Here is a 57,671-nt window from a genome sequence, read left to right as displayed (position 1 = left end):
GTGTATCTGGCGGCTTGCGTCTCGCGTGTGATGGGGCCGGCAGCGGGCGACAAGGAGCAGATGTCGCTGTACGACAAAACCCGTGGCCTGCTGGAAAAGGCCGGTTATCAGGTGGTGTTTCCGGACAATCTGGACAACCTCTGCTGCGGTCAGCCCTTTGCGTCCAAGGGCTATGCCGAACAGGCCGAACACAAGCGTCAGGAGCTGATCGGCGCGCTGCTCCAGGCCAGTCGCGGCGGGCTCGATCCGATCTATTGCGACACCAGCCCCTGCACGCTGCGGCTGGTGCAGGATGTGGGAAATGTTCGCCTGGATCTGTATGACCCTGTGCGCTTCATCCGTACGCACCTGATGGATCGGCTCGACTTCACCCCGCAGGAAGCACCGATTGCGGTTCACGTGACCTGCAGCACTCAGCACCTTGGGGAAAGCCAGGCGCTGATCGACCTGGCCCGCAAATGCAGCAAGAACGTGGTGATCCCGGAAGGCATTCACTGCTGCGGTTTCGCTGGCGACAAGGGTTTCACCACGCCAGAGCTCAACAGCCACTCACTGCGTACGCTCAAGGATGCGGTGCAACAATGCAGCGAAGGGATTTCCACCAGCCGCACCTGTGAGATCGGTCTGACGCAACACGGTGGAATCGACTACCACGGTCTGGTGTATCTGGTGGACCGGGTAACCCGAGCCAAAGCCCCCGCAACCGCCCTCTGAAGAAAAATAGAACCCTTGCGAACGACCGCAGTCCACAGAACAGGCCCCGAACAATCGGGGCTTGTCCTCCATTCGGTTGCCCGTCCTGACGGCCAGCGAAGTCTGGATCCCTCAGTTCAAGGAGATACACATGAAGCGTTCTGTACTGTTAGGTCTGTTCGTTACTGCCTCGATGATGGCTTCCACTTCGTTCGCTGCCGACAAGCCCGCTGACCTGTGTGATGCCAATCTGCAAACCATCAACAACGCCAAGGCGCAGGCAATGGCCTCACCCGACCTGAATCAACGGGTAGAAGCCAGCGTGCAAAAAGCCCAGGCACTCAAGGCCCAGGGCAAGATCGACGAATGCGTGGCTGAAACCCAGCAAACCATTCTGGAAATCCGCAAAACCAGCGGAACCAACAACTGATCGAAGCTCAGGCCAACCTTCGGGTTGGCCTTGTCAGCCGTTTGGCGTACACTGCGCAGGCTTGTTGCTCATAAGCCACACAGAGCGCCAGGCTCGGGGCCGTTTAGGATTCGACGCCGGTTGCGAAACTCTAGGTGCATGCCGACTTGGTAACAGAAGTCGTAAATCCACTGTTGCAACTACTTATAGTTGCCAATGACGACCAATACGGTGCTGCTCTCGCTGCTTAATTGCAGCTGACATGCACTCCTGGTACCTTCGGGTCCAGCAATCATCAGGGGATGTCTGTAAACCCAAAATGATTGTCATATAGAACAGAATCGCCGTGCAGTACGTTGTGGACGAAGCGGCTAAAACTTACACAACTCGCCCAAAGCACCCTGCCCGTCGGGTCGCTGAGGGTTAACTTAATAGACACGGCTACGCATGTAGTACCGACAGCGGAGTACTGGCGGACGGGGGTTCAAATCCCCCCGGCTCCACCAACTCTCAACGACAAGGCCCGCCCAGTGCGGGCCTTGTCGCATCTGGAGATTTATCCCGGGAGACCTCATGCACCAGGCACTGCTGATCATCGACGTCCAACCCAGCTTCTCCCCGCCGCAATGGCTGATCGACGGCATTCAATCCCTGATCGGCAAACTGCCCAGCGTCGCCACGGTCGAGCGTCATGATGAAACCCGCACACCGTTCCAGCGTCAGCTCGGCTGGCACCCGGCGGCGGACGATGACAGCCTGATCGCCGCAGACCGCATCTTCATCAAATACGGCTACGCGCCCTCCCCGGACACAATCGGATACCTGAAAAGCCTGAATTTGGATCGCGTACTGGTCTGCGGCCTGCAAACCGAAACCTGCTGCCTAGCTGCCGGCTTTTCGCTGTTCGATGGTGGGTTGCAGCCGACGTTGCTCACGGATCTGACGGTGGGCTCGTCGCTGGATCGCTCGGGCGGGCTGGGTGTGCGGTTATGGGAACATCACTTCAAGCACACGCTGACGTCGAGTGAACTTCGCTCCTGTCTGTAGGCGTCCTAGGAAATTTCCCGCAGCACGCGTCTATTTTCACGTACTGGTTCAAGATGCTTCCGGGCGCGGTGGCTTTTAACCTTGACTTGAGACCGACTAATGGGTGTCCACTTTTCCATCGTCCCCTTTTCCATTTTTTCAATCAGAAGACCGTGTCAGGCTAGCGACGAATGCTCTGATCTAGGTATGGTTCCATCCCGTCAAAATCTGCAGGGAAGCATCGATGTTCTGGAAGAAAGACAAATCAATCCGTGTCGAATTGATCACACCCATCACGCTCGTCAACGCTCCTCCCCTAGCCACACAGAGCTCAGCAGTATCCGAGCAAGTACCTAGCGTTAAAAAGCTCGAAACCAACGTCGATTTGGCGTTCAAGCTAATCAACTATGCGGCGCTGGGCCTCCAAGCAGCACTTGTGGTGTATGGCTACTCTTTGTTGGTTGGCTACTACAACAGCTTTGGAATCGATACCAACGAGATTGGATTGAGTACGCCCAGTCTGCTTCTATTCGGCTACATCAGCTTGTTTTCCGGCGCCTTGGAAGCCGCGAATTACGTCCCCATCATCGGCCCAGGCATTCTCGCGTTTTGCTTCATTTTGGTAGCGGGCGCCTTCATCGGAGCCGTGGTGAAGAACGCGAAACGAGACACAAAAATTGTTCTAGCCTGCTGGGTTGGGTTTCTTTTGTTCATAGCCTTTTTTACGCCGGCTATAGGTGTTCAACAGGGCATAAAGATGGGTAAGGCTGATACTAAGGGGTTTACTCAACAGGAACTTATCAAGGGGTTCGACAAGCAGCACACCTTGACAACCAACAAGGACGCCAAGCTTACAGGCACCCTCATTTTGGCTGACAGCAAGAATACGTTTCTACTGGTAGACAAAACCGTATACAAGGTGGAAAACAGGAGCGGCCGCGTGCTGAGAGAAACGCTGCTGACTTCGAAGCCGGGGTTACCTCAATAATGCCCAGTGACCTCTCAATGAGCCCATACAAAAACTCAGATGGGAGTCAGCGATAAGGGGCTGATCGAGCATTAATGAGGCAGGGTGTATCCCCTCTTGTATCCTGGACATCACGAGTAGTCACTAAGACCAATATTTAAACGGTTCTACGATACGAGTTCAATTGACCCCGGCTCAATAAGGCCCACCCAGTGCGGGCCTTGTCGCTTCTGCAGTTCTGCATCCGGATGAGACTTGCAACCACCGTCCTAGGAAAATTCCCGCAACCCGCGTCGACTTTCATGAACTGGTTCAAGATGCTTCCAAACGCTAGTCTTCGCGCTCCGCTGCAACCCGGCAGATGGTTTACCAAAGGGATTCGCCGGGAGCCTGAAACCATGGAGCCTCGTCATGAAAAAAGACACCCCAAGCCTGCCTGATCAAACACCGCCTCACGAAACCGAATCGAAAGAACCGGCTGTGCTTGCCCAGCCTCAGGAGTACGTGAGAAAGCCGCGTCGCACCCTGCCTTTCAACGAGATTTTCTCCGTGCGCACCGACGTGGATACGGCCACTCTGCTGACCCATGCCTGCGAAACCCTGGCGGCGCTCAACATGATGACGGCGAACATCGCCGATGATTTCACAAGTTCTCAGCGCAGCCGGTTGCTGGCGATCCGGCAGCTGTCGATCATGACTGAAATGCTGGTCAATCGGGCCGTGGAGAACCTTGATCCGGTGAATCTGGTGCCCCGTACGACGGCGCCTGTCGTGCACTGAAAAACGACCGCTCGTCGATGACGCAAGTCGTTCATCGACATGAACTTTTCTTCACCCCGGCGGCGGTGATGGCCGTGTACATTGGCCTCGCTCATTCAAGAAACTACGGTTCGCCCGCGCTCCTGCGGGCTTTTTTTCGCCTGCGTTTTGCCTGGCAGGCGATAGACGCAGGTGTCTTGCTCGCCGTGCCGTTCCGATTGCCGGGCCCCTGGGTGGATCCTGATCAACACAAACCCGACAGCCTCGGCCAGACGCCGGCTTCGCGCATTGGCAGAGGACGCCGTCAGGTAAAAGGTGAATTCAGGAAGGTTGTTGAGCAGGTGCGTGAGGGCGGCGCGCATGTAGCCCTTGCCCGATTGCTCGGTGTTGGCCCAATAACCCACGACGTAGCGGTTGCGCGAGCGGGGCTTGAGTCCGATGCAACCGATCAGCGCTTGCCCGTCCTCGGTCACGATCAGCCATCGTCGCTCGCCGGTTTCACTGTTGAACTCTTTTTGGGCCTTCAGCAGAAACTCGAGCGCCTGCTCCGCGTTGGTGTACTTACGCGGCCAAGGCAGAAATTCCGAATGATCGAGGTAACTGGCGTTCAGCGCCTGCTGAAACAACGAGTAAAACGCCGGATCCGCCGGTATCAGTCGCAGCGACTGCTCCCCCGCCTTGAATGCCCATTCCATCATGTCCTCCTTGAACGACGCATCTCATAACCGGATGTGAAGTGAATCAGGGAAATTTATAGTGCTCTGCGTTCGGCGATCCAGTTGTGTTTTCCGTCCGGCCGGACAATTCTGTCAATCATTCCCTGCTTCCGGAGCACCCGATGCCGCTGCTGACCCTGCCCTGTCAACGCCTGACGCTCGCGGTACTCGACCCGGATCAAGCGGCGCTGGAAAGCGCGTTCTACCAGCGCAATCAACGTCACCTCGCGCCGTGGTCGCCGATCCGTACCACCGATTATTTCTCCACGGAACAGATCCGCCGGCGCCTTGAAATACAGGCCAGTGCCTTCGAAGCCGGGCTGGCGGTGCATATGGCGTTGCTGACCCCGGATGGTGAGCAGATGATCGGCGCCTGCAATTTCAGCGGGATCATTCGCGGTGCGTTTCAGGCGTGCTATCTGGGTTATCACATCGACGAGGCGCATCAGGGCAAGGGGTTGATGCAGGAAGCGCTGGAAGCAGCCATCGCCTACATGTTCGACACCCAGAACCTGCACCGGATCATGGCCAACTACATTCCCGGCAATGAACGCAGCGCCCGGTTGCTTGAGCGTCTCGGGTTCGAGCGTGAGGGCTACGCCAAGGCCTATCTGAATATCGCCGGGCGCTGGCAGGATCATGTGCTGACGGCGCGGGTCAATCCGCGTTTTGAAGCGCCGGAGCAACGCTGGTCGCGGCCGCTGTCGTGACGTTCACAATTTATTAAGGATTGGCCGCGTAAGCTCGGGTTTCCGCTCACTTCCGGTTGCCTGAACCCATGTCGCGTGCCGCCTCTTCCCTGCTTCTGCTTGCCGCTCTGCTGTTCTTTTTCGCCCTCGGCAGCCATCAACTGCAAGGTTCCACCGAGGCCCGGGTTGCGGGCATTGCGATGGAAATGCACCTGGACAACGACTGGGTGACACCGCGTCTGTTCGGTGAGCCCTTCCTGGAAAAACCGCCCCTGAGCCTGTGGCTGGACGCCGGCGCCCTGCGCGTTTTCGGCGTCTCGCCCTGGGCGGTGCGACTGGCGTCGGCGGTGGCCGGGTTGCTCAGCGTGATGCTGCTGTATGCAATGCTGCGTCGCTTCGATCGCCCGAAGGCCATCGCCTGGACGGCGGGAATTCTGCTGGCGACCATGGCCAGTTACTGGAGCAACGTACGCGGCGTCGGCGAGGATGCGTTGCTCGCCCTCGGCGTGACCACGGCACTGTTGGCGTTCTTTCAGGCGCAGCGAGCATCGAACCCGGGCAGTTCGTTGCTGTTTGTGGTCGGGATTGCGATTGCCACGCTGAGCAAAGGCGTGCTCGGGTTGGCGATGCCGGGCGTGGTGATTTTCGCTTTTCTGCTGGCCGACAACCTGATGGACAAGCGCTTCAAGCTGACGGACTGGCTGCGTCCGGGTTTGCTGACCCTGGTCGGCCTGATCCCGCTGATGATCTGGCTCGCCGTGCTCTATCAGCGTGGCGGCGTCCAGGCGGTCAGCGAAGTGTTGCTGACCAACAGCGTTGGACGTTTCAGCGGATCGTTCGTCGAAGCCGGGCACTACGAGCCGTTCTACTATTACCTTGCCAAGCTGCCGCAGGCGTTCCTACCTTGGAACATTCTGGTGTACCTGGGCCTGTGGCATTTTCGCAAGGAGCTGAAGGCCAACCGTTACCTGCTGTTTTTCAGCCTGTGGATCATCGCGCAGTTCATCCTGCTGACCCTGGCCTCGAGCAAACGCACGGTGTACCTGATGTCGATGACACCCGCAGCGGCAGTGATCGCAGCGGAATATGCGGGCGTGTTGTTCGACAGGTTGAAGGATCACAAGAATGGTTTTGTCGGACGAATCGCCCGTCATCGTCAGACACTGGCGGCGGGGATACTGACGGTTGTCATCGCCAGCTATTTAGGCGCCGCGCAATGGGCACTGCCGAACGCCGATAAACACCTGTCGTTCCTGCCGCTGACCGAACACATTCAAGCCCTGCAGGCGAGCGGCAATCAGGTCGCGTTGTTTCAAGCCAACGAACGGGTCGGCGGCGCCAGCGTGTTCTATACCCAGAGCGTCCTCAAGGGCCTGGACACCGACGCGCAGCTACGGGACTTTCTCAGTGCATCGCCATCGAACATCGCCGTGATGTCGGGAGACAGCGAACCCGCCGCCCCGCTGAAAGTCCACAAGACCATGATGGTTGGGCGCCAGGCGTATTACTTCGTGGGCTACTGAAGCCACCACAGCACAAACGAAAAACCCGCCGGTGATGGCGGGTTTTTCATTTCAGCGGCGAGGACTCAGAGAGAAACCTCAGGCTGTGCGCCGAACACCTTCCGCTCACGCTTGCTCAATACCGGCAATTCCAGACTAGCCCGTCCGTAGAACGCCAGCGCCGTCAGCAAACACGCCAGCCACACGAAGATGCCGGCCCAGAACGTGTGGGACATGTAGTGCCAGCCCTGTAGGACACGCGTGGTGCCATAAACAAAACCGAGCAGCAGCGAGCCCCACAACAACGCGCTGGAGAAACGCCACTGATAACGACGCGCCACGAAATACAGCGCCAGCATGGTGAAGCCACCGGAGGCATGGCCACCCGGCCAGCAACGCCCTTCACCCGCTTCGTGGAACAGCTGGAAATTGTTGTACCACTCGATGTGCGGCATCTTTCCGCCGTACAGCGTGGTTTCGATCGGGCAGTAAACGCTGGTGTGCGACTTGAGGAAATGGATCACCCCGGTGCAGACCGCGAAAGCCACCACCACAAACAGAAAATCCCTACGGTGCTCGGCGGCAAAGCGCAGCACCGGCGCGACTTTACTGCGCTCGAGAAACCCGCCCAGACGCGGATGCCTTTGCGGTTTCACCAGCGGCCAGACCAACGACAACACGGCGCCGATCAAGGCGATTTCAGCGGTCCAGTTCGGAATGATCCGCGCCCACTTGTGGGTCAGTTTTTCAAAGAAGTGAATCTTGTCGAGCGGAAATGTGTGGGTCAGTGGATCGAACAGCAAATTGCTGAAAGCGATGTCGATGTTGGTCATGTCGAACATCAGAAAAACCACGGCTGCGCAGAGCAGCGGGATGCCGAAATTGTAAGCATAAAAGCGTGATTTCATCGGGTGGTCACCGTGCGCCAGTCGGAGGCTTCAATGAAGCCGAGCATTTGTGGGGCCGCCGGGCTGGCGGCGGAAACAAACAGCGATGCGCCGTACCCGAGGGTCGAGGCCGGCACCTTGAGGTCTTTTTCCAGCTGCGCCATGCATTCGCTGTGGGTCACCAGAATCAGGTTGCGTCCCGGGACCTTGTGCGCGAGCGCATCCTGCAACATCCGGCCCTTGCAACTGATCAACCAGTCTTCGCCGGTCGCGGCCTTGTTGAACATGTAGCCGGCGGTCTGCACCGTACGCACCATCGGGCTGTTGTAGACGTCGGCCTTGTCCAGACCCAACTGCTCGAACTGCGCGCCGACGCTCACCGCGACACTGCGCGAGCGATCGGTGATGCCATCGTGGCCGCTCAGGCACGGGGCTTTCGAGTGGTCGCAGCGCTCGACGTGACGCACCAGCACGATGATGTCGCCTTTGCTCCAACCGTCCTTCAGCGCCTGCGCGCCGGCCACATTGCCGTGGGCAAGGTCCGGCACCGCCGCCGGGGCGAGCAGCCACAGGGTCAGCGGAATGACCAGCACCGAGGCCGCCAAGACCACCCAGGTGTTTCGAAAACGGGTCAGACCGCTCAGATCAATCGAGCGCTTGACGCCGAACAGACTCAGTCGCAATTCCACAAAAAGCCGCCATCAGGTGTCATTCGATGCGGCGAGGTTAGAGAGCACGGCGTGGGCAGGCAGTGAAACCCATGTGAAAAAAGTCTTGTGAGTGCCTGTTACAAATTCCGTAGGACAAAAACCTTTCAGCTCTCGGATTTGCGGCCGATACAGTCCTGCTTACACCCTTGCTGGCGCAAAAAAACAACAATCTTCCAGCCTGACCGACGATCAAGACGCACAACGTTTTTCTGGAGGATTTTTGATGAATAGCTGGTTCGGCAACATCAGCGTGAACCTGAAACTGGGGCTCGGATTCGGCCTCGTCCTGGCCCTGACCTGCATCCTGGCGCTCACCGGCTGGACCAGCCTGGGCGGCCTGATTGACCGCAGCAACTGGATGAGCGACATCACCCAGCTCAACGCTGGCCTGACCAAACTGCGCGTGGTGCGCCTGCAATACATGCTGACCAACGGCGACGAAACCGCCGCGCAGAACGTGCAGACCACCCTCGACGGTTTCGCCGCCCAACAGCAGAAGCTGATCAGCAGCTTCAAGAGCCCGGAAAACGTCAAACTGCTCAAGGAGCAGGCGGCGACCATCGCCGAGTACCAGACTTCGCTCAACAAGATGCGTAACGCCTACCGCACCGGCAACACGGCGCGCGACTCGATGGCCACCAGTGCCGCGACGGCCTACGGCCTGATCGAAGCGCTGAGCAACCGCGTCCAGCAAATGCCGCTGAGCGATGAGCGTTTCGAGCAGTTCCAGGCCGTCACCGCCGCCAAGGAAGCGTTCATCCTGGCGCGCTACGAAGTGCGTGGCTATACCGCCACCGCCAACGCCGAGACCGAGCAGAAAGCCGTCGGCCAACTGGACGTGGCCATCGCCAGCCTCAAGCCACTGAACGTGCATTTCGCCAGCTCGCAGCAGGACGCCCTGCGTCAGCTGGAAACCGCACTGACCAACTACCGCAGCGCCTTGCAGGCCTTCAAGAACGCCAACACCGATGCGGTGCAGGCGCGCAAGGAAATGACCGATCAGGGCACGACCATCGTGAGCCTGAGCGAGCAGCTGTATCAGATCCAGCTCGATCGCCGTGACGCCGAAAGCGCCCAGGCCCGCACCCTGCAACTGATCAGCACCCTGCTGGCGTTGCTGGTCGGCATCATCGCTGCCTTCATCATCACCCGTCAGATCACCCGCCCGCTGCAGGAAACCATGGCTGTGGTCGACCGCATCGCCAGCGGCGACCTGAGCCAGAACGTGATCGTCACCCGCCGCGACGAACTCGGCGTGCTGCAACAAGGCATCGCGCGTATGGGCGTGACCCTGCGCGACCTGATCAGCGGCATCCGCGACGGCGTCACCCAGATCGCCAGCGCCGCCGAAGAACTGTCGGCCGTGACCGAACAGACCAGCGCGGGCGTGAACAGCCAGAAGGTCGAGACCGATCAGGTCGCCACCGCCATGCACGAAATGACTGCCACCGTGCAGGAAGTCGCGCGCAATGCCGAAGAAGCCTCGCAAGCCGCAGCCGCCGCTGACGGCGAAGCCCGTGAAGGCGACAAAGTGGTGAACGAAGCCATCGCCCAGATCGAGCGTCTGGCCAGCGAAGTGGTGCGTTCCACCGAAGCCATGAGCGTGCTGCAACAGGAAAGCGACAAGATCGGCAGCGTCATGGACGTGATCAAGGCTGTGGCCGAACAGACCAACCTGCTGGCCCTCAACGCTGCCATCGAAGCCGCCCGTGCCGGTGAAGCCGGTCGCGGTTTTGCCGTGGTTGCCGACGAAGTCCGTGGCCTGGCCCAGCGCACGCAGAAATCCACCGAGGAAATCGAAGGCCTGGTGGCCGGTCTGCAGAACGGCACTCAGCAAGTTGCCGCCGTGATGAACAACAGCCGCGCCCTGACCGACAGCAGCGTCGCCCTGACCCGCAAGGCCGGCGACTCCCTGGAAAACATCACCCGCACGGTGTCGAACATCCAGTCGATGAACCAGCAGATCGCCGCAGCCGCCGAACAGCAAAGCGCCGTGGCCGAAGAAATCAGCCGCAGCATCATCAACGTCCGCGACGTGTCGGAACAGACCGCTGCGGCGAGTGATGAGACCGCCAAGTCCAGCGTTGAACTGGCGCGGTTGGGTGGGCAGTTGCAGCAGATGGTGAGCCACTTCCGCGTGTAAACCCTGCACACGAAAGCCGACATACAAAGAAGGGCAGCTGAAAAGCTGCCCTTCTTTTTTGCCCTGAAATTGCCAACTTCAGGAAGTGGATGACGCGCTCTGAAACGCAATTACACACGGTTGGTCAGGGGTGTTTAAGGACACGCCGTGAAACGTCCCGAAGCCCACAAAACCTTGCGCCGTTGCCTACGGCTACGCCAGAATCCGCCGGCTTGTGCGCCTTGGGCTGGCTGCGTAATTTGATTGCGTCACTGATTTCCAGTGATCGAACTTAGCGGTTCGGCATGCGTTCACGGTTGTACACGTCCGATCCAGTCAGGCATTCGCCTGCACTTGATGGTGGCTGTGCGCATGGCATCTTCGGATGCGCCGGGTTGTGATGCTTACCGGGCCGCTAACTTGCGCACAGCTGCCTCCCTTTTGCTCAGCGGCGAAATGGGCGCAGCCTCATCAGAGGTAAGCATCTATGTTCAAGGTAACGCCAAACCCGCCACTCACCGAACCCACAACCCTCCCGGATCCAACATCCCCCTACGAATGTCCCGGCTCGAAACGTTTCAATGAAGCCGCCGAACGCGCCCTCGATTATCACCTGGGCCCACTCAGCGCCCACATCATGGCCGCGCCCTACAAACCCAACACCCTCTACCAGGCTCACCCCGAAGCCGACACCGAATCTCTGTTGGTGGACGCCAGCGAATCCCTCGGCTCCGCCACCGTCATGCTCAACAATCATGTGGCAATGGTCGAGGGCAGCCACCGCAAGACCCTGCAAGGCATCGCCCAAATCGTGATGATCGCCGAACTGGCCGTTAACCGTGCGCTGGACAAGGTCGTGCCGACGGATTGATGCGGAGATGGCGAGTGCGGTGCACTCGCCGCTTCTTATTGATCGTTCAATGACAAAGCCCGCAGGAAGCGGGCTTTGTCACAGAGACTTAAGGCTTGTCTCGCTCAAATTCTCCAAGGGTTGATCACCTCAACCCCCAACGTCGCGCAAGCGTCAGCCATTTACTTTATTCGCGGATTCAAATTACCTTTCAGAGCGCTCATCCGCCCCCGGCGGCCTCGATCAAGAGGATTCGGTCATGCAATCGCTCGGCTTCACCTCCGTCCCACCGCTGCTCAAGTACCTGCGCCATGCCGAACATCTGGGCCTGGCCATCGAGCCTGCGTTGGCGGCGGCCGGGTTGCAGGCGCAGCAGTTGAGCGACAACAGTCTGCGCTTGCCGGGGGAAACCCATGAGCGGTTGCTCGATTACTTTTGCGAACACTCGGGCGATCCGCTGTTCGGCCTCAACGCCGCGAATTTCGTGCTGCCCAACTCCTGGAGCGTGCTCGGCTACATCACCATGAACTGCGCGACATTGGGCGACGCCATGAGCCGCATCATGCCGTTCGAAAAACTGGTGGGCGACATGGGTGTCAGCCGCGCCGAGGTGCACGACAGCCATGTGCACCTGATCTGGAGCTGCCGCTTTGAGCGCCCGCGGATTCGCCGGCATCTGGTGGAAAACGTGCTCGGCTCCTGGCTGCAATACGCGCGCTGGATCGCCGATACCCGACTGTCGCCGGCCGCCGTGTGGCTGGAACACTCGATCCCGGCGGACACGACGCTGGCGCAGTACGAACAGTTTTTCGAATGCCCGGTGCTGTTCGATCAGCCGTATTCTGCGCTGGTCGTGCCGTTGCCTTATTTGCAGTTGCCGTTGCGCCAGGCCGATGCGCATTTGCTGCGCACCCTGGAAGAACACGCTCAGAGTTTGATGGCGACGCTGGAGGATGCGTCGCTGGAACAGCGGGTGAAAGGCATTCTGCGCCAGTTGCTCAAGGAAGGCCTGCCGCGCAAGGAACAGGTGGCCGAACATCTCGCCGTCTCCGTGCGCACGCTGCAACGCCAGTTGCATCAGGCCGGCACGTCGTATCAGCAGATCCTCGATGAACTGCGCCAGGAACTGGCCGAGCATTACCTGCTCAACAGCACCCTGCCGATTCAGGACATCGCCCAGTATCTGGGCTTCAGCGAATCACGCTCCTTTCACCGCGCCTTCAAGAGCCGACGCGGCATGCCGCCCGGTGAGTTTCGGCAGACTCACCGGGTTAGTGGTGGTGGCGAGTAAGAGTACGGCTCACAGCAGTCCCCTCACCCCAGCCCTCTCCCGGAGGGAGAGGGAGCCGACCGCAATATGCTCATGATCTACGCCGACCTGAAAAAGCTTCTGTGAATCCATAATCGAGAGGGAGCCGACCGCGAAATACTCACGATCTACGCCGAACTGAAAACGCTTCTGTGAATCCATAATCGCCACGATCTTTCAGGTCGATGCATGACGATAGACACCTCGGTCAGTCCCCTCTCCCCTTGGGAGAGGGTTAGGGTGAGGGGGCTTTTGGCTCAGAGGCTGATCGCGTTGGTGAACACCAGGCGATTGCCGAACGGATCGGCGATGGTCATGTCCTGGCTGCCCCACGGCATGGCCTGAATCTGTGGATGCGAAAACTTGTATTCCTTGGCCAGCAACTGCTGCTGAAACGCCTCCAGCTCATCGGTCTCGATCCGCAAGGCCGAACCCGGTGTCGCATCGCCGTGGTGTTCGGACAGATGCAGCACACACTCGCCGCGCGACACTTGCAGGTACAAAGGGAAACCGGGTTCGAAACGATGCTGCCAATCGATCTTGAAGCCGAGGAAGTCGACGTAGAACTCCACGGCTTTGGCTTCATCGAAAATCCGCAGGATCGGGGTGGTTTTGCCGAAGCTCATGGGTTGCTCCCTGACTGATTGGCCCCAGAGTGTAGCCGGGGTGGATGTCAGCAATTCGGCTTGGTGATGGCTTTCTTTAATTGCAATGTGCCATCACCGTGACGCAGTCAGCAAAATTCAACGAAAGCCGTCGCGCAGATCGCCCTGGCGCGCCAGGAACCGCCCTGGTCTCTGGCCGTTGGCCTGACCGTCGCGGTAACTCAACACGCCATTGATCCACACGCCATCAATGCCTTGGGCGGCACGTTGCGGGTCGTTGAAATCCGCCACGTCACGCACGGTCGCCGGGTCGAACAACACCAGATCCGCCCAGTGGCCTTCACGAATCTCGCCCCTTTCCTTCAGGCCGAAACGCGCCGCCGACAGACCGGTCATCTTGTGCACGGCGGTGTGCAACGGAAACAGCCCGACATCGCGACTGAAATGTCCGAGCACCCGTGGGAAAGCGCCCCACAGACGCGGATGGGGGAACGGGTCTTCCGGCAGGCCATCGGAACCGACCATCGACAGCGGATGAGCGAGGATCCGGCGCACATCGTTCTCGTCCATCCCGTAATACACCGCGCCCGCCGGTTGCAGGCGTTTGGCGGCGTCGAGCAATGACAGGTTCCATTCGGCGGCGATGTCCATCAGGTCGCGACCGCCCATTTCCGGATGCGGCGTCGACCAGGTGATGGTGATGCGATGGGCGTCGGTGACCTGCTTCAGATCCAGGGTCGAAGAACTCGCTGCATACGGATAACAATCGCAGCCGACCGGGTGAGTTTTCGCCGCCGCTTCCAGCGAAGCGAGCAACTGCGGACTGCGGCCCCAGTTACCGGCGCCGGCGCATTTGAGGTGGGAAATGATCACTGGCGACTGGGCGTGGCGTCCGATACGGAAAGCCTCGTCCATTGCTTCCAGCACCGGTTCGAATTCACTGCGCAGGTGGGTGGTGTACACCGCGCCAAATGCATTCAATTCTTCGGTCAATTGCATGACTTCATCGGTGGATGCCGAGAACGCACTCGCATACGCCAGACCTGTGGATAACCCAAGGGCGCCCGCCTCCAGACTTTCACGCAACTGCTCGCGCATGCCGGTGATTTCATCGTCGGTGGCGGTGCGAAACAGATCATCAAGATGATTGCTGCGCAGCGCCGTGTGCCCGACCAGTGCCGCGACGTTCAGCGTGGTATTGGCCGCTTCGACCGCCGCCCGGTAATCGCTGAAGCGCGGATAGACGAACGCCGCCGCCGAGCCGAGCAGGTTCATCGGATCCGGCGGATCGCCGCGCAAACTGACCGGCGCCGCGCTGATCCCGCAGTTACCGACAATCACTGTGGTCACGCCCTGGCTGAGCTTGGGCAGCATCTGCGGCTGGCGGATCACCACGGTGTCGTCGTGGGTGTGCACGTCGATGAAACCCGGCGCCAGCACACGGCCGGCGGCGTCGATTTCATCGGTGGCGCGGGCCTCGCTCAAGTCGCCGATGCGCGCGATGCGGCCATCGAGGATCGACACGTCGGCGGTGTAACCGGGGCGGTTGCTGCCGTCGATGACCAGGGCGTTGCGAATCAGGGTGTCGTACAGCATGTCAGTCTCCCAGCGGCAGGTGATCGTCGCCGCCACGGTATTCGTCGAGGGCGAGTTTGATCCGCCGCAGACGTTCTTGATTGTCTTCAGGATTGGCCAGCGCCAGCTCGGTGGCCAGCACGTCGATGGCGAGCAGCATGCCGTAGCGCGCCGCCGTCGGTTTGTAGATGAACGAGGTCTCGGCGCCTTGCAACGGCAGGACGATGTCGGCCAGTTCCGCCAGCGGCGAGTCGGCGCGGGTGATGGCGAGAATCCGTGCGCCGTAGTTGCGCGCCAGCGCTACGGTCTCCAGCAACTCCGGGGTGATGCCGGTCAGCGAACAGACGATCACCACCTGCTCGGCGCTGAGGCTGGCGGCGGTGACGCGCATCATCACCGCGTCGTGGCACACCGCAATCGGGTAGCCGAGGCGCACCAGTCGCACCTGCAATTCGTCGCTGCACAGGGTCGAGCAACCGCCGATGCCGAAGGCGTGGATCATCCGCGCCTGGCCCAGCAGCTTCACCGCATCGGCGAAGCGTGATTCATCGAACGCCGCTAGATGCTGGCGCAGAGTGGTTTCGATATCGCCGACGATCTGCCCGTAAAACGCCGACTGTTCGGGCGTGCCCGCCGGGTCGAGGAAACGGCTGCCGACGCCGCTGGCCTGGGCCAGTTGCAGGCGCAGGTCGCGCAAGTCGCGGCAACCGACCGTGCGGGCAAAACGCGACAGCGTGGCGGTGCTGACTTCGGCCCGCTGCGCCAGCTCTTCGAGGCTGGCGGAGGCGGCAAATCCTACGTCGTCGAGCATCAGACGGGCGATGCGTCCTTCACCAGCGCTGAAGGAATCCTGACGGGCGCGGATCTGATAGAGGATGTCCATGGCGGATAACTCCGACTACAGCAGGTAAGAAAGACCGACGGTCAGGGCGAAAGCGACAACCGAGATCAGGGTTTCCAGCACCGTCCAGGTCTTGAACGTCTGGGCCACCGTCATGTTGAAGTATTCCTTGATCAACCAGAAGCCGCCGTCGTTGACGTGGGAAAAGATAACCGAGCCCGCGCCGGTCGCCAGCACCAGCAGTTCCGGGTGGGGATAACCCAGACCGATGGCCACCGGCGCGACCACGCCGGAAGCCGTGGTCATGGCAACGGTGGCCGAACCGGTGGCAATGCGCATCAACGCGGCGAACAACCAGCCCATGATCAGCGGCGACAGGTGAAATTCGTGAGCCAGGCCGACGATCTGATCAGTGACGCCGGCATCCACCAGAATCCGGTTCAGACCGCCACCGGCGCCCACCAGCAAGGTGATGCTGGCGGTCGGGGCCAGGCATTCGTTGGTGAATTTGAGGATCGATTCGCGGTTGAAACCCTGCGCAATGCCGAGCGTCCAGAAGCTCAACAGCGTCGCCAGCAACAGCGCGATCACCGAGTTGCCGATGAACAACAGGAACTGATTGAAAGCGCTGCCCGGGGTGGAAATCAGGTTGGCCCAGCCGCCGATCAGCATCAGCACCACCGGCAACAGAATGGTCGCCATGGTGATGCCGAAACCCGGCAGGCTGTCGCGGGGTTCGCGTTCGAGGAATTGTTTTTCCAGCGGGTTATCCGCCGGCAACTGAATGCGCGGCACAATGAACTTGGCGTATAGGGGGCCGGCAATGATCGCCGTCGGAATGCCGATGGCAATCGCATACAGCAAGGTCTGCCCGACCGACGCCTGATACGCCTGCACCGCCAGCATCGCCGCCGGGTGCGGCGGCACCAGCGCATGCACCACGGAGAGACCGGCAACCATCGGCAGGCCGACCATCAGAATCGACACGCCGACCCGCCGCGCCACGGTAAAGGCAATCGGCACCAGCAACACGAAACCGACTTCGAAAAACAGCGGCAGCCCCACCAGAAACGCAATGCACACCATCGCCCAGTGCGCGTTCTTCTCGCCAAAGCGCTCGATCAGCGTGCGCGCCATCTGCTCGGCGCCACCGGACTCGGCCATCATCTTGCCGAGCATCGTCCCCAGCGCCACCACCAGCGCAATGTGCCCCAGCGTCTTGCCCACCCCGGCCTCATACGCCCCCACCACCCCGGACGGCGGCATCCCTGCCACCAGCGCCAGGCCAATGGAAATCAGGGTGATGACAATGAACGGATTGAGCCGGTAACGGGCGATCAGAACGATCAGGGCGATGATGGCAATGGCGGCGTACACCAGCAGCCAATAACCGAAGGACGGTGTCATGCGGTACTCCTCGAAAGGGTCACGTTCGAATGGGTTGTGAAACTCATAAATCATTTCGAGACCGAGTTTTCAAACCAAGTGAAAGTAATTTTCGTGGAGGGATAAGGGTTGTCGTTTTTGGATATGTCTTGTCGCGAATAATGAAAATCGCGGGGTGGGATTTTCATAATCCTCGGGCACAAAAAAACCGGTGAAAACAAGCAAGCTTGCTTCCACCGGTCTCGGGAACGTCACCTTTTCAGCGTGGACTCACACCATTTCGTTACGAATCCATTCAACCACCGACGTACGCTTCGGCGCCCAGCCCAGCAGTTCGCGGGCGTGTTTGCCGCGGACGCGGCTGTTGGAGCCGAGGCCGTAGTTGGCCATTTCGTAACCCCACTCGGCTTCGGCGTCTTTCAGTGGCCAGTCTTGTGGCTGGCCCAGATTCAGGGCTTCGGCCATGGCGGTGGTCATGTCGATGAACGACGCTTCGCCGCTTTCGACGAAGTAGAAGGTGCCCGGGACGTTTTTGGTCAGGGCCAGCAGGTACAGCGCCACCACGTCTTCGATGTGCACGTTGGACCAGATGTTCTGACCGGTGCCGACGTGACGCACCACAGCGCTTTTGCGCGCCTGTTTCAGCAGGCGCGGCAGTTGCACGCTGTCGCGATTGACGCCCAGGCTGTGGCCGTAGATCAGGGTGTTGCAGATGACGGCCGAGTTCACGCCGTCCTTCGCTGCGGCGAGGATCAGGTTGTCGATGGCCACGCGTGCGGCCTTGTCGACGGTCGGCTCCGGCAGGTTGTCTTCGAAGTAGATGACGTCGCTGGATTTGCCGCCCGACGCATCACCGACGATGCTCGAACCGCTGGTGTGCAGGAACACTTTGTTCGAGCCGCGCAGGGCATCGAGCAAGGCTTCGACCGCGCCGCGATGATCGCTGCTGGCGGCGTTGATCACGGCGTCGGCGGCGCGGGCCTGTTCGGCCAGCAATGCGTTGTCGTCGAGGGTGCCGATCACCGGGGTGATGCCCAGTGCTTTCAGCTCATTGGCCTGTTCGGCGCTGCGCACCAGACCGGTGACGGTGTGGCCGGCCTGGACCAGACCGGTGGCGATGGAGCCGCCGATAAAACCAGCAGCGCCGGTGACGAATACGTTCATGGAGAAACTCCCTGCGTGAGTAAGTGATGCAACGAGTATCGACCGGCGAGCCCGGTGGAAAAACCCGCCCACAACCAAATCACTGTTGCGCAGGGATCACGAATCAGCCTTTGAAATCGGCGCTGGCGTAAACCGCCAGTTTGCTCTGGATGAAGTCGAGGAAGCACTGGATGCGCAGCGCCAATTGCGAGTTGCGGTAGTACACCGCGTTGATCGGCTGGCGATAACCGCTGTTGAATTCCGCCAGCAACACCTTGAGGCGCCCGGCACGAATGTCGTCGATGGTCATGAAATGCGAGAGGCAGGCAATGCCCTGCCCCTCCAGCGCCAGATGGCGAACCGTCTCGCCGCTGGAGGCGCTGATCGCCGGAGTGATCGGCCAGCGGTCGCCGTGTACATAGCGCAGCGGCCATTGGTTAAGACCTTCGTTCTGGGTGAAGCCGAGCAAGGTGTGTTCATTGAGATCGGCCACTTCCAGCGGTGCACCGTGTTTTTCCACATACGCAGGACTGGCGACGATCAACAGCGGACTGCAACCCAGCGAGCGGGCATGCAACGTCGAATCGGCGAGTGTGCCGATGCGGATGGCGACGTCGGTGCTTTGTTCCAGCAGGTCAATGATCAGGTCATTGCTGTTGAGTTCGAGCTGGATCTCCGGGTACAGCCGGCGGAATTCGTCGATGTACGGCACGACGGCGTGGAGCATGAACGGCGACGCGGCGTTGATCCGCAGTCGCCCTGATGGCGTCTGCTGGCGCGAAGACAGGCGCTCTTCGAGCTGGTCCATCTGGTCGAGGATCAGCTTGGCCTGTTCGAAGAAATACTTGCCCTCCTCGGTCAGGTCCATGCGCCGTGTGGTGCGGTTGATCAGTGTGGTGTCGAGCTTGGCTTCCAGCCGCGACAGCGTGCGGCTGACCGCCGACGGCGTCTGTCCGACCTGCTCGGCGGCGGCGGAGATCGAACCGCATTCGATCACGCAGACGAAAATCTGCAACTCATCGGATCTGGCTTTCACGGGTGTCCTCGAATCGATAGGCCTGCTGCGCAAGCTCAGGCCTTCGATAGTAGCCGAGCGTCAGGCCTTGAGGCCAAACACCTCGGTCAGATGCTGCTCGTAGCGCGCCACATCTGCTTCGATGTTCGGGCGTTTCATCACGTCCACACAGAGGAAGGTCGGCAGGCCGGTCATGCCGAGGAACTCGTTGGCCTTGTGGAACGGGAAGTACACCGCGTCCACGCCTTTGGCTTCGAAGAAGTCGGTCGGGTCATCGAACGCCTGTTGCGGTGCGTTCCAGGTCAGCGACAGCATGTACTGCTTGCCGTGGATCAGACCGCCGCTGCCGTACTTCTGCGACGAATCGGAACGGGTGCGGCCATCGCTGGCGTAGAGGCTGCCGTGGCCTTCGGTGAAGACTTCGTCGATGTACTTTTTCACGGTCCACGGCGCGCCCATCCACCAGCCCGGCATCTGATAGATGATCACGTCGGCCCAGAGGAATTTGGCGACTTCTTCGGCGACGTCGTAACCCTCGTCAATGAAGGTGGTCTTGACGTCGACACCGCCACGATCCAGCACGCTCAGCGCGGCTTCGTGCAAGGTGGTGTTGTAGCGACCGTCGGAGTGGGCGAATTTTTTACCGCCATTGAGCAACAGCACTTTTTTCATGGTAGAGCCTCGATCGGATTCCGATGCGCAGCGCAGAGCGCTGGATGGAGAAGGGGAAAAATGGAATGGCGGCAGATTAGCGATCCGCCTCGCGCGGAATAAGCACCGACGGCGCAAAAATCATTTGAGTAAAACGCACGAATCGATTGCCGATTGTTGCCGTAGGATTGGCCGCCATCTGAATCTGAGGAGTTTTTTGCGATGAGCGAACGCCAGGGTTTCATCCTGCACGCCAAGACCCGCCCGGAAAAAGCCGAGGCTTTCGAAGCGTTTTTCCGCGCTTATGTCGAACCGAGCCGCGCCGAACCCGGCTGCATCGAGTACCACATGCTGCGCGACAAGGAAGACCCGAGCCTGTTCATCTTCTACGAGATCTGGGAAAGCCAGGCGCATCTGGACGTGCACTCGAACCTGCCGCACATGCAGCAGTTTCTGGCCCAGCGCATGGAATACCTGGAGCGGGATTTCGATATCCGCCCGATTGAAATGCTCAGCGCGTCGTCCGCTAGCCGCTGATCAGCAGATGGGCGCCGAGTGCGCCCAGACCGATGAAGAACACCCGCTTGAACAGAACGGCACTGATGCGCTGACGCAGCCATTGGCCGAGCAACATGCCGAGGACAGCGGGGATCAGCGCCAGCAGCGAGGCGCTCAATTCCGCGCCACCGAGCGACCCGCGCCAGAGCAATCCGCCGGCCAATGCCAGGGTCGACACGGTGAAGGACAGGCCCAGCGCCTGCACCAGTTCATCACGGCTCAAGCCCAGGGCCTGCATGTACGGGACGGCGGGAATCACAAACACCCCCGTCGCCGAAGTGATGACGCCGGTGATCACGCCACACAGCGGACCGAGCCACGGCTCATGGCGACGACTGACACTCAGCGTCGGCAGGAACAATCCGCTCAACGCATAGAGCAACAGCGCCGCGCCAAGTCCGCGCACCACCCAATGCCCGCCGGCCATGCCGATCCACAAGGTGCCGATGGCCGTGCCGAGGAAGATCGCCAGCAGCATTGGCCACAGCCGTTTCACCAGCCCCTGCAAATGTCCGCCGAACGCCAGTTGCCAGACGTTGGTGAGGGTTGCCGGAATGATCAGCAACGCCGCAGCCTGCGACGGTGCCATAGCCAGACCGAGCAGCCCCATGGCGACGGTGGGCAGGCCGAGGCCGATCATACCCTTGATCATGCCGGCGACGACGAACGTTGCGATCACCAGCAATGACAGGGCCAGACCGAGGTTTTGATAGAAATGGGCGAGTGCGTTCATGGCCACACTTTGCACCTGCGCGGGTGAACTGAAAATCTGTCATACACTGAGGCTGCCTCTACCTGTACAAGAGGCTTGTTAATTCTTCGCGGCCGCTGGCCTCTTCGTCGGGACCGACACCACTGATATTGAGGCTGCCCCATGCACTTCGACCTCACCGACCTGCGCCTGTACCTGCACATTCTCGACAGCGGCAACATCACCGCCGGCGCCGCCCGCAGCCATCTGTCGCTGGCGGCGGCCAGTGCGCGGATCCGGGCGATGGAAGCGTCGCTGGGCACCGAGTTTCTTGAGCGCGGGCGCCGTGGTGTCAGACCGACGCCGGCCGGTAAAGCCCTGGCGCAACATGCGCGGGTGTTGCTGCAACAGGCCGAACGCCTGCAACAGGATCTGGCCGAGTACGCACGCGGCGTCAAAGGCCAGGTGCGTCTGCTGTGCAACACCACGGCACTCAGCGAATACCTGCCGGAGGTGCTGGCGGATTTCCTGCGCGAGCATCCCAACCTCGACATTGATCTGCAGGAACTGCCCAGCGCCCGCATCACCCATGCCTTGCGTCAGGGCGCAGCGGATCTGGGCATTGTGTCCGACGCGATCGACACCACCGACTTGCAGACCCGAGCCTTTCGCGATGATCCGCTGGTGCTGATTCTGCCTTTGGATCATCCGCTGTCTGACGCGACCGGAGTCAGTTTCAGCGACGCTCTGCGCCATGACTTCGTCGGGCTGCAGGCCGACAGCGCTTTGGCGATTTACCTGGAAGAGCAGGCCCTGCACAGCGGCTCGCGGATGCAGATCCGCATCCGTGCTGATGGTTTCGACGGCGTGATGCGCATGGTGGCCCGAGGTGCCGGTCTGGGCATCGTGCCGCTGGCGGCGGTTCAGCGCGCTGCGCCGCAAGCCTTCAAGACCTTGCCGATGAATGAAGGCTGGGCCAGGCGCAAGCTGTTGCTGTGTGCCCGGGACTTCACTTCCCTCCCCGCCTATGCCCGCGCGTTGCTCGACGCCTTGACTCTGCCCTGAGGGGCAGACTTTACCCTTGGGGTTTCTTCTTCAAGGACAGTGATTATGGGCAAGCGGATTCTGCTGATTCTCGGCCATCCATCCAGCGAAAGTTTTTGCGCGGCACTGGCCGGACGCTATTTGGAATCGGCCCGCGAGGTCGGGCATGAGGTGCGACAACTGCCCCTCGGCCAGCTCGATTTCGACCCGGTCCTGCGCGACGGCTACAGCCGAGCCCAGACACTTGAACCGGATCTGCTCCAGGCTCAGGCCGACCTGCTGTGGGCCGAACATCTGACGCTGGTGTACCCGATCTGGTGGGGTGGAATTCCGGCGCTGCTCAAAGGTTTTTTCGACCGGGTCCTGCTCCCCGGCTTCGCGTTCAAATATCGCGAGGGCAAAGCGTTTCCCGACAAACTCCTGCACGGTCGCAGCGCCCATTTGCTGGTCACCATGGACACGCCGCCCTGGTATTACCGCTGGATCTATCGCATGCCCGGCCTGCACGAAGTGCGCAAGAACACATTGGCGTTCTGCGGGATCGAACCGCGCCGGACGCTGACCTTCGGGCCAGTGCTCGGCGCCAGCGACCATCAACGCGAAACCTGGCTGAAGCAGGCCGGATCGATTGCCCGCCATTGAGTTTTCCGCTATTGGTGCGCATGCCCGCTGACGGAGAAAAGGGATTTGCACATGTACATCGGCCAGGCCGCACAGCGTTCGGGAACCACGATCAAGACCATCCGCCATTACGAGTCGATCGGCCTGCTGCCCGAGGCCCCGCGCCAGGGCAAATACCGGGTTTACGACCCGCAGACGGTCGAACTGCTGAGCTTTATCAAATGCGCGCAGGCGCTGGGTTTTCGCCTCAGGGAATTGCAGGCGATCTTTGCCGGCCAGCCCGAACTGACGCCTTATGAAAAAGCCCGCCGCGCGATTGCCGGCAAGCAACAGGAGATCGCGGTGCAGCTGTTGAAACTCAGCCGACAGCAAGAAGAATTGAGCGCGCTGGAGGCCAGTCTTGAACACGCGCAACAGCAATGCCTGTCGAGCGTATCGACCACAAAATAAGCACAAGGAATAGCTTGCAAGGTACGTATACATACGTACTATATCGCCAGAGCGAACGTGTTGCCCGATACCCGTTTTCGCACAACGACAACGGACAAGGAAGAACGGATCGGCTCCATTAAACCTACATGGAATGAGGTGACGCGATGGTTGATTCAACGGAGTTTCGTAATGCAATGGCGATGCTGGGGAGTGCCGTCACCATCGTCACGACCGATGGCCCTGCGGGGCGATTCGGCTTTACTGCATCGGCGGTGTGCAGCGTGACGGATTCACCGCCCACGCTGCTGGTGTGCGTCAATCGCTCGTCGTCCAATCACGAGCATTTCAAGACCAATGGCGTGCTGTGCGTGAACGTTCTGACCGGCGACCACCAGTCGACCTCCGGCGCGTTTGCCAATCGACAGTTGAGCATGCAAGAGCGCTTTTCCAGCGTGAATTGCCAGACCCTGAAAACCGGTTCGCCGGTGATCGAAGAGGCGCTGGTCAGCCTCGATTGCCGGGTCAGCAAGGTCGACGAGGTTGGCACCCACAGCATCTTCTACTGTGAAATCCTCGAACTGCAGCAGCACAGCGAGGCCACGGAAGGCCTGGTCTATTTCAACCGCAGTTACTACCGTCTGAACGACGAACTGCGCCTGGCACCCGAGCAGTGATCCAGACACCCGCCGGCCTCGGCTGACGCTGGTTGGCGGGTCATGACAGGGATGTAACCATGCTATTCAATGAAGACAACTTCGCGGATATCGACCTGAACCTGATCATCATTTTCCTGGTGCTGTTCCGCGAACGCAGCGTGTCCCGCACGGCCGAACGTCTGCACGTCAAACAACCCGCCATCAGCGGATCGCTGGCACGGCTGCGCAAGCGCTTCGACGATCCGTTGTTTCTGCGCTCGTCGAGAACCATGCGCCCGACCTCGAAAGCCGAGCAACTGGCGCAAGCGCTGACGCCGGCCATCAAGCAGATCGAAGCGGTGATCCGGCTCTGAAAAACCGGCGAAAAAAAACCTGCGGAAGTTCACTCCCGCAGGTTTCATTTTGTCAGGCCGACTTGAGCGCCTGAGCGTACTCAACCCGAGCCCAGAACGCCGGCAGAAAGCACTCGCTGACCAGCAGCGCCGAGCCATTGCGGGTGAAGCGCGAACGCCGGGCCAGCAGCCGTTTGGCCTGTGGCGCGAAGCGATAGGACAGCGCGGCCAACGGCGCACCGGGCGGCAGCAAGGCACACTGGAAGGGTTCGCGCAGGGTCTGCTCCGACGTGTAGAGAATCTCGGCCAGAGGTCGACGGCCATAACCGTTCAGATCCGCCCAGTCGCCATTCAGTGCCGGCACGCTGGTCAGGCTGCGCGCGGTGACGCAGGCCTCGCCGTCGAGCTTCATCACCACTTCGCGCACCCAGCCGATGGTCGCCAGCGGAACGTTCAGCGCTTGTGCTTCTTCAGGATTGAGTGGGCCATGGGACTGCTCGACGACTTCGATTGAATAGTCGCCCATGGCTTTCAGGCGCGGGGTCAAGGCCCCGGGCAAAAACAGCCAGTGATGCTCGGAGCCGGTCAATTCCGACAGCGGTCGCGATGACCAGTAATGACTTGTATCCATACCCGCTCACACCTTCCTGGTGATGGTGAATTGTTGGTTGCCGTGGAAGGCCAACCCTTCACCGGCGGTGTCTGTCACTCGGCTCCGTTTTCTTCGGTCACTTCGTGTTTGCTGATGACGCTGATGGTCTGTTCATCGGTCTTGACCGCCGCCAGCAGCGAGTCGAGCAATCCCGGAAAACGCACGTCCATGTCTTCACGACGCAGGGACAGCAGGTTTTCCCGACCGTAAGGGCGCTGCCAAATCAGACCGCTGTCGCGCAGAACCCGCCAGTGGTGAGTCATGGTCGACTTCGATGCGCCCTTGAGGATCCGGCCGCACGGATGTTCCTGGCCATCGGACAACACTTTCAACACGGTCAGGCGTAGCGGGCTTCCCAATGCGTTCAGCACATTTTCCAGAAGGATCTGATCCTGATTGGGATGATTCGGGACGTTCATAGGTAGGTACCCTTGATGATATAGGCGGGAAAAATCCGGCTTGTATTCGTCTATACGAGAACAGTAAGACTATACACAAGATGTTTTTTCCCCGCGACAGCCGCCCCGGAGGCGGCGTCCCGCAAAACAACTACAAATCGCTGCTCTGCGCTGTCTCCCGCGCGGGCGCCTGGAACCCGCCGCCCAGTGCTGCCATCAACGAAACCGAACTGTCGATGTGCTTGCTGTTGAGGAAGGCCAGGCGCATTTCGTCCTGAATCAATTGTTGCTCGATGTTAAGCGCATCGAGGAACGTGTCCTCCCCGGCCTTGTAGCGCGACTGCGACAGATCGTAAGACGACTGGGCAATCGAACAGGCATCGCGCTGCACGACGATCTGCTGCTCGAAAGAACGCAGCTGCGTGACCGAAATCGCCACCTCATGCAGCGCCGAATTCAACACCCGGTTGTACTGCGCGATGGAGCTGTCGAGTTCGGCATTGCCAGCCTTGAGATCCGAGCGCAGGCGCCCGGCATCGAAGATCGGCAGCGACACCGTCGGCGCCACATTCCAGAACTTGCTGACCCCGGCGAACAGCGCATCTCCCGTCAGTGCATGAGAACCCGCCGCCGCCACCAGATTGATGTTCGGGTAGAACGTGGTCTTCACCGCCTCGACGTTTTTAGTCTCGGCCTCCACGCGCCAACGTGCGGCGACGATGTCCGGACGACGGCCCAACAACTGGGCTGGCAACTGCGCCGGCAAGGCCACCACACTGGCTTGCAGATTCGATGGGCGCTCGAGCGTGTGCGCACGATCAACGCCTTTGCCGATCAGCGCCGACAACTGGAGACGAGCAATTTCAATGTCTTCGTTGGCGCCGATCAGGGTCGATTCCGAACGCGCCTTGAGGCTCTGCACCTGCTTGAGTTGCGACAGGTTGTCGAGGCCCGAGCCGTAACGTGAATCCGTCAGGTCAACCAGTTTGCTCAAGCGTTCGAGATCGCGCTGGTTGAGCTCCGACACCTGCCACGCATACGCCAACTGGTTGTAAGCCTTGACCACATTGGTCGCGAGAATCAGCCGCGACGATTGCAGGTCGACTTCCGCCGCCCTTGCGCTGTTGAGCGCCGACTCCCACGCGGCACGCTGGCCACCCCAGAGGTCGAAGGTGTAGCCGAAATTGACCGCCAGATTGCGTGCGGTGAAATACTTGTGGCCCTCGCCGCTGTAGTCCTCAAAGCGCGACAGCCGACCGCGAGTGACACCCGCCGACGCGTCCATTTCCGGATAACGCTCGGCGTCGCGCAGGTCGAGAAATGCGTTGGCTTTCGCGACCCGGGCAGCGACTTCCTGCAAGTCCGGGTTGCTGGCGTAAGCCTCTTCGATAAGAGCACCCAGACGTGGATCGCCCAGCGATGTCCACCAGTCCGCACGCGGCCATTGGGCCGGTGGCAGTTTGTCTTTCAGGCTGTCGGACGGCGCATCGCCGACCGCCAGCAATTTGCCCTGATGATCGATCCCGGCGTAGTTCACACAACCCGCCGCCAACAGAATGGACGCCGCCAGCGGCGCCAGCATCAAACGTGTAATCGAATGCATGTCACGTCCTCACAGGATGGGTTGCGGCACACCGGCCGGCTCGGCTTCGGGTGCATGGCTCGGTTGCTTGATCGAACTGAGCAGCGTGTACACCGACGGCAGAATGAACAGGGTGAACAAGGTGCCGATCAGCATCCCCACCACAATCACCAGGCCCAGGCCGAAGCGGCTGTTGGCGCCGGCACCGCTGGCGAACAACAGCGGCGCGAGGCCGACCACCATTGCCGCAGTGGTCATCAGGATCGGTCGCAGCCGCACCTGCGCGGCATGCTGAATGGCTTGCACGCGGTCCATGCCTTGCTGGCGCTGCAACTCGTTGGCGAACGCGACCATCAGGATCCCGTGCTTACTGATCAGACCGATCAGCGTGATCAGGCCGATCTGGGTGTAGATGTTCATCGAGGTCATGCCCAGCGCCAGCGGCACCAGCGCTCCGCAGATCGACAACGGCACGCTGATCAAAATGATGAACGGGTCGCGGAAGCTCTCGTATTGCACGCTCAGCACCAGATAGATGATCACCAGGGCCAGGCCGAAGGTGAACGCCAGGCTGTTGCCTTCCTGCACGTATTGGCGGGCGTCGGACTGCCAGTCGAAACTGAAGCCGGCCGGGAAGCCTTCCGATTGTTTTTGCAGGAAGCCCACTGCATCACCCAACGTTACGCCCGGCGCTGGGATGGCCTGGAACGTGGCGGAGTTCTGTTGGTTGAACTGGGTCAGGCGATTCGGCTCGACCTTGACGCTGAGGGTGGCCAGTGTCGACAGCGGGACCGGATTGCCCTTCTGATCCTTCACGTAATACAGCTTCAGGGTTTCCGGGGTCAGGCGATCCGCCGACACCGACTGCGGGATCACGTCATAGGAACGACCGTGGAACGAGAACCGGTTGACGTACTTCTCGCCGATCAGGCTGTTGAGCGTTTCGCCGATGTCCTGCATGCGGATGCCCAGAGCGTTGGCCTTGGCCCGGTCGACCTGGATTTCCACCACCGGGTTGTTGAAGTCCAGATCACTGTCGACCACCGCGAACAGACCGCTGGCCTGCGCCGCCTGCTTGAGCTGATCCATCACGTTGTACAGCGCCAGATATTCCTGATCGCTGCGGATCACCATCTGCACCGGCAGGCCACCGGTAGAGCCCGGCAACGGCGGCATCTGGAACACGAAAATGCTCGTGCCTTCGATCTGGTTCACCCGCGCCTGCAAGTCGGGCTGGATGGTGTTGGCATCGCGGCCGCGTTTTTCCCAGTCCACCAGGTTGATCCCGCCGACGCTGTTGGACAGACCGTCGGAACCGTTCGCCACCCAGTTGCTGTAACCCTCGGGGATTTCGTTGAAGGTCTTGTACAGCTCGTGGGCGTAGGCCTCGAGGTAATTCAGGTTGGCGTGCTGCGGCGCCTTGATTGCGGTCAGCAGGATGTTCTGGTCTTCCAGCGGTGCCAGTTCGGTCTGCGCCGAGCGATAGAGGAACGGCAGGCTGAAGAAGATCACCAGCGCCACGCTCAGGCTGATCCAGCGCCGCGCCAGCGAGCCGCCGAGCAGCGCGCCATAACGACGGGACAGGTACTGGAAGAAACGATCCGCCTTGACCGCCATGAAACCTTCGCTGGTCTTCGCGTCCAGCAGACGGGTACTCATGATCGGCGACAGGGTCAGGGCGACGATGCCGGAAATCACCACAGCACCCGCCAGGGTCAGTGCGAACTCCTTGAACAGCGTGCCGGTGAGGCCGCCCATCAGACCGATCGGCGCGTACACCGCCGCCAGGGTGAAGGTCATCGCCACCACCGGACTGGCCACTTCACGGGCGCCGATCAATGCAGCGTCGAACGGGGTCTTGCCCTCTTCGATGTGACGGTGGACGTTTTCCACCACGACGATGGCGTCGTCCACCACCAGCCCGATGGCGAGCACCATGGCGAGCAGGGTCAGCAGGTTGAGGCTGAAGCCGAACATCTGCATCAGCATCGCCGCGCCGAGCATCGACAGCGGAATCGTCACCAGCGGAATCAGCACGGTGCGGAACGTACCGAGGCACAGGTAGATCACCAGCACCACGATCACCAGCGCTTCGAGCAGGGTGTAGCTCACCTCGTCGATCGACGACTGAATGAAGTGCGCCACTTCGAACGGGATCTGCACGGTCACGCCCGGTGGCAGGGTTTCCTGGATCTGCGGCAGCAATTCACGCACACGTTTGACGATCACCAACGGGTTGCCGGTCGGTGCGGCGTCCAGACCGAGGAACAGCGCCGGTACGTCGCTCATCGCGCCGCTGGTGTCGGTGGAGGCGGCGTTGAGTTCCACAGTGCCAACGTCACGCACACGGATAATGTGGCCGTTGTCGTTGCGCAGCACCATGTCGCGGAAATCTTCGACGCTGTTCAGGTCGGTGTTGACCCGCAGGTTGCTGACCACGTACAGGCCTTTGACCTGACCGGGAGCCGCCTGGAAGTTGTTGCCCTCGATGGCCGCCGAAACGTCCTGCCCGGTCATGCCGTAGCCGGCCAGACGCTGCGGGTCGAGCCACAGGCGCATGGACAGTTTCTGCTCGCCCATGATGTTGATCTTGGCCACCCCTTCGATGCCGGCGAACATCGGTTCGACGACGCGGGAGATGTAATCCGACATCTCCGGAATGGTCAGGTTGGAACTGGCAAACGCGACGTAGGCCACGCTGGTGAAGCCGCCGGAAGTGCGTTCCACCACCGGGTCGTAGGCGTCCTTCGGCAAGCGGTATTTGATCTGGTTGACCTTGGCCATGACCTCCGTGAGCGCCGCGATGGAATCACTGTTCAGTGCCATGCGGATCGTCACCTGGCTGCGGCCCTGGGTCGAGGCCGACGACAGATAGTCGATGCCCTCGACCGAGGCCACGGCCTGGCTGATCGGCTGCGTGACGAAGCCTTGCATCAGTTCCGAAGAGGCGCCGGGATACTGCGTCGTGACCGTGATGGTCGACGTTTCCAGCATCGGGTACTGGCGGATCGGCAGGTTCATCAGCGCGCGCACCCCGAACAGCAGGATCAACGTGCTGACCACCACGGCCAGCACCGGGCGGCGAAGAAAGAGGTCGGTGAAATTCATTTTTCCAGCCCACTGAGTTTAAGAGCAATCGTGTCCGGGACACCTTCCACCGCCACGCCGTCGTGGAGCTTGAGCTGACCGGACGTCACCACTTGCACGCCTTCGGTCAGGCCCTTGTCGACCACCGCCCAGCCATCGCGGCGCTCGCCGACCTTGATGCTTTCACGCTTGACCTTCTGCACGCCGGCCTCGTCGGTGTAGACCGAGAACACGCTCTCGCCGTAGGCGTTGTAGGTGATCGCGGTTTCCGGAATCAGCAGCTCGGCGGTCTGCGGCAGGGTCACCGAGACCCGTGCGTACATGCCGGGACGCAGGCGTTTTTGCGTATCGGTAATGACCGCTTGCACGTTGATCGTGTGGGACTGGTTGATCTGCGGATCGACCGCGACGATCTTGCCGGCGAAGGTCACATCACCCCAGGCATCGACCTTGGCCTGCACGGTCTGGCCCAGTTGCACTTGCGAGCCATCGCGCTCGGCGAGGGTGAAGTTGACGCGCAGCACGCCCGGATCGGTCAGGGTTGCCACCGCGCTGCCGGCCTGCAGGTATTGGCCCAGGTGCGCCTGGCGAATGCCGAGGGTGCCGGCGAACGGCGCACGAATGTGCCGTTGGGCGATCTGCGCCTGCATGCGCTCCATGTCGCCTTTGGCCGCGTCGTATTGAGCGCGGGCACTGTCGAAGGCGCGACGGCTTTCGGCGCCGGTCTTGGCCAGTTCCTGGACCCGGGCGAACTGGGCCTTGGCCGATTCGTACTCGCCTTTCAGGCGAACCAGTTCGCCTTGCTCCGGCGCGTCGTTGAGCTTGAGCAGCACTTGCCCCGCCTTCACTTCATCGCCGGAGTCGAAATCGATGTCCACCACTTTGCCGCTGACTTCAGCCGACACCAGCACCTGACGCTGGGCTTCGAGTTTGCCGATGGCTTCGAGGTAGTAGGTGTACGGTTGTTTCTTGACCACGGCCAGACCGACCCGGGTGCTGGGAATCCGTTGCTCGGCCGCCGCCGGTGGCGGCGACCAGAAACGCCAGCCCAGTGCAGCAGACAACACCACCACAAGAATAATAAAGATCAGCGACTTGATAATGTTTCGAGCAAGCATGTGGCACTCCCTTGACTCTTTGCTGCGAGCACAAAAGTTTGAGTTTTAAGAAAATAAAGGTGCAACTTAAGGCGGGCGCGTTATCGATCCCTGTGAACTTTCACTTGTAAACGCGCCCGCTTTATTTATCCGCTGTTACGCCGCGGCCAGTACGTTGGTTTTATCCAGGTAATACTTGCCGATACCATGCAAGTTCAAAGGCGACAACGTGAAGTGCTTCGAACCGGTGTGGATATCGCGGAAGCAACGCTCCAGGAAGTGCGACTTGTAGACGGCTTTGGAACCGGCCATCGAGTAGATCTGGTTGACCGCATTGACCGAGTTCTCGGTCAGCACCGAGGCTGCCAGGCCGACGCGGGCGCTGACCGGTTCGCCGATGGTTTCACCCCGGTTGATGACCTGATGGATCGCATCTTCCAGCAGCAGTTGTGCGGTGTGCACCGCGGAGATGGCGCGACCGGTCTTCTCGAAGATCACCCCTTCCAGGCCCGGGTCGGTGTTCACGGCGCGGTCATTGCGGAAGTGATCGACCGCAGCCCGGGCCACGCCCAGCACGGTGGACATCGCCGCCAGGGTGCCGAACTCGTAGTAACCGGTGGCGTAGGCCCGGGTGCTGCGCGCTTCGGGGGATTGTTTGAGGGTTTCGACATCCAGCGAGAAAGACTTGTGGACGATCACGCTGGAGCACTGGAAGTGATGGCTGCCGGTGCCGCGCATGCCCAGGGTGTCCCAGGTCGGCAGGATGGTGCACTGGCTGGCGGGCACGAAGAACATCCGCACTTCCGGAGTGGTGTTGTTTTCGGTGCCTTTGACGGTGGCGGTGCAGACCAGCCAGTCGGCGTGGGCCGAGCCGCTGGCGAACGCCCATTTGCCGCTCAGCAGGTACTCGTCGCCCATCGGCAGCGCTTCGCCACCGGAGTGGATGGCGCCGATCACGAAACCGTCGCAGTGGTTGTAGATCGCTTCGGAAGTGGCTTCCGGCAGGTAATCCGACAGGCGCCCCATCGCCACTTGCACCGCAAGCTGCCAGGACAGCGAAGCGTCAAACCGGGCGAATTCCAGCAGCAGGGCCGAGGTGGTCTGGATATCGACCTGGGATCCGCCGAACGCCTTGGACACCGAGGTACGGCCAAAACCTTCCTTGAAGAATCGGGACATCACATCCTTGTGCGTCGCGTTGGTCTGCTCGCTGTAATCGCGGTGCTGAATAATCAGCGGATTCAGTGCACGCACCTTCTCGAGCCATTCATTGGATTCGGAGGGAAGGCTGTTCCATTGCATTAGATTTTTCATAACGGCTCCTAGCTATTATTTATTTACGATCAGCAGACGAAAAAACAGACAGAACTTTTTATTGTTGTTAAACCCCGATAAAAATGTACGTCTACAGTCGTACATTTGACAAGCACTATTATCAGACTTCTTTCATTTCCCAAATAAAAGAGCAATTACTGTCCGACAATAACGCGAGGCGCAAGAGGCCACGTAACTTGCGAACAAGTTACGTTGCTTGAATCTTTTGATTACTTCACGCCGGCACGCCGGTCACTGACTTTCGACAGTGAGGCCCAGTCCTGATCGGCCTGACCATGGGCCATGCCGTCCAGCAGGTTGTCCCTCAACACGCTGGCAAACGGCAGGGGCACCTGGGCCGCTTCACCGGCCTCCAGCGCCAGGCGTACATCCTTGAGACCCAGCGACAATTTGAAACCGGCCGGCTCGAATTTCTCATCGACCATCAGCTTGCCGTAGCCCTGATAGACCGGCATGGCGAACAGGGCCGAGGTGATCATCTCGATGAACGCCTCGCGACTGATACCGTAGCCGCCGGCCAGGGTCGAGGCTTCGGCCATGGATTCGATTGCCGAGGCGATCATCAGATTGGCCGACAGTTTGGCGGCGCAGGCCACTTCAGCCGTGTCGCCGAGCGTCCAGGTCTTGCGCCCCAGCACATCGAACAGCGGCTGCACCCGGGCCAGTGCTTCGGCGGGCCCGGAGGCGAGAATATTCAGATTGCCGGCAGCCGCCACATCGACCCGCCCCAGCACCGGTGCCGACACGTAACCGACGCCGCGTGTTTCATGCACGGTCGCCAGTTCCCTGGCCAGCGACACGGACACCGTGGACATGTTGACGTGAACGCTGCCGGCCCGCAGACCGTCCAGCGCCTTGGCGTCGAAGAACACCGAGCGGATTGCCGTGTCATCGCCGAGCATGGAAATCAGCACCTCGGCCTTCGCCGCCAGCGCCGGTGTCTCGACAGGTTCGGCGCCGGCCTTGGCCAGTGCTTCCAGCGGTGCCGACGAACGATTCCACACGCGGACCCGATGCCCGGCTTTCAGCAGGTTCAGCACCATCGGTGCGCCCATCGTGCCCAGACCGATAAATCCCAGTTCCATATCGCGTTCCTCTCTCGATGAGGTGTTCAAAGCCGTTCAGACGATGATGCAGAATTGCGATTGTACGTGTACAGGCGTACATTTCAAGTGCCGCGATGATTCATTCTTCGCGGCAAGGGTTTCAAACACACCTTTACCCAAGGCAAGGAGGCTTTATGCAATTCGGGATCTACACCGTTGGCGACGTCACACAAGACCCTACCAACGCCCGTACCCCCAGCGAATCCGAGCGCATCCAGGCCACCCTGCAAATTGCGCAGAAGGCCGAAGACATCGGACTGGACGTGTTCGCCACCGGCGAGCACCACAATCCCCCGTTCATCACCTCCTCTCCCACCACGCTGCTGGCCTACATCGCAGCCAAGACCCAACGCATCATTCTCTCGACGTCTACCACCCTGATCAGCACCAACGATCCGGTGCGTCTGGCCGAAGAATATTCGCTGCTGCAAAACCTCTGCGGCGGCCGTATGGACCTGATGCTCGGCCGGGGCAACACCGCGCCGGTCTATCCCTGGTTCGGCAAGAGCATCGCCGACGGTCTGCCACTGGCGATGGAAAACTATCGCCTGCTGCACCGGCTCTGGCGCGAAGAAGACCTCAACTGGAGTGGACGCTTTCGCACTCCGCTGAAAAACTTCACCTCGATCCCGCGGCCCCTCGATGACCTGCCGCCCTTCGTCTGGCACGGCTCGATCCGCACCCCGGAAATCGCCGAGCAGGCCGCGTATTACGGCGACGGTTTTTTCGCCAGCCACATCCTCTGGCCCCGTGAGCATTTCATGGCGCTGGTCGAGTTCTACCGCGCGCGGTTTGCCCATTACGGTCACGGCACGCCGGAGCAGGCGATCGTCGGTCTCGGCGGGCATATTTTCATGCGTCGCAACTCGCAGGATGCACGCCGTGAATTCCGCCCCTACTTCGACAACGCCCCGGTGTATGGCCACGGTCCATCCTTGGAAGAGTTCATGGAGATGACCCCGCTGGCGGTTGGCAGCCCCCAGGAAATCATCGACAAGACCCTGACCTTCCGCGAGTACTTCGGCGACTATCAGCGCCAGCTGTTCCTGTTCGACCATGGCGGCATTCCGCTGAAGACCGTGCTGGAACAACTCGACATGTTCGGCAAGGAAGTCTTGCCGGTGCTGCGTGAAGAAACCCGCAAACGCCGCTCGCCGCTGGCGGCCGAAGCGCCGACACATGCCAATCGCCTGGCCCGGTTGCAAACCCTGTCGGCCGATCCGCACGCCACGGCCAAAGCTGCACAACTCGACAGCGTGACCGGCCACTGAACCTGTGGGAGCGGGCTTGCTCGCTCCCACATTTAGTCAGGCAGCGCCTTTCAACGGGCGCTGCGCATCCATCGCCACCACCACGTCATCGTGGATCAAACGCGCCAGATACTGACCGTAACCGGTCTTGCTCATGCTGCCCGCGTGCACCAGCAATTGCGCGTCGTCGATCCAGCCCTTGTTGTAGGCGATCTCTTCGAGGCAGGCGATTTTCAGGCCCTGGCGTTTCTCGATGGCCTGCACGAAATTGCCGGCCTCAATCAACGCATCGTGGGTTCCGGTATCCAGCCAGGCCATCCCACGACCCATCACCGATACGTTCAATTTCCCGCGTTGCAGATAGACGTTGTTGACATCGGTAATCTCCAGTTCACCTCGCGGCGATGGCTTGATGTCGGCGGCAATCTTCAGCACTTCGTTGTCGTAGAAATACAGGCCGGTGACGGCATAGTTGGACTTCGGATCGCTCGGTTTTTCGCAGATGCTCAAGGCCTTGCCGGCAGCATCGAATTCCACCACGCCAAAGCGCTCGGGATCGGCCACGTAGTAACCGAACACCGTAGCGCCTTCATCACGCGCCGCCGCTAGCAGCAGGGTTTCGCCGAAGCCGGCGCCGTAGAAAATGTTGTCGCCGAGCACCAGGCAGACGTTGTCTTCACCGACGAATTCGCGACCGATGATGAACGCTTGAGCGAGACCGTCCGGGCTCGGTTGTACCGCGTAGCTCAGGCTCAGGCCCAACTGGCTGCCGTCGCCGAGCATGCGCTGGAAGCCCGGCAGATCTTCCGGGGTGGAGATGATCAGGATCTCGCGGATTTCCGCCAGCATCAGCACCGACAGCGGATAGTAGATCATCGGTTTGTCATACACCGGCAGCGACTGTTTCGAGACGCCCAGAGTGATCGGGTGCAGACGCGAACCGGCGCCGCCCGCCAGCAGAATTCCTTTGTACTTGGCCATGCTTTTTTCCTTTCAAGCAGTGAGATTTGAATGGCTGAATGTTCAGGCCACGAGGGCTTCGTCGCGTTGCTCGCCGAGGCGCTCCAGCGCGTAGGCACCGGACATCACCCGCAGCCACCAGGCGCGGTTGTCCAGATACCAGTCGACGGTTTTCTGCATGCCGCTTTCGAAGGTTTCCTGCGGGGTCCAGCCCAGCGTTGCGTGGATTTTCCCGGCATCGACGGCATAGCGTTTGTCGTGGCCCGGACGATCCTTGACGAAGGTGATCAGATCGCGGAAGTGAGCAACACCCACCGGCTTTTCCGCGCCGCGTGCCTCAAGCAAATCGCACAGGGTTTGCACCACTTCCAGGTTGGTCTTCTCGTTGTGGCCGCCGATGTTGTAGGTCTGCCCGACCTCACCGCGCGTGACCACCGCGTACAGGGCGCGGGCGTGATCTTCGACGAACAGCCAGTCGCGGATTTGTGCGCCATCGCCGTACACCGGCAACGGCTTGCCTTGCAGCGCATTGAGAATGACGTGAGGAATCAGTTTTTCCGGGAAGTGATACGGCCCGTAATTGTTCGAGCAATTGCTCATCACCACCGGCAGGCCAAAGGTGCGATGCCAGGCGCGGACCAGATGATCGGAACCGGCCTTGGTCGCTGAGTACGGCGAACTTGGCGCATACGGCGTGCGCTCGGTGAACGCCGGATCTTCGGGTTCCAGGTCGCCATACACTTCATCGGTGGAAATGTGATGGAAACGGAACGCCGCCTGTCGCGCCGCGTCCAGTCGGTTCCAGTAACCACGCGCCGCTTCGAGCATCGTGTAGGTGCCGACGATGTTGGTTTCGATGAAGGCTTGCGGGCCATCGATCGAGCGGTCCACGTGGGACTCGGCGGCCAGGTGCATCACCGCATCCGGTTGCAGGCGCGCGAACAGTTCGTCCAGCGCCGGCTTGTCGCAGATGTCGACCTGGCAGAACCGGTAACGCGGCGAATCGGACACATCGGCCAGCGATTCAAGGTTGCCGGCGTAGGTCAGTTTGTCGACGTTGATCACTTCACATTCGGTCTCTTCAATCAGAAACCGCACCACGGCCGAGCCAATGAAGCCCGCGCCCCCTGTCACTAAAATTTTCATCAGCGCCTCCCCTGGCAAAATGATGACTTAACGTCCTTCGATGCTATGTGCGGGTCAGTTCAACAACGCGACCCAGTATTGCGACAGTCCTTGTTCGAGAATCAGCAGTGTCTGGATGCAGACGAAGCTTTCGTCAGTGGTTGCCGAGGTTGCGTTGAGCGGGCCGAAACCACCGTCCTGCTTCTGATGGGCAGCGATCCAGTCTTTCGATTCCTGCAAATACGTCGGCTGCGCGTCGAGCAGATACATCGCCGCGATGGCCATGTAAGTGCCCACCAGGCTGACCGCTTTGCCCGGCCGGTAATGGAACGAGCCGTTGGTCAGTTGCAGCTTTTGCAGCCAGGCGACAGTCTGTTCGGCATCGACGATGCGTCGGTTGAGAATGAAAAGCGTCGACACCACGCGGTACACCGAAAACGCGTCCGGCGGATACCCGGGCTTATTGGAGAAGCCGCCCTCGGCCGAGCGGCAGCGCAAGGCAAACGCCATCACGCCCTGCTCGTCCGGCGCCTTGGCTTCAAGGGCATGCAGCGACAGCACCGCCAGGTTGGTGTGCCAGATGTCCGAGCCGAAACCCGGCACATCGCCGAACCCGCCATCGGGGTTCTGACACGCTTGCAGGTAACGCACGCAACCGCCGATATCGTTCGGCAACGCGCCCAGTACTCGCAGCGACAGCACCGCGCAGTAGGTCGCGAACACATCGCTCAGATGCCCCGGTTGCTCGGCAAATCCACCGTCGGTGTTTTGTGAAGCCCTGATGCAATCGATCAGGCTGGCCTTGTTTTCGATTTGCAGACCCAGCGCATGCAAGTCCGAGATCACGTGCAACCCGGAGAACACCTGCCAGGTCTTGTCGGCACGGAACCCCAGTGGCGCGGTTTCGGCAGTCAGCCCGTAAGGCGTTTCATTCGATGCCCGAGCCTTGGCCAGCCAAGCCAGATAACGCTGCAGATCGACATTGATGGTCGGCACGCCATTCGGATGAATGCGCTGCACATCACCACCGCCATCGATCACTTGCAGCTCACGGTTTACCAACGCCGCATCGTCATGATGAGTGACGGCAGCGGCCGGTTCGATGGACTGCAAGGCGTGGGCCGCGGCGAGCTGGGTTTTCAGACTCTTCAGGTGCAACGGCAGGTACGTCAGGTTGCCGATACTGAAAATCCCCGGCTGACGCGGCGGCGCCCAAAACTGGCGAATGAACGGCACGGTCGGGTCATCCGGGGTCGACCAGAAATAGCCCTTGCCCATGAACAGCCCGCCATTGCGGGCGTCGTGAAACTCCAGCAACGCTGCCGTCACCGAAGTCCGGTCGGCTTCGCTCGCGCCGGACGGCAAGGCTTGAATCGCCTGCAACAGCAACGCCACGTCGTAGGCAATCTTGATCGGAAATGGCGACTCGTGATGTTTGTACGAGGTGTGCCAGTCGCAACGCACTTTGCCGTTGATCCCGACCCGATCCCAATACCCGCCGTACGCCGGATCGCGGAACAGCGCCAGGGTTTGCAGCAGGAACGAACGGGCCAGATTCGACAGCGCATTGTCGTCGCGCGCATCAGCCAGTTGCGCCAGCACCAAGCTGACCTGAGCACGCACGCCGCAACGGGTCAGCGCCACATCGACACAGGATTGGCTGTCGCTGCCGGCCACCCGGCCGATCAGGTTTTCTGCATGAATCTGCAAGTGCCCGACCAAGCCGAGACCCAACGGCTGATTGTCGATACGCGCCAACAAGGCCGTGGCGCTGATGTCGAGATCGATCGGGGTCGCGAGCTCCAGCGGAGTCGACCAGTCGCTGCTGTAAAGGCCGGCGACCGTGGACCGAGCGTAGATCGCTTCGACCTTTTCCAGCAGGCCGTGGATCGCGGCATTGTTTGCTGCGTCCTGCGGCACCCTCCGTTGATAGGCAATCAATGCCGCCAGCGCATCCAGTTGCAGCGCCAGCGTGCGGCAGCGTCCGGAGCCGTGCGGCGTCCAGTAGCGGTCGGCGAGCTCATGGAAACCGCCATTCGACGCATCATGCAAACGCATCAGCCCGTCATGGGCAAAACGCAGTTCGACATCGTCGCCGTGTTCAGCCTGGTAGAGCGTCGCCGCGACCTGATCCTGCAATTGCTTGTCGCTGGAAATCGCAACCTCGCCACTGGCATCGGTCACGGCGAAAAAGCCGCCGTGGTCGATGTCCTTGAGGCCTTGATCAAATAGAAACTGCGGATGCAGTGACATGGTGAATCCCTCTTCCTTGAGGTTAAGCGGCTTTGCTTTCGGTCAGCGACACAACGCTGCCCTGGCACAACTCGATAATGCGCGTCGCGGCGCGGGCGGCACCTTCGCCATCCGGCGCAGCCACTTGCTGATGCGGTGCGTAGTAGGTCGAAGCGTCGGTGTCTTTTTCCAGTTCGCCCTGGATCAGTTCGACGATCGCATCGCGGTCGTGGCCCAGATGCGTCGGGAAACCCAGCAGCTCCAGACGGCGCAGCGCCTCGAGTTCGTGGTACTCGGATTTGGACGGCAGCACGAACAGCGTCGGAATCTGGAGTGCGGCGATTTCCGTTACGGTGATCCAGCCCGGCGCCGAAATCAGCAGGCTGGCTTCGCGCAGCAGGCCCATCCAGTCCGGGTAGTACGGCACGCAGACGACGCCGTCCTGAGCCTGGATATCCTGACGGCCGAGCAACACCAGTTTCAGTTCCGGATTGCGCTCGCGCAGGATCTTGAAGCTGTCCAGATACGCAGCGAGCAGCGCATCCTTGTTCTGGGCAAACATTGTGGTGCCGCTGATCGAAGCCACAATGAACGGCGAGTCGCCGAGGTTCAGTTGCTCGCGCACGTTCAAGCCGGTCTGCACATTGATGTCGCGGATCATCGGGCCGACAAAATGCGCCTTGCCACTGACCAGCGCTTCGGCCACCGGCGTGCCCTGATCGAGGGAAGCCACGTACGGTTTGTCGGTCAGCACCAGTTGGCTCTGATTGATCATCCAGTTGAACTGGCTGTGCAGCGCGGTGCGGGCCCGGGCCATTTCCAGCGCGTTGACTTCGAAACCGCCGTCGGCCAGATCATGGTCTTCGAGCTGGCACAGGGTGAAGTCGTAGCGCTCGGTGACGAACACCAGCGGCGTACCGCTGAAAATCGCGGCCAGGCAGGCGGCCATGTTGTAGTCCGACACCAGAGCGGTCGGTTTGTACTCGGCGATCAGGGCCAGGTAAGACAGAATCCGCTCGCCGGACAAGAAGGTATTGGCGATATATCCGCCGATGTAATTATTCCAGTCGAGTTCTTTCGACAAGTTGCTCTTTTTCGAGTAATCGACCAAACGTCCGGCAATATCCACAACTTCTACGCCAGACTTTTCGAACATCGGCGTGAAGGTTGGCTGCAAGGAAGCCAGTGCCACAGTCAGTGGCATGTCCGGACGCTGTTTCTTGATCGCCTGAGCGATGGACAGCGCGCGCATGTTGTGACCGGAACCGGTTGGATTGGGGGCAAATAAAATCATTCCTGAATCTCCATTAGTTGAACAACGCCATGAACCACAGTGTTTTCCAATACATCCCTTATAACCACCGAGTACGGTTTGATAACGGCACCGTCACCAATATTCAGTGGACCTACCAAGATGGCGCCCTCGCCAATAACGCAACGACTTCCAATGCGCACCGGTGCCTCCTCCCAGGGCAGTGAGCGGAATGAATGATCATGAGTGGAGGCAACGATCGTGACCCCCTCGGACAACTCGCTGAAAGCACCGACGGATACGCCGCCGGCCGCCTCGATAACCACACCGGCAGCCAGTCGCGCGCCTGTGCCCAATTCGATGCCACCCAGTTGTGACATGCCGCCCTGACGGCTGCTGCGCCCGATCAGGATGCAGTCCCGGGCGATTTCCACCGACGCCCCGCCGCGCAATTCGGCATCGATCAGGGCGTCGTCGCTGATGTCCCAGGTCTGGGTGTCGGGGTTCAGCGACTTGAGCCGCGCGACCGACTGCGTGGACCGATCGAGCATTGACGGCAAGCCTTGGCGCGCCCGGTCCCGGACTTTGGCCAGCACCGGTTCCGGGCTCGGCCGGCCGTCCTCGACCACGGTGCGCCGGGCAATGACCCGCGCCGGACGACCGACGACGATTGCGTCCGGCGGCACATCCGCTGTCACCAACGCGCCAGCCGCCACCACGGCCCCGGCACCGATGGAAACACCGGCGGCCACGGTGGCCTTTGCGCCCAGCCAGACGTTTTCGGCAATCCGAACCGGAGACTGCGCCGTCCCCAGGCACTGGGCGCCGGTGGCGAACATGCTGGATTTGCCGATGGACGCATACCGCAAATCGCACCTGAAGCCGATGAAGCAGTCATCGCTTATCTGCACATGTGTCAGGCGACTGCCGACACGCACCCAGACGTGCCGACCAAGTTCACTCGCACTATCAACAATTGTCGAAACTTCAATTACGTTTATGTCGTCCACAATAAAGCCTCATTCCATTGATGCCGGGCACATAAAAACTCGATAGGCGTGCGTATCCCGCAGATATAAATCCGCCAGCGCACAAATAATAATTAACTGTTTATTTAAGGCTTCAACTCAAAGCACGCGAGACATTGCGTCCGCGCCGCTTATTAACTGTCCGGTTCATTCAACTGTCATTATTCATTAACAACGGGTAGAAGTTCACACTTGAGCCAAAAGCCAAGTCAGTTTCGAGATGAGAAAAAGCCGATTCAAGTCTGTCCGTGACTCAGGTTAAGCTCCCTTTGGAGGAATAGTTCTTTAGTACGAATGTTATAGTACAGACGATTTTGTTTTGCAATAGGTGTCAGAATGGTTATCTCGTTTTAGTCTAAAAATTGATTGAACTTTTATGGTGCACGCTTGTACCAAAACCTTCTTATATGCACAGCGCTGGTGCAAATCAGGGAGGAGTGCAGATTTGCTCCAGCGCTTACAGACATCTGGAGGTCGACCCCAGACACTTCGACAGCCCCCACGAACGCTACGGTGACGGCTCTATTTCCCTCTGGCCTGGAGCCGTCATGCCCGCACCTATCACCGTTTTGCGAGACACCCATCCCCTGCCCGTACTCGACGCCTGCAAATGGGAAAAGCTCGAGGGCGACCCGCACACCGTCAACCTCAACGCCTACACCAGCGAAGACGGCAGCAAGATCATGGGCACCTGGATCTGCACACCGGGCAAGTGGCGAGTGGATTACGTGAAGTGGGAGTACTGCCATTTCCAGGAAGGCTACTGCGTGATTACCCCGGACGGCATGGAGCCGATTCACCTGCGCGCCGGCGACATCTTCGTGGTCGAGCCAGGCATGAAGGGCACCTGGGAAGTGGTCGAAACCGTGCGCAAATATTTCGTGTTCGCCTGATACAAAAAAGCCGGGAAACCACCCGACGTGATTTCCCGGCAACACCTACTGCATCTGAATTGCAGACCTGCGACGAGCGCAGGCCTGACGACGATTACTGCGGCTTGCGATAGCTGTTGATGATCGCCGAGAAGTCCTTACCCCCTTCCCCGCGCTGACTCATCGCCTGATACAACTGCTGCGCCACCGCGCCCAGCACCACCGGCTGATGGGCCTGACGCGCCGCTTCGGTGGCCAGCCCCAGATCCTTGAGCATCAGCTCGGCGCCGAAGCCACCGGTGTAACCACGAGAGGCCGGCGCCGTTTCGACGATCCCCGGCCACGGGTTGTACATTTCCGAACTCCAGCAACGGCCGGTCGAGCTGTTGATGATCCCGGCGAGCACCGTGGTGTCGATCCCCAGCGCATCGCCCAGGGCCATCGCCTCGCTGACGCCGACCATCGAAATGGCGAGCAACAGATTGTTGCAGATCTTGGCGATCTGCCCGGTGCCGACTTCACCGCAATGCACGATGTTGCGGCCCATCTGCGCCAGCACCGGTTGCAGGGTGGCGAACAGTTCAGGAGTGGCGCCGACCATGAAGGTCAGCGTCCCGGCCGTGGCACCGCCGGTACCGCCTGACACCGGGGCATCGGCCATGGCCACGCCTTGTTTGGCAGCCGCTGCCGCCACATCGCGCGCAGTCTGCGGGTCGATGGTGCTGCAATCCACTGCCGGCACGCCTTTACCGATCCCGGCCAGCACACCGTCCTCACCGAGCCAGACGCTGCGTACATGCACGGCGGCGGGCAGCATAGTGATCACCAGTTCTGCATCTTCAGCCGCTTCGCGAGCCGAAGCGCGGATGGTGCCGCCCAGTTGCTCGAGTTCCGCCAGCACGGTTTTGTTCAGGTCCACCAGATTCAGCGAATGCCCGGCCTTGATCAGGTTGCGCGCCATCGGCGCGCCCATGTTGCCCAGACCGATAAATGCGATTTTCATGGCCATTCCTCAGCGCAGGTTGATGGTGGTATTCACGCCGTCGTTGACGCTGTCGTCATCGAACCAGCGCGCCGTGACCGTTTTGGTCTGGGTGTAGAACTGCACCACTTGCTTGCCGTACGGGCCGAGGTCGCCGAGTTTCGAACCGCGCGAACCGGTGAAGCTGAAGAACGGCACCGGCACCGGAATCGGGATGTTGATGCCGACCTGGCCGACGTCGATTTCAGTCTGGAATTTACGCGCCGCGGCACCACTCTGGGTGAACAGGCCCGTGCCGTTGCCGAATGGGTTGGCGTTGACCAGCGCGATGGCCTGATCGAGGGTGTCGACTTCCAGCACCACCAGCACCGGGCCGAAGATTTCCTGGGTGTAGATCTGCATGTCGGTGGTCACCCCGGAGAACAGGGTCGGGCCGACAAAGTTGCCTTTCTCGTAGCCCGGCACGCTGATGTCGCGACCGTCCAGCTCGAGTTTGGCGCCTTCCTTGATGCCGCTTTCGATCAGATCGAGAATCCGCGCCTTGGCCTTTTTCGAAATGACCGGACCGACATCGGTGCCCGGCTCGTTGCCGGCGTTGACCTTGAGTTTCTGCGCCAGCGCTTTCAGATCCGGCAACCATTGTTTGGCCGCACCCACCAGCACCACCACCGAGGTGGCCATGCAACGCTGACCGGCCGCACCGAAACCGGCGCCGACCAGCGCATTGAGCGCTTGCTCGCGATTGGCATCCGGCAGCACCACCGCGTGGTTCTTCGCGCCCATCATCGATTGCACGCGCTTGCCATGCTTACCGGCCAGGTCATAAACGTGGGTGCCGACGGCGGTCGAACCGACGAACGAAACCGCCTTGATGTCCTTGTGGGTGCACAGGCCATCGACCACGTCCTTGCCACCATGGACGACGTTCAAAACACCGGCCGGAATGCCCGCTTCAATCGCCAGTTCCACCAGCAACATGGTCGACAGCGGATCCTGTTCGGATGGCTTGAGGACGAAGGTGTTGCCGCAGGCGATGGCCATCGGGAACATCCACAGCGGAATCATTGCCGGGAAGTTGAACGGGGTGATGCCGGCGCAAACGCCGATCGGCTGGCGCAGGGTGTAGGTGTCGACGCCGCCGGCCACGTTCTCGGCGAACTCGCCCATTTGCAGGCTGCCGATGGAGCAGGCGTGCTCGACCACTTCCAGGCCACGGAAAATGTCGCCTTCGGCATCGGCAATGGTCTTGCCCTGCTCGGCGCTCAGCACCACGGCGATGCGTTTGGAATGCTCGCGGATCAGCGCTTGCAGCTTGAGCATGATGCGCATGCGCGCGCCAATCGGGGTCAGTTTCCAGGTCTGGAAGGCGCGCTGTGCGGCGCTGACGGCGGCGTCGACTTCAGCGGCGGTGGCGAACGGAACCTTGGCCAGAACCTGCTGGGTCGCCGGGTTGACGATGTCGTGCCACTCGGTGGTCTGCGACTCGACCCACTCGCCGTCGATCAGCAGCTTGACCTTCTGGATCGTGGTTTCGTTGGGCGTAAGCGATGCGTTCATGCTGGTCTCCAGAACTTGTTTTTATCTTAGGAGCCAAGGCGAAAGGTTCGCCTTGAGATGAGGCGTGTGTCACGAATTGGTTGTCGGACTGTTTTTGGAGTATAGATGTGCAAACTTCTAATAAGAACGCACATATAAGCCCGTCCATCATGCAAAAAAACATCACGTCTCTAGGTTCGCTGAACTGGGACGACCTCAAGTTTTTCCTCGAAGTCGCCCGTACCCGCAAGGCCAGCACGGCGGCCAAGCGCCTGGCGGTCGACTACACCACCGTGTCGCGGCGGATCAGTTCGCTGGAAGCGGCGCTCGGCACTTTGCTGTTCGAAAAGTCGCGTACCAGCGGTTTCGTACTGACTGCCGAAGGCCAGCGCCTGCTGAGTTATGCCGAGTCGATCGAAAGCACGCTGCACATGGCCTGCGAGCAGGTGTCAGGCTCCGGCGTCGCGCTGTCCGGGCATGTGCGCATGGGCTGCACCGAAGGTTTCGGCAGCTTCTTCATCACCCCGCAACTGAGCCACTTCGTCGACGCCTACCCGGCGATCTCGGTGGACATCCTGCCGCTGCCGCACTTCATCAGCCTGTCCAAACGCGAGGCCGACATCGTCATCGCCCTCGAACGCCCGGAACACGGGCCGTACGTGTGCTGCAAACTCTGCGACTACCGCTTGCAGCTCTACGCGACCCAGGAATACCTCGACAAACACCCGCCGATCCGCCGCCCCGCCGACCTGGGCAAGCATCAATTCATCAGTTATGTGGATGATCTGGCGTTCAGCTCGGAGCTGCTGTATCTGGCGAACGTGTTGCCCGGCGCCAGCGCCAATTTGCGCAGCACCAGCGTGATCGCGCAGTTCGTGGCGGCGCAGCAGGGGCGCTCATTGGCGATTCTGCCGTGCTTCCTCGCAGCACAGGATCCGCGCCTGTTGCCGGTGCTGCCGGAGGAAATCGACATCACCCGGCAGTTCTGGATGTACTGCCGGGAGGACCTGCGCAAGCTCAAGCGGATCACCCTGTTGTGGGATTACATCCGTGAGGTGACCGAGCGCAATCAGGCGCTGTTGATGGGTGAGACCCGCGAAATGCAGTTCGCCGATTAATCGGCGCTGACCACGATCGACACCCGGCGGTTTTCGGTGCGGCCGGCGGCGGTGTCGTTCGAGGCGACCGGTTCGCGGCTGCCGAGGCCTTGCAGCTGAATGTTCTCTTCCTTCATGCCGACCGACGTCAGCACTTTGCCGACGCTTTTCGCGCGACGCAGAGACAGCTGCTGGTTGTAGGTTTCCTTGCCCGAGGCATCGGTGTGGCCATCGACCCGCACCCGCTCGATGCCGACACCCAGCAACGCCTTGCCGATACGCTCGACGATTTCGGTACTTTGCTGGTTCAGGCTTTCGACATCGCTGCCAAACAGCACTTTGCCCGACAGGCCGAACTCCCAGCCATCATCGGTCAACTCGAAGCCTTGCTGCTTGAGGACCGCAACCTGGGCTGGCGTCAGGCCTTTTTGCGGGGCGGTCTGGCAACCGGTCAGGGCCAGCATGGCCGTCAGCAACAGGGTGGAAAACAGTCGAAAGGAAAGTGAGAACACGGGCATCAGCTCCTGGTTTGAACGGGATCGACCGGGTGCTCCGACCCGGCCGTGGATTGGGCGCCGCGCGACAAACGCTTGGCTTGATACATCGCGGCATCGGCCGCATCAAGCAAGGTGCCGGGCGTGACGCCATGATCGGGGTAAACGGCGATGCCGATACTGAGCGACGTCACGACACTGCTGTCGCCCGGCAGCGCAATCGGGGTGTCCATGCTGGCGAGGATCTTGTCGGCAATGCGCTCGGCGTCTTCGGTCTTGTGCAAGGGCGTGAGCAGAACGGCGAACTCGTCACCGCCCAGACGCGCCACCAGATCCTCTTCACGCAACTGCGCCCGCACCCGATTCGCCACCGCCACCAGCACCGCGTCACCGGCGGCATGACCGAAGTTGTCGTTGATGTCCTTGAAGCGGTCGCTGTCGAGAAACAGCACCGCCACGCGCTCGTTGAGTTTGTGGGCGCTGCGTAGCGCACGGATCAGGCGGCCTTCGAAAAAGGCCCGGTTCGGCAAGCCGGTGAGACTGTCGTGGCTGGCCTGGTGGGCGAGGGTTTCGTTCTCGCTTTGCAGGTGGGTTTGCCAGTCTTCGAGTTCATCGAGCAAGGCATTGAAGTCATTGCCGAGGTTGTCCAGTTCGGCAATCTTCGCCCGTGGCACCCGTCGATCCAGTGCCCGCTCGCTGCGGGCCGCATGCGCCACCGCCGCCAGGCTGTGCAACGGGCCGATGATCCTGCGCAACTGACGCTGCGCCAGATAGAGCGCGACCCAGGCGCTGATCGCCGTGCAGAGAATGATCCCCGCCAGACCGCTCAACAGAAAGCGCATCAGGCTGCCGCCGTGGCCGATCAGTAAAATGCGCCCGATCTCGCGATCCTGATGCAGGATCGGCAGGCTGATGGGTTTTTCCAGAATCACTCGCGCGACCTGCATCTCCAGTTCGGAAAACAAGCCGTTCTCTGGACGTTGCCAGCGCGCGAGCAACTGGCCCTGAGTGTCCAGCACCTGGGCATCCGCCACCTCTTCGGTCGAGGCGATCAACGCCAGCGCTTCGGTCGCGGCGGCCTTGTCGTTGAACACCACGGCGGCTTCCACGGTGTAACTGATCGAGCGGGCGATCAAGTGCAGGTTGTGATCGGCATAGACCCGCAGCGCCAGCACCCCGAGCAGCGTCAGCGACACGCTGGCCATTGCCACGGCGACCAGCGCCACAATCAGGTTGCCACGGCCGATGACCGAGCCGAGGGTCGGGCGCCCTGTGGATTTGTCGCGTCTCATGGCACCGCCGGTTTGCGGCGCGACAACTGCAGCACGCTGGGATGAATGCGCACACCGCTGCGGGCAACGGAGTCGAGATTGACCTCGAACGACACTTGTTCATCACCAACCCGCAGGCAGAACAGGCTACCGACCGTGCATTGATCGCCGCCTTCGCTGATGCTCAGCACCGGATGGCCGATCAGGGACGCGAACAGCCGGCTGCGTTCGTCGGTCGTAAGCTTACCGATGTAGACCGCGTCGCACTCGCTGACGATGGCCGGATTGTCGGCCAACAGTCGACGCACGATGACCGGACGCCCCGTGGCCTGGGTCGTACCCTTGACCAGGTCGTCGGTGTATTCGGTCGGGCCGACGATGCACAGGCGCAATTGCGCCGGTTCTACCGGCCAGCGCGCGTAACTGAGGATACCGAGGACAACCTGGGTGACGGATTTGGCCCGCTGTTCGGCCATGCCCGTCGGGGGTTGAGCCTGGGCAGCGGCCACACCCGTGAGCAAACAGAGCACACCGGCAAGCAACGCCCGCTTGCAGCCAACTACGCGCTCTGTCGCCCAGACAGCTACCTTCATGCAGGGATTCTCTTGGATCGTTACGAAATGATGCCGCAACGATAGCACAGGGTTGGAACACCAGCGATACAGCGACCTCTGACCGGTCGGTCAATTATCGGCAGCAATCGAAGGCACCTTCATCCTTTATGCGGCGCCCCTTCTTCCAGTTCCAGCATCAGTCCACTCAGGCGCTTCACCTTGCGCTGCACCGCTTCTTCAAACACGCCGCTCCGAGGTTCGATCAAGGTGAACCAGTCCTTGGCCCGGGTAATTCCGGTGTAGATCAGCTCCTTGGTCAACACGGGATTCAGGGCGTCCGGCAGGATCAACGCGGTATGGGCAAACTCCGAGCCTTGCGACTTGTGCACGGTCATCGCATAGACGGTCTCGACATCGTTGAGCCGGCTCGGCAGCACGAAACGCACCCCGCCGCGCCCGTCGTTACGCGGGAACGCCACTCGCAACACCGACTTGCCGGCATCCGGGCCATCGCGCTCGGGCAATTTCAGGGCGATACCGATGTCACCGTTCATCAGCCCCAGACCGTAGTCATTTCGGGTCATCAGCACCGGCCGGCCTTCGTACCATTGCTGATCGCTTTCGATCAGCCGCGCTTTGAGTAACGCGTCGGTGATGCGCTGGTTCAGCCCCTCGACACCCCACGGCCCTTTGCGCACTGCGCACAACAACTGGAAGGTATCGAAGGCCCGCAGGACGTCACGCGCCCAGTCGACCCAGCCTGAATGTTCGAGCGGCGTTCCAATCGCCGGACGTCGATCGCGCAAAACGCTCAGATAATGTCGATAACCGTGAGGGCCTTCGCCGTGTCCATCGAGCACCAGGTGCTCAAGTTTCCGGTCGTGCTCGTTCTGAAGCGGCAACGAAAACACATCTCCATGAGTCTTGGCTTCCAGCAACTGCCGAGCCTCGTCCGGGAGTTGCTGATTCACCCGCCGCGCCAGTTGGCCGATGCCGCTGCCCTCGCCGAAACGCCGCGAGTGACGCAACATCACCACTTGCTGGGCCAGCGGATGCGAGCCGTCAGAGCCTTCGTGCAAGCCGCTGTCCTGCAGGGATTCGCCGCTCACCTGTTCCAGCCACTGGCGAGTCTGCGGACTGTACCAACCGGCTTCGGCATCGCGGCACAAATCTCCCAGCACCGCCCCCGCCTCCACAGAGGCCAGTTGATCCTTGTCGCCCAGCAACACCAATCGGGCATGAGGCGGCAAGGCATCGAGCAGGTTGGCCATCATTTCCAGGTCGATCATGGACGCTTCATCGACCACCAGAACGTCCAGGGGCAGACGGTTACCGGCATGGTGGCGAAAGTGCCGCGTGCCGGGACGACTGCCGAGCAGGCGGTGCACCGTGGTCACCTCGGTCGGGATTTTTTCCCGGACGCTGTCAGCGACCTTCAGCGATTGCACCTGCTGACTGATGGACTCGGTCAGCCGCGCCGCCGCTTTACCGGTAGGCGCCGCGAGCCGAATGCGCAATGGTTGATGCGCCTCGACCGCAGGTGCCTGGAGCAACGCCAGCAAACGGACCACCGTCGTCGTCTTGCCGGTACCTGGACCGCCCGTGATGATGCTGAAGGCACTTCGGGTGGCCAGGGCGCAGGCGAGTTTCTGCCAGTCGATGACATCCGCACGCTGCGCTGGATCGAACAGCTCGTCCAGCCGCCGTGCAAGATCGGATGGTGTCGCTTCCTGCTCCGCGAGCCGCTGACGCAATGCGCTGTCGATACGCCGCTCGTAGGCCCAATAGCGCCGCAAGTACAAGCGCTTGCCGGACAACACCAGCGGGCGTTCCTGCGACGACGCACTTTCGTCGGCGGCCAGTGCCACCAGCGAACTGCCGGCCAGTACCTTGCACCAGTGCGCTCCGTCGAGGGTTTCGAGCAGTTGCGATGGCAGCAGCAACACGCCGGGTTGTGCATCCCCCTCTGGCGGTAGGGACAAAGCGAAATCCGGCGCCTTGAGGGTTTCGAACAGATCCAGACAGACATGACCATGGCCGAGCTGGTGACTGGTCAATGCGGCGGCGAGCAACACCAGCGGATCGACATCGGGTGCCAACTCATGAAGAAAGGCCACGAATGCCTTGTCCAGTGCCCGCAACCAGCCACGCTCGACCCATTGGGTCAGCAACAGCAACAGATCATCGGCACGGGTCAGGGGCGTCAGTTGCGCGAGGCTGTCGGCGGTCAGCGGCGTTGGCAGCAGGTCGGCGAATGTCCGTTTCATAGCAATACTCCCTGTTCCCACGCGGGCTCGGCCTTGGGTTGCGGTTTGCCCTGGAACATCAAGTCCAGACGCTCGATCAGCTTCCGTGGTGGGCGTGCGAAGTAAACGCCACCACCAGGCGCCCGAGTTCCACGCAGAAACAGATACAACGCGCCGCCGATATGCCGGTCGTAGTCGTAATCGGCGAGCCGCGCCTTGAGCTGACGATGCAGTGCCAACAGGTACAACACGTATTGCAGGTCGTAACGGTTGTCGAGAATTGACTGCTCCATGGCCCGTTCGGTGTACGCAGCGTCATCGACACCCAGCCAGTTGGATTTGTAATCCGCCACGTAGTAACGACCTTCGTGCTCGAACGTCAGGTCGATAAAGCCTTTGAACATGCCATTGAGCTGCACCGCTTCGGCGCCGACCCGGGCCACACCGTTGTGAGTGAATTGACGCACCTGTTCGTCGAGCTTGAGCACGTCGACTTTGTGGCTGGCGAACCAGAACTCCATCTCGACCCGATATTGCTTCAATTGCTCAAGCACCACTGGCGGTTGGTCGAAGCCCGCAGGCAGTGGCAGTTTGAGCAAGTGCTGCAACCAGTCGCCGAGGGTGGTGATCCAGCCCTCCCAACCCCGTCGATTGCAACGCCGGGCGATCGCATCATCGAGCGACTCGCGGGTGACCGCGAAGCCCTCCTCACCCGCCCACTCGAGCAAACCGTGAAGAAACGTTCCCGGATTCGGTCCGCGAGGGAAGCGGTGAATGTCGGCCCCGCCGGCGAAGATCTCGCGCGGAGCTTCAGGATCGAGGCGTTCGTCGTCGAACAGCTTTTGCGCTTGCGGACTGTCGGGGGCTTCGTCGTTGCCAGCGCTTAGCACGTCACTGATGCGCAAGGCACTGTACGAAGCGATCCACCAGTTCTCGCTGGCCCTGCGGCTCGGTAAAAGGGTGGCACGCAGCTTGGCTTCGTTACGCGGAGGCTGGTACTCCTCGCTGGTGGCCGCCGGCATTTCAACAACGCTCAGCGCCGAACAATCCTGTTGCAGATCGTCCAGCCAGCGAGCCAATCCGCTGGATTCACCCAACGTTGCGCCACCGCCCAACAGATAGCCCAGCGCAGAAAGATGCAGTACCGAGCTGCTGTGGTTACCGCGCTTGAGATCCGTCACCCCGAGCCAGCACGCATGTTGTGCGCGAGTCAGCGCGACGTAGAGCAAACGCAGATCCTCCGCCAGGCGCTCGTTGTCCGCCAGGGCGATCAGTTCGGCGTCGGGCTTCAGACTGATGCGGGCCTTGCCGGACTCATCGTGGTAATGCAGCGGCAATCGACTGCCATCCACGGGTTTGGCCGAGCAGATGAAAGGCAGGAACACCAACGGGTATTCAAGCCCTTTGGACTTGTGAATGGTCACGACCTTGACCAGTTGTTCGTCGCTTTCAAGACGCAGGATCTGCTCTTCACCTGCCTGCCCTGACAGCGCCAGATGCTCGGCCAGATGACGGATCAGTGCCTGCTCGCCATCGAGTTCCGACGCGGCCTGTTGCAACAACTCCGACAGATGCAACAGGTTGGTCAGCACCCGCTCGCCATCACTGCGGGCAATGAGCATCTGCGGCAGTTGAAAGTCGTGCAGCAGGCGCCGCAACATCGGCAGCACCCCTTGCTTGCGCCAGAGCTCACGATAACCACGGAACTGCATCACCCGGGATTCCCAGACCAGTTCGTCCTGATTCAGGCGCTCCAGTTCAGCCAGCGGCAGGTTCAGCGTGATGCACGCCAGCGCCGCTTTCAGGGAGCGTTCGACATCCGGCTCGGCGCACGCCTTGAGCCACGACAACAGGTCATGGGCTTCCTGTGCGGCAAAGACCGAGTCCTTGTCCGACAGATAAACGCTGCGGACTCCGCGCGCTGCAAGCTCACCGCGTACCGCCTGCGCCTCTTTACCGTCGCGCACCAGGATCGCAATGTCCGCTGGCCGCAGCCCACGCCAATCCTTGCCGTCCTGCGCAAACCCGGCACGACCGGTTTGCCCGCCATTGAGCAGAGTCGTGATCTCACTGGCGCAGGCCGCCGCCAACTGCTGGCGATAAACCGCCCCGGACAGTGGTTTGTCGGTGGATAAATGCCAGATGTTCAGCGCCGGTACGTCCAGCCCGGATACCTGCAAATGTTCTTTACGACCCTGAGCCTCCACAGGCTGGAACGGCACCGGGTTATCGCCACTTTTCTCTCGGAACAGAAATGCTCCGCGCCCTTGCTCACGGGACTCGGCACGTTCGAAAACATGGTTGACCGCACTGACCATCCCGTGACTGGAGCGGAAGTTGGTGCCCAGGGTATGCAGGCGTCCGGTTGTGGCCTGGCGGGCTCGCAGGTAGGTGTAGATGTCCGCGCCACGGAAGGCATAGATCGCCTGCTTGGGGTCGCCAATCAGGAACAGCCCGGTCTCGGGGTTATTCTCTTCAATGCGATAGATGCTTTCGAAGATCCGGTACTGCACCGGGTCCGTGTCCTGGAACTCATCGATCAGGGCGACCGGGAACTGCTCGCGGATGAGCGTGGCGAGCCGCTCCCCACCGTCGGATTGCAAGGCCGAGTCCAGACGCAATAGCATGTCGTCGAAACCCATTTCGGCTCGACGGCGCTTCTCGTCTTCAAAGCGGGCACCGACCCATTTGGCAGCATGCTGCAGCACGGCCGCATCGGGCGTCGGCAAATTGTCGAGGCTCGACTTGAGCACAGGCATGGCATCCAGGCCCGGGTGACTCGGCGGCTCGCCCTTCCAGGCTTCAGCCATGCCCTCCGGCGTGAGCCTGGCGAACCCGGTGCCGATATCCAGTTGCTCGAATGACTCGTCCTCGGCCCAGGCCTTGAGCTTTTCGAACCAGGGTTCGAAATAGCGGGCTTGCATCTTGCGCCCGTCCACGGTTTTGTTGGCGACGCCCTGATGACAGATCGCGAGCAACTCATCGGCCCACTGCCGCCATGGTCCCTTCAACTCCACCAATGCCGCACGGCGTTCCTGCAGGCATTCTTCGATCAGCTCGGAGGGGGTCTTGTCAGAGTCCGCTTCGCGCTCGGTGCCAAACAGCCCACGCACTCGCGGTAACAGGGCCGCCGGACCTCCCCAGTGACTGCGGACCCAGCTCAATGCATCGCCCTGCATCGGATAGCAGAACAGCCGCCAATAATCGCGCAGCACTTCGCCGAGCAGGTCGCTGTGATCGGTTTCCAGGGTCTGGGTAAACAGACTGCCGCTGTCGAACGCATGCTCGCGCAACATTCGCTGACACCAACTGTGGATCGTCGAAACGGCGGCTTCGTCCATCCATTGCGCGGCGATATCCAGGCGGTTCGCGCAACCGGGCCATTGTTGCGGATCGAACTGTGCACGCAGTTCATCGATCAGCGCATCAGGGGGAGGCGTCTCGTCACGAAAGAAACGGGCGGCCTCGGCCAGACGCGTGCGTATACGTTCGCGCAGTTCTTTGGTGGCCGCGTCGGTGAAGGTCACCACGAGAATCTGCGGGGGCAACAGCTCTCGACCGAAACCACTCGCCTCGCCTCCGTGGCCGAGGATCAACCGCAGATACAACGCCGAAATGGTGAACGTCTTGCCAGTGCCCGCACTGGCTTCAATCAGTTGGCTGCCCTTTAACGGGAATGCCAGGGCGAGTGGCGGCTGGTTACTCATGCGCCTGCCTCCTCGTGGATCCATGAGCGCCACGGTGCCTCAAGCAGAGGGCGATACAGTGCATCACACCAACCGGAGAAGGTTTCATCCGCCTGCAGTGCATCGAAGTCGGCGAATTGTCGGGACAGAGCCGGACTTTCACGCCGCTCGCCTTCGCTGGTCTGACCATCGCCCTCATAGGCTTTACGGGCAGCCGCTTCAGCCTTGACCGGATCGGTCTGGGCCAGCCATGCAAAAGCCGTTTTCACCGCGACCGGAAGTGGCTGGCGCATGCCCGTCTGCCAGGCGAGCAGCAGATCCTCGAGAATTCGCCCCGCTCGAGTCTGTTCCAGAGGTTCAAGAAGGAGCGTGTCATCACTGGCCACCAGTGCGGTCGTCAGGGAGAGTCCACTGGCGCACGCGACGAGATGGCTGACCCAGGGCTTGGTCATGCGATGCCATTTGCGGCTCTTAATCGAGCCTATGCTGTTGGGGATTGTTGTGACCGACAGTACGCCGCCATCGGCGCGCCGGTGCAAACCGCCTAGCCATCCTTCAAGGCGCAGTTCCTGCCATTCAAAATTGATCGGTAGCGCGTTGGTTAGCGGTGTCGGCCATAACGCCAACAGCTGTTGATATCGTTGCAACAAGTCTGGCAAAGGCTCAATCAACTCTCGTTGAAGGCATTCACCGAACCCGGCCATGGGCAGCAGTCCGCTGTTCTGCAGGCGCCGGGCTTGAGACTCGAGCGCCTGATCAACATTGTTCGGGTCTCTCAAGGCTGCCCCGAGCAAGCTGTCGCTGAGCATGTATCGCTGCAACGCATCCAGCACAAAAGGTTCCTCGTCAGCCTGAGGTACCTGCGCCGCTTCAAAGTAAACCTTGAGTCGCTGAGTGAAAAAGTGTCGAACCGGATTGCGCAGGAAGTCCTGCAGCAGCTCCAGACTCAACGGTTCCTCCTGAACATGGGGGGCAAGCATTGTTGCGACGTCATTCTGCTCGTGATGCTGATGCAGCACTTGCCATTCGCTGGCATAGCTGAACAGTTTGTCTTCCTCATGGAAGTAGCGCGAACTGAATGGCTGCAACGGATGCTCCTGAGTCATGGCAATCAGAAGATCTTCGTTGTCGTCGACCGATCGCCATCCATTGGCGAGATGATCGCGCAACTGGCCGATCAACACAGAGGCTGGCCGCTCGCTGTTGTCGCGAATGCTGCGGCCCACCCAACTGATGTAAAGCTGATGACGGGCGGACAAGAGCGCTTCGAGCAGAAGATAGCGATCATCCTCCCGACGGGATCGATCTCCCGGCCGGTAGTCGCTGCCCATGAGATCGAAGTCCAGCGGCGGTTGAGCGCGTGGATAATCGCCATCGTTCATTCCCAACAGGCAAACCAGCTTGAACGGGATCGCGCGCATCGGCATCAGTGTGCAAAAGTTCACGGCACCGGCCAGGAAGCGCTGCGACAGACGCCCCTGATCCAGTCCCGCCAGCCAGGCCTCGCGGACGACGGTCAGTGGCAGCTCGTCCAGCAGACCGACGGCTTCACAAGTTTCCAGCCAGGTTTCGCGCAACTCCTCGAGTTGAGCCAGCAGATAGTCGTCATGCTCATCTTCGGGCTTGAAAAACAGCTGCATCAACGCCTGAAGCCGATGTCCCCATTCCTGCGGTTGCGCGGGTTTCATCAGTTGCTGATGCGAGAGTTCCAGTGCATCCAGCAACGCTACCAACGGGCCGATCAACGCGGCATCGAGACCACCGATTTCATCGTAGGGTTCGATATCCCCACAGGCTCCGGAACTGCCGACGGCATAGCCGAGCAGCATCCGACGCAGGCCGAAGCGCCAACTGTTTTGCTCCAGTTCGTCGGGCAATCCCAGTTCGGCCCGTTGCCCGGCATCGATGCCCCAACGTACGCCGGCCCCTTCGATCCAGCGATGCAGAGTCGGCAAGTCTCGCTCCTGCACACCAAACCTGGCGCGTAACGCAGGAACGTCGAGCAGGTCGAGAATTTCACTGACGGGGAAACGACTGTCCGGCAGCTTGAGCAGATGCTCGACAGCGATCAGTAATGGATCCCGTCCGCGCTGCCCCTGATCGGCCATGGTGAAAGGAATGAAGCGTGGATCCTGACGATCCAGTTGGCCAAATACGGCGCGGATATGCGGCGCATAACTATCGATGTCAGGCACCATCACGATCACATCGCGAGGGCGTAATTGAGGGTTGGCACTGAAACGGGCCAGGAGTTGGTCGTGGAGAATCTCCACTTCGCGCTGGGCGCTATGGGCAATGTGAAAGCGGATCGAATCGTCTTGAGTCAGATCGACTGCCGGCCAGAGCGTTCGAGTCTCGCTGAGCGGCCGCAGCTCCAGAATGTCGTCCTGTAACTGATTGAGCATGTTCTCCGGCTGTTTTTCGCTGAACAGATCGATACGTCCGTTGCGAAATGCTGCGCGATAGCTGTCCGGCTCGTCGTAGCTGTCGAGAAGGTTGATGTAATCGCGACCTTGCTTACCCCACGCTGCGAGGAGCGGGTGAGCATGTTGGTGGAGCGATTCCGAATCCAGCACCACAGGCATGCCGTTTTTTCGGGCCTGCCGCTTGTACTGATGACGCAAGAGATCCTTGTCGGCAACGATATCGGCCCAGTGATAACGACAGGGGTTATGGACGCACAATAAAACCTGGCTGAAACGAGACAACCCGGCCAATGCTTCCAGTACCTGGGCGGGCAACGAGGAAATTCCGAAAACGATCACTCGCTGTGGAAGTCCGGTCGGTGCGCGTTCAAGACTGTTGATGCGCTCCATGAACCGCTGGTGCACGCCCGCGCGACTCTGGGCCATGCCTTGCTCGCCCACATCGTCCAGCAGAGCGCGCCACAATTCTGCCTGCCAGCAACTGGTCGGTGAGAGCGGCTTCGCTTCACCTCTTACATTTCGGAGTTGATGATGCCCCTCTGCCCAGTCCTCAAGCCAATCAGCGCGGTAAACCTGGTATTGGTCGAAGAGGTCTGCCAGACGTTCGGACAACTGGTAGCGTTTGCGTAGATCGGTGTCATGGGTGAGGAAGCGTTGTAGCGGTTCGAAATGCGGACGGTTGATGACCTGTGGCAACAGGCGCATCAGACGCCAGGTCAACGGTGCCTTGTCGAGCAGCGACTTTGCCGGAATTTCCTCTCGTCCCAGAACCATCCGGTAAAGCTGCCACATGAAACTGCCCGGCAGTTGCACATCAATAGCGGCGGCGATACCACAGCCGCCGGAGTCGTCCTCTTCAGGGTCCTCAGCCAGTGCCAGCTTGAGCCATTGAGCGATGCCGTTGCTCTGTACGAGCGCGATTTCGTTCTCCAGGGGAGCCAGTGGATAGCGCCGCATGATGCTGATCACAAGGCTGCGCAGTTCATCCAGGCTGTTGCTCTGAACGACCATGAATGCAGCGTTGAGGGACTGGGTGTCCGGCATGAAGGCTTCCTTGGAAAAGTACAAAAGCTAGGGCTGAACCTTAGCATTGTCGGCCGGCGGCGACAGCCGCAAGGCGGCTGAGAATGCTGTAAGAACTTTCCTGCGGGCAAAACAAAACCCCAACTGCTTTCGCAATTGGGGTTTCGGAATTTAATCTTGACGATGACCTA

49 protein-coding genes, 1 other RNA gene and 2 pseudogenes (1 of these 52 running past the window's edge) are annotated in these 57,671 nt (G+C 60.6%); 21 read left to right on the top strand and 31 right to left on the bottom strand.

Features of this window, described 5'->3' with window-relative positions; translation table 11 throughout:
- The 6 genes from AC07XZ_RS20575 to AC07XZ_RS20550 form a co-directional block, all read left to right on the top strand.
- Positions 1-714 carry the final stretch of an FAD-binding and (Fe-S)-binding domain-containing protein gene (locus AC07XZ_RS20575; protein WP_102687339.1) on the top strand. The gene continues 2,109 nt to the left of window position 1, outside the view, so only the last 714 of its 2,823 coding nucleotides appear in the window; the start codon falls outside the window, past its left edge; the stop codon is at positions 712-714.
- Between the two features lie 130 nt (positions 715-844).
- Positions 845-1,123 carry a PA2433 domain-containing protein gene (locus tag AC07XZ_RS20570; protein WP_102687338.1) on the top strand — a complete coding sequence of 93 codons (279 nt, stop codon included), beginning with the start codon at positions 845-847 and terminating at the stop codon, positions 1,121-1,123.
- Positions 1,124-1,218: 95 nt separating this feature from the next.
- Positions 1,219-1,608: a transfer-messenger RNA gene (gene ssrA / locus AC07XZ_RS20565) on the top strand.
- 67 nt (positions 1,609-1,675) lie between these two features.
- Positions 1,676-2,149 (top strand): cysteine hydrolase family protein, encoded by a 474-nt coding sequence (locus tag AC07XZ_RS20560; RefSeq protein ID WP_102687337.1) that lies wholly within the window; start codon positions 1,676-1,678, stop codon positions 2,147-2,149.
- A 223-nt stretch (positions 2,150-2,372) separates the two neighbouring features.
- Positions 2,373-3,116, top strand: a complete 744-nt coding sequence (locus AC07XZ_RS20555; RefSeq protein ID WP_102687336.1) for a hypothetical protein — start codon at positions 2,373-2,375, stop codon at positions 3,114-3,116.
- A 390-nt stretch (positions 3,117-3,506) separates the two neighbouring features.
- Complete coding sequence (locus AC07XZ_RS20550; protein WP_102687335.1) at positions 3,507-3,875, top strand: DUF6124 family protein; 369 nt, start codon at positions 3,507-3,509, stop codon at positions 3,873-3,875.
- Positions 3,876-3,970: 95 nt separating this feature from the next.
- Here AC07XZ_RS20550 and AC07XZ_RS20545 read toward each other — a convergent pair whose 3' ends face one another.
- On the bottom strand, positions 3,971-4,549 hold the full coding sequence (locus tag AC07XZ_RS20545; protein ID WP_102687334.1) for a GNAT family N-acetyltransferase: 579 nt from the start codon (positions 4,547-4,549) through the stop codon (positions 3,971-3,973).
- 143 nt (positions 4,550-4,692) lie between these two features.
- Between AC07XZ_RS20545 and rimJ the strand changes: the two genes are divergently transcribed.
- Both rimJ and AC07XZ_RS20535 read left to right on the top strand, forming a co-directional pair.
- Positions 4,693-5,280: a ribosomal protein S5-alanine N-acetyltransferase gene (gene rimJ, locus AC07XZ_RS20540; protein WP_102687333.1), complete on the top strand. Its 588-nt coding sequence runs from the start codon at positions 4,693-4,695 to the stop codon at positions 5,278-5,280.
- Positions 5,281-5,348: 68 nt separating this feature from the next.
- Entirely contained in the window at positions 5,349-6,782 is a 1,434-nt protein-coding gene (locus tag AC07XZ_RS20535; protein WP_102687332.1) for an ArnT family glycosyltransferase, read from the top strand.
- 65 nt (positions 6,783-6,847) lie between these two features.
- Here AC07XZ_RS20535 and AC07XZ_RS20530 read toward each other — a convergent pair whose 3' ends face one another.
- On the bottom strand, positions 6,848-7,669 hold the full coding sequence (locus AC07XZ_RS20530; RefSeq protein WP_102687331.1) for a phosphatase PAP2 family protein: 822 nt from the start codon (positions 7,667-7,669) through the stop codon (positions 6,848-6,850).
- Complete coding sequence (gene pmrG / locus AC07XZ_RS20525; protein WP_102687330.1) at positions 7,666-8,337, bottom strand: lipopolysaccharide core heptose(II)-phosphate phosphatase PmrG; 672 nt, start codon at positions 8,335-8,337, stop codon at positions 7,666-7,668. The genes AC07XZ_RS20530 and pmrG overlap by 4 nt, the downstream gene beginning before the upstream one ends.
- A gap of 244 nt (positions 8,338-8,581) precedes the next feature.
- Here pmrG and AC07XZ_RS20520 point away from each other — a divergent pair.
- From AC07XZ_RS20520 to gliR, 4 genes and pseudogenes are all read left to right on the top strand, one after another.
- Positions 8,582-9,595: pseudogene (locus tag AC07XZ_RS20520) on the top strand (methyl-accepting chemotaxis protein); the annotation flags it as partial.
- Positions 9,596-9,889: 294 nt separating this feature from the next.
- Positions 9,890-10,501 (top strand): annotated as a pseudogene (locus AC07XZ_RS20515) (methyl-accepting chemotaxis protein); the annotation flags it as partial.
- Between the two features lie 466 nt (positions 10,502-10,967).
- Complete coding sequence (locus AC07XZ_RS20510) at positions 10,968-11,351, top strand: DUF6124 family protein (protein WP_085654547.1); 384 nt, start codon at positions 10,968-10,970, stop codon at positions 11,349-11,351.
- 238 nt (positions 11,352-11,589) lie between these two features.
- Positions 11,590-12,621, top strand: coding sequence for an AraC family transcriptional regulator GliR (gene gliR / locus AC07XZ_RS20505; protein WP_102687328.1), 1,032 nt, complete (start codon positions 11,590-11,592; stop codon positions 12,619-12,621).
- Positions 12,622-12,896: 275 nt separating this feature from the next.
- Here the strand turns inward: gliR and AC07XZ_RS20500 are convergent, their stop codons facing one another.
- From AC07XZ_RS20500 to mdaB, 7 genes are all read right to left on the bottom strand, one after another.
- On the bottom strand, positions 12,897-13,265 hold the full coding sequence (locus tag AC07XZ_RS20500; protein WP_011332360.1) for a glyoxalase superfamily protein: 369 nt from the start codon (positions 13,263-13,265) through the stop codon (positions 12,897-12,899).
- Between the two features lie 117 nt (positions 13,266-13,382).
- Positions 13,383-14,840, bottom strand: a complete 1,458-nt coding sequence (locus AC07XZ_RS20495) for a D-aminoacylase (RefSeq protein WP_102687327.1) — start codon at positions 14,838-14,840, stop codon at positions 13,383-13,385.
- A gap of 1 nt (position 14,841) precedes the next feature.
- On the bottom strand, positions 14,842-15,702 hold the full coding sequence (locus AC07XZ_RS20490) for a MurR/RpiR family transcriptional regulator (RefSeq protein ID WP_007953817.1): 861 nt from the start codon (positions 15,700-15,702) through the stop codon (positions 14,842-14,844).
- A 15-nt stretch (positions 15,703-15,717) separates the two neighbouring features.
- Positions 15,718-17,067: a GntT/GntP/DsdX family permease gene (locus AC07XZ_RS20485; RefSeq protein ID WP_102687364.1), complete on the bottom strand. Its 1,350-nt coding sequence runs from the start codon at positions 17,065-17,067 to the stop codon at positions 15,718-15,720.
- A 249-nt stretch (positions 17,068-17,316) separates the two neighbouring features.
- The gene (locus tag AC07XZ_RS20480; RefSeq protein WP_102687326.1) at positions 17,317-18,210 is read right to left on the bottom strand and encodes an NAD-dependent epimerase/dehydratase family protein; all 894 of its coding nucleotides are present in this window, start codon (positions 18,208-18,210) and stop codon (positions 17,317-17,319) included.
- A 103-nt stretch (positions 18,211-18,313) separates the two neighbouring features.
- Positions 18,314-19,225, bottom strand: a complete 912-nt coding sequence (locus AC07XZ_RS20475) for a LysR family transcriptional regulator (protein WP_102687325.1) — start codon at positions 19,223-19,225, stop codon at positions 18,314-18,316.
- A gap of 60 nt (positions 19,226-19,285) precedes the next feature.
- Positions 19,286-19,876 (bottom strand): NADPH:quinone oxidoreductase MdaB, encoded by a 591-nt coding sequence (gene mdaB / locus AC07XZ_RS20470; RefSeq protein ID WP_102687324.1) that lies wholly within the window; start codon positions 19,874-19,876, stop codon positions 19,286-19,288.
- A gap of 201 nt (positions 19,877-20,077) precedes the next feature.
- Here mdaB and AC07XZ_RS20465 point away from each other — a divergent pair, with 201 nt between their 5' ends.
- Positions 20,078-20,392 (top strand): putative quinol monooxygenase, encoded by a 315-nt coding sequence (locus tag AC07XZ_RS20465; protein ID WP_102687323.1) that lies wholly within the window; start codon positions 20,078-20,080, stop codon positions 20,390-20,392.
- Here AC07XZ_RS20465 and AC07XZ_RS20460 read toward each other — a convergent pair.
- Positions 20,382-21,146, bottom strand: a complete 765-nt coding sequence (locus tag AC07XZ_RS20460; RefSeq protein WP_102687322.1) for a sulfite exporter TauE/SafE family protein — start codon at positions 21,144-21,146, stop codon at positions 20,382-20,384. The two genes, AC07XZ_RS20465 and AC07XZ_RS20460, sit on opposite strands and share 11 nt — an antisense overlap.
- A 141-nt stretch (positions 21,147-21,287) precedes the next feature.
- On the opposite strand from AC07XZ_RS20460, the gene AC07XZ_RS20455 reads away from it, so the two are divergent.
- The 5 genes from AC07XZ_RS20455 (at position 21,288) to AC07XZ_RS20435 (ending at position 24,210) form a co-directional block, all read left to right on the top strand.
- Positions 21,288-22,169 (top strand): LysR family transcriptional regulator, encoded by an 882-nt coding sequence (locus tag AC07XZ_RS20455; RefSeq protein ID WP_102687321.1) that lies wholly within the window; start codon positions 21,288-21,290, stop codon positions 22,167-22,169.
- 45 nt (positions 22,170-22,214) lie between these two features.
- Positions 22,215-22,790 carry an NAD(P)H-dependent oxidoreductase gene (locus AC07XZ_RS20450; protein WP_085746848.1) on the top strand — a complete coding sequence of 192 codons (576 nt, stop codon included), beginning with the start codon at positions 22,215-22,217 and terminating at the stop codon, positions 22,788-22,790.
- Between the two features lie 51 nt (positions 22,791-22,841).
- Positions 22,842-23,219 (top strand): MerR family transcriptional regulator, encoded by a 378-nt coding sequence (locus tag AC07XZ_RS20445; protein ID WP_102687320.1) that lies wholly within the window; start codon positions 22,842-22,844, stop codon positions 23,217-23,219.
- A 146-nt stretch (positions 23,220-23,365) separates the two neighbouring features.
- Complete coding sequence (locus tag AC07XZ_RS20440) at positions 23,366-23,875, top strand: flavin reductase (RefSeq protein WP_007953834.1); 510 nt, start codon at positions 23,366-23,368, stop codon at positions 23,873-23,875.
- Positions 23,876-23,934: 59 nt separating this feature from the next.
- Positions 23,935-24,210, top strand: coding sequence for a helix-turn-helix domain-containing protein (locus AC07XZ_RS20435; protein ID WP_007953837.1), 276 nt, complete (start codon positions 23,935-23,937; stop codon positions 24,208-24,210).
- A gap of 52 nt (positions 24,211-24,262) precedes the next feature.
- Here the strand turns inward: AC07XZ_RS20435 and AC07XZ_RS20430 are convergent, their stop codons facing one another.
- From AC07XZ_RS20430 to AC07XZ_RS20400, 7 genes are all read right to left on the bottom strand, one after another.
- Positions 24,263-24,820, bottom strand: coding sequence for a chorismate--pyruvate lyase family protein (locus AC07XZ_RS20430; RefSeq protein WP_102687319.1), 558 nt, complete (start codon positions 24,818-24,820; stop codon positions 24,263-24,265).
- A gap of 74 nt (positions 24,821-24,894) precedes the next feature.
- Positions 24,895-25,260, bottom strand: a complete 366-nt coding sequence (locus AC07XZ_RS20425; RefSeq protein ID WP_102687318.1) for an ArsR/SmtB family transcription factor — start codon at positions 25,258-25,260, stop codon at positions 24,895-24,897.
- A gap of 130 nt (positions 25,261-25,390) precedes the next feature.
- Positions 25,391-26,842, bottom strand: a complete 1,452-nt coding sequence (locus tag AC07XZ_RS20420; protein WP_102687317.1) for an efflux transporter outer membrane subunit — start codon at positions 26,840-26,842, stop codon at positions 25,391-25,393.
- A gap of 9 nt (positions 26,843-26,851) precedes the next feature.
- Complete coding sequence (locus AC07XZ_RS20415) at positions 26,852-29,929, bottom strand: MexW/MexI family multidrug efflux RND transporter permease subunit (protein ID WP_102687316.1); 3,078 nt, start codon at positions 29,927-29,929, stop codon at positions 26,852-26,854.
- Positions 29,926-31,026 (bottom strand): efflux RND transporter periplasmic adaptor subunit, encoded by a 1,101-nt coding sequence (locus AC07XZ_RS20410; protein ID WP_102687315.1) that lies wholly within the window; start codon positions 31,024-31,026, stop codon positions 29,926-29,928. The genes AC07XZ_RS20415 and AC07XZ_RS20410 overlap by 4 nt, the downstream gene beginning before the upstream one ends.
- Before the next feature lie 135 nt (positions 31,027-31,161).
- Positions 31,162-32,319 (bottom strand): acyl-CoA dehydrogenase family protein, encoded by a 1,158-nt coding sequence (locus AC07XZ_RS20405; protein WP_102687314.1) that lies wholly within the window; start codon positions 32,317-32,319, stop codon positions 31,162-31,164.
- A gap of 230 nt (positions 32,320-32,549) precedes the next feature.
- Positions 32,550-33,455 (bottom strand): NAD(P)-dependent oxidoreductase, encoded by a 906-nt coding sequence (locus tag AC07XZ_RS20400; RefSeq protein ID WP_256590565.1) that lies wholly within the window; start codon positions 33,453-33,455, stop codon positions 32,550-32,552.
- A 125-nt stretch (positions 33,456-33,580) separates the two neighbouring features.
- Here AC07XZ_RS20400 and AC07XZ_RS20395 point away from each other — a divergent pair, with 125 nt between their 5' ends.
- Positions 33,581-34,717 (top strand): LLM class flavin-dependent oxidoreductase, encoded by a 1,137-nt coding sequence (locus AC07XZ_RS20395; protein ID WP_085746841.1) that lies wholly within the window; start codon positions 33,581-33,583, stop codon positions 34,715-34,717.
- A 36-nt stretch (positions 34,718-34,753) separates the two neighbouring features.
- Here AC07XZ_RS20395 and rfbA read toward each other — a convergent pair whose 3' ends face one another.
- Genes rfbA through AC07XZ_RS20370 form a run of 5 tightly spaced genes read right to left on the bottom strand, consistent with a single transcriptional unit; the run spans position 34,754 to position 41,275 of the window.
- Positions 34,754-35,677, bottom strand: coding sequence for a glucose-1-phosphate thymidylyltransferase RfbA (gene rfbA / locus AC07XZ_RS20390; RefSeq protein WP_085746840.1), 924 nt, complete (start codon positions 35,675-35,677; stop codon positions 34,754-34,756).
- A gap of 42 nt (positions 35,678-35,719) precedes the next feature.
- Positions 35,720-36,802 carry a dTDP-glucose 4,6-dehydratase gene (rfbB, locus tag AC07XZ_RS20385; RefSeq protein WP_207252686.1) on the bottom strand — a complete coding sequence of 361 codons (1,083 nt, stop codon included), beginning with the start codon at positions 36,800-36,802 and terminating at the stop codon, positions 35,720-35,722.
- Between the two features lie 54 nt (positions 36,803-36,856).
- Entirely contained in the window at positions 36,857-39,034 is a 2,178-nt protein-coding gene (locus tag AC07XZ_RS20380; RefSeq protein WP_102687312.1) for a prenyltransferase/squalene oxidase repeat-containing protein, read from the bottom strand.
- A gap of 22 nt (positions 39,035-39,056) precedes the next feature.
- Positions 39,057-40,307, bottom strand: coding sequence for a glycosyltransferase family 28 protein (locus tag AC07XZ_RS20375; protein WP_007953861.1), 1,251 nt, complete (start codon positions 40,305-40,307; stop codon positions 39,057-39,059).
- On the bottom strand, positions 40,304-41,275 hold the full coding sequence (locus AC07XZ_RS20370; protein ID WP_102687311.1) for an acyltransferase: 972 nt from the start codon (positions 41,273-41,275) through the stop codon (positions 40,304-40,306). Before AC07XZ_RS20370 ends, AC07XZ_RS20375 begins: the two co-directional genes overlap by 4 nt.
- A gap of 566 nt (positions 41,276-41,841) precedes the next feature.
- Here AC07XZ_RS20370 and AC07XZ_RS20365 point away from each other — a divergent pair.
- Positions 41,842-42,186 (top strand): cupin domain-containing protein, encoded by a 345-nt coding sequence (locus AC07XZ_RS20365; protein WP_007953863.1) that lies wholly within the window; start codon positions 41,842-41,844, stop codon positions 42,184-42,186.
- Positions 42,187-42,280: 94 nt separating this feature from the next.
- On the opposite strand, the gene mmsB is transcribed toward AC07XZ_RS20365, so the two are convergent.
- Positions 42,281-43,168 carry a 3-hydroxyisobutyrate dehydrogenase gene (mmsB, locus tag AC07XZ_RS20360; protein ID WP_039772935.1) on the bottom strand — a complete coding sequence of 296 codons (888 nt, stop codon included), beginning with the start codon at positions 43,166-43,168 and terminating at the stop codon, positions 42,281-42,283.
- Positions 43,169-43,177: 9 nt separating this feature from the next.
- On the bottom strand, positions 43,178-44,704 hold the full coding sequence (locus AC07XZ_RS20355) for a CoA-acylating methylmalonate-semialdehyde dehydrogenase (protein ID WP_011332335.1): 1,527 nt from the start codon (positions 44,702-44,704) through the stop codon (positions 43,178-43,180).
- 149 nt (positions 44,705-44,853) lie between these two features.
- On the opposite strand from AC07XZ_RS20355, the gene AC07XZ_RS20350 reads away from it, so the two are divergent.
- A complete protein-coding gene (locus AC07XZ_RS20350; protein WP_039772937.1) occupies positions 44,854-45,801 on the top strand; it encodes a LysR family transcriptional regulator in 948 nt (315 codons plus the stop codon).
- Here the strand turns inward: AC07XZ_RS20350 and yfiB are convergent.
- The 6 genes from yfiB to recC all read right to left on the bottom strand — a co-directional run bounded on the left by yfiB (position 45,798) and on the right by recC (position 57,501).
- Complete coding sequence (gene yfiB / locus AC07XZ_RS20345) at positions 45,798-46,298, bottom strand: outer membrane lipoprotein YfiB (RefSeq protein ID WP_170844893.1); 501 nt, start codon at positions 46,296-46,298, stop codon at positions 45,798-45,800. The two genes, AC07XZ_RS20350 and yfiB, sit on opposite strands and share 4 nt — an antisense overlap.
- Entirely contained in the window at positions 46,298-47,566 is a 1,269-nt protein-coding gene (gene dgcN / locus AC07XZ_RS20340; protein ID WP_102687310.1) for a diguanylate cyclase DgcN/YfiN, read from the bottom strand. Before dgcN ends, yfiB begins: the two co-directional genes overlap by 1 nt.
- On the bottom strand, positions 47,563-48,138 hold the full coding sequence (gene yfiR, locus AC07XZ_RS20335) for a regulatory sequestration protein YfiR (RefSeq protein ID WP_085746835.1): 576 nt from the start codon (positions 48,136-48,138) through the stop codon (positions 47,563-47,565). The genes dgcN and yfiR overlap by 4 nt, the downstream gene beginning before the upstream one ends.
- A gap of 119 nt (positions 48,139-48,257) precedes the next feature.
- Positions 48,258-50,366, bottom strand: a complete 2,109-nt coding sequence (recD, locus tag AC07XZ_RS20330) for an exodeoxyribonuclease V subunit alpha (protein ID WP_102687309.1) — start codon at positions 50,364-50,366, stop codon at positions 48,258-48,260.
- Complete coding sequence (gene recB / locus AC07XZ_RS20325) at positions 50,363-54,052, bottom strand: exodeoxyribonuclease V subunit beta (RefSeq protein WP_102687308.1); 3,690 nt, start codon at positions 54,050-54,052, stop codon at positions 50,363-50,365. Before recB ends, recD begins: the two co-directional genes overlap by 4 nt.
- Positions 54,049-57,501: an exodeoxyribonuclease V subunit gamma gene (recC, locus tag AC07XZ_RS20320; RefSeq protein ID WP_102687307.1), complete on the bottom strand. Its 3,453-nt coding sequence runs from the start codon at positions 57,499-57,501 to the stop codon at positions 54,049-54,051. The genes recB and recC overlap by 4 nt, the downstream gene beginning before the upstream one ends.
- Positions 57,502-57,671 lie beyond the last annotated feature (170 nt).

Source organism: Pseudomonas sp. GW458-11-26-14-LB4, from assembly GCF_059423925.1.
The sequence above is the reverse complement of the archived record's forward strand: the minus strand, read 5'-3'. Positions and strand labels throughout refer to the sequence as shown.

Coding starts and splice junctions, on each gene's coding strand:
- AC07XZ_RS20570 (WP_102687338.1), top strand. CDS start 845: ATGAAGCGTTCTGTACTGTTAGGTCTGTTCGTTACTGCCTCGATGATG.
- AC07XZ_RS20560 (WP_102687337.1), top strand. CDS start 1,676: ATGCACCAGGCACTGCTGATCATCGACGTCCAACCCAGCTTCTCCCCG.
- AC07XZ_RS20555 (WP_102687336.1), top strand. CDS start 2,373: ATGTTCTGGAAGAAAGACAAATCAATCCGTGTCGAATTGATCACACCC.
- AC07XZ_RS20550 (WP_102687335.1), top strand. CDS start 3,507: ATGAAAAAAGACACCCCAAGCCTGCCTGATCAAACACCGCCTCACGAA.
- AC07XZ_RS20545 (WP_102687334.1), bottom strand. CDS start 4,549: ATGGAATGGGCATTCAAGGCGGGGGAGCAGTCGCTGCGACTGATACCG.
- rimJ (WP_102687333.1), top strand. CDS start 4,693: ATGCCGCTGCTGACCCTGCCCTGTCAACGCCTGACGCTCGCGGTACTC.
- AC07XZ_RS20535 (WP_102687332.1), top strand. CDS start 5,349: ATGTCGCGTGCCGCCTCTTCCCTGCTTCTGCTTGCCGCTCTGCTGTTC.
- AC07XZ_RS20530 (WP_102687331.1), bottom strand. CDS start 7,669: ATGAAATCACGCTTTTATGCTTACAATTTCGGCATCCCGCTGCTCTGC.
- AC07XZ_RS20510 (WP_085654547.1), top strand. CDS start 10,968: ATGTTCAAGGTAACGCCAAACCCGCCACTCACCGAACCCACAACCCTC.
- gliR (WP_102687328.1), top strand. CDS start 11,590: ATGCAATCGCTCGGCTTCACCTCCGTCCCACCGCTGCTCAAGTACCTG.
- AC07XZ_RS20500 (WP_011332360.1), bottom strand. CDS start 13,265: ATGAGCTTCGGCAAAACCACCCCGATCCTGCGGATTTTCGATGAAGCC.
- AC07XZ_RS20495 (WP_102687327.1), bottom strand. CDS start 14,840: ATGCTGTACGACACCCTGATTCGCAACGCCCTGGTCATCGACGGCAGC.
- AC07XZ_RS20490 (WP_007953817.1), bottom strand. CDS start 15,702: ATGGACATCCTCTATCAGATCCGCGCCCGTCAGGATTCCTTCAGCGCT.
- AC07XZ_RS20485 (WP_102687364.1), bottom strand. CDS start 17,067: ATGACACCGTCCTTCGGTTATTGGCTGCTGGTGTACGCCGCCATTGCC.
- AC07XZ_RS20480 (WP_102687326.1), bottom strand. CDS start 18,210: ATGAACGTATTCGTCACCGGCGCTGCTGGTTTTATCGGCGGCTCCATC.
- mdaB (WP_102687324.1), bottom strand. CDS start 19,876: ATGAAAAAAGTGCTGTTGCTCAATGGCGGTAAAAAATTCGCCCACTCC.
- AC07XZ_RS20465 (WP_102687323.1), top strand. CDS start 20,078: ATGAGCGAACGCCAGGGTTTCATCCTGCACGCCAAGACCCGCCCGGAA.
- AC07XZ_RS20460 (WP_102687322.1), bottom strand. CDS start 21,146: ATGAACGCACTCGCCCATTTCTATCAAAACCTCGGTCTGGCCCTGTCA.
- AC07XZ_RS20455 (WP_102687321.1), top strand. CDS start 21,288: ATGCACTTCGACCTCACCGACCTGCGCCTGTACCTGCACATTCTCGAC.
- AC07XZ_RS20450 (WP_085746848.1), top strand. CDS start 22,215: ATGGGCAAGCGGATTCTGCTGATTCTCGGCCATCCATCCAGCGAAAGT.
- AC07XZ_RS20445 (WP_102687320.1), top strand. CDS start 22,842: ATGTACATCGGCCAGGCCGCACAGCGTTCGGGAACCACGATCAAGACC.
- AC07XZ_RS20440 (WP_007953834.1), top strand. CDS start 23,366: ATGGTTGATTCAACGGAGTTTCGTAATGCAATGGCGATGCTGGGGAGT.
- AC07XZ_RS20435 (WP_007953837.1), top strand. CDS start 23,935: ATGCTATTCAATGAAGACAACTTCGCGGATATCGACCTGAACCTGATC.
- AC07XZ_RS20430 (WP_102687319.1), bottom strand. CDS start 24,820: ATGGATACAAGTCATTACTGGTCATCGCGACCGCTGTCGGAATTGACC.
- AC07XZ_RS20425 (WP_102687318.1), bottom strand. CDS start 25,260: ATGAACGTCCCGAATCATCCCAATCAGGATCAGATCCTTCTGGAAAAT.
- AC07XZ_RS20420 (WP_102687317.1), bottom strand. CDS start 26,842: ATGCATTCGATTACACGTTTGATGCTGGCGCCGCTGGCGGCGTCCATT.
- AC07XZ_RS20415 (WP_102687316.1), bottom strand. CDS start 29,929: ATGAATTTCACCGACCTCTTTCTTCGCCGCCCGGTGCTGGCCGTGGTG.
- AC07XZ_RS20410 (WP_102687315.1), bottom strand. CDS start 31,026: ATGCTTGCTCGAAACATTATCAAGTCGCTGATCTTTATTATTCTTGTG.
- AC07XZ_RS20405 (WP_102687314.1), bottom strand. CDS start 32,319: ATGAAAAATCTAATGCAATGGAACAGCCTTCCCTCCGAATCCAATGAA.
- AC07XZ_RS20395 (WP_085746841.1), top strand. CDS start 33,581: ATGCAATTCGGGATCTACACCGTTGGCGACGTCACACAAGACCCTACC.
- rfbA (WP_085746840.1), bottom strand. CDS start 35,677: ATGGCCAAGTACAAAGGAATTCTGCTGGCGGGCGGCGCCGGTTCGCGT.
- rfbB (WP_207252686.1), bottom strand. CDS start 36,802: ATGAAAATTTTAGTGACAGGGGGCGCGGGCTTCATTGGCTCGGCCGTG.
- AC07XZ_RS20380 (WP_102687312.1), bottom strand. CDS start 39,034: ATGTCACTGCATCCGCAGTTTCTATTTGATCAAGGCCTCAAGGACATC.
- AC07XZ_RS20375 (WP_007953861.1), bottom strand. CDS start 40,307: ATGATTTTATTTGCCCCCAATCCAACCGGTTCCGGTCACAACATGCGC.
- AC07XZ_RS20365 (WP_007953863.1), top strand. CDS start 41,842: ATGCCCGCACCTATCACCGTTTTGCGAGACACCCATCCCCTGCCCGTA.
- mmsB (WP_039772935.1), bottom strand. CDS start 43,168: ATGAAAATCGCATTTATCGGTCTGGGCAACATGGGCGCGCCGATGGCG.
- AC07XZ_RS20355 (WP_011332335.1), bottom strand. CDS start 44,704: ATGAACGCATCGCTTACGCCCAACGAAACCACGATCCAGAAGGTCAAG.
- AC07XZ_RS20350 (WP_039772937.1), top strand. CDS start 44,854: ATGCAAAAAAACATCACGTCTCTAGGTTCGCTGAACTGGGACGACCTC.
- yfiB (WP_170844893.1), bottom strand. CDS start 46,298: ATGCCCGTGTTCTCACTTTCCTTTCGACTGTTTTCCACCCTGTTGCTG.
- dgcN (WP_102687310.1), bottom strand. CDS start 47,566: ATGAGACGCGACAAATCCACAGGGCGCCCGACCCTCGGCTCGGTCATC.
- yfiR (WP_085746835.1), bottom strand. CDS start 48,138: ATGAAGGTAGCTGTCTGGGCGACAGAGCGCGTAGTTGGCTGCAAGCGG.
- recD (WP_102687309.1), bottom strand. CDS start 50,366: ATGAAACGGACATTCGCCGACCTGCTGCCAACGCCGCTGACCGCCGAC.
- recB (WP_102687308.1), bottom strand. CDS start 54,052: ATGAGTAACCAGCCGCCACTCGCCCTGGCATTCCCGTTAAAGGGCAGC.
- recC (WP_102687307.1), bottom strand. CDS start 57,501: ATGCCGGACACCCAGTCCCTCAACGCTGCATTCATGGTCGTTCAGAGC.